The sequence below is a fragment of the Vibrio sp. R78045 genome (genome assembly GCF_042466085.1).
Taxonomy (GTDB): Bacteria; Pseudomonadota; Gammaproteobacteria; order Enterobacterales; family Vibrionaceae; genus Vibrio; species Vibrio cyclitrophicus.
This window is the reverse complement of sequence record NZ_JAXHBS010000017.1, coordinates 57,672-115,342: the sequence shown is the minus strand read 5'-3', so window position 1 is coordinate 115,342 and position 57,671 is coordinate 57,672. Positions and strand designations below refer to the sequence as shown.

Annotated in this window: 46 protein-coding genes and 15 tRNA genes (1 of these 61 only partly in view); 43 read left to right on the top strand and 18 right to left on the bottom strand. The window is 42.2% G+C overall.

What is annotated here, in order from left to right:
- Positions 1-559 precede the first annotated feature (559 nt).
- From SJY39_RS19910 to SJY39_RS19860, 11 genes are all read left to right on the top strand, one after another.
- Positions 560-1,000 carry an adenylyltransferase/cytidyltransferase family protein gene (locus SJY39_RS19910; RefSeq protein WP_372275248.1) on the top strand — a complete coding sequence of 147 codons (441 nt, stop codon included), beginning with the start codon at positions 560-562 and terminating at the stop codon, positions 998-1,000.
- Positions 972-1,619 (top strand): SDR family NAD(P)-dependent oxidoreductase, encoded by a 648-nt coding sequence (locus SJY39_RS19905; RefSeq protein WP_372275250.1) that lies wholly within the window; start codon positions 972-974, stop codon positions 1,617-1,619. Before SJY39_RS19910 ends, SJY39_RS19905 begins: the two co-directional genes overlap by 29 nt.
- A gap of 254 nt (positions 1,620-1,873) precedes the next feature.
- Positions 1,874-3,025, top strand: a complete 1,152-nt coding sequence (locus SJY39_RS19900; protein WP_372275251.1) for a CDP-glycerol glycerophosphotransferase family protein — start codon at positions 1,874-1,876, stop codon at positions 3,023-3,025.
- Between the two features lie 45 nt (positions 3,026-3,070).
- Positions 3,071-4,189 carry a hypothetical protein gene (locus tag SJY39_RS19895; RefSeq protein WP_372275253.1) on the top strand — a complete coding sequence of 373 codons (1,119 nt, stop codon included), beginning with the start codon at positions 3,071-3,073 and terminating at the stop codon, positions 4,187-4,189.
- Entirely contained in the window at positions 4,176-5,006 is an 831-nt protein-coding gene (locus SJY39_RS19890) for a phosphorylcholine transferase LicD (RefSeq protein WP_372275254.1), read from the top strand. The genes SJY39_RS19895 and SJY39_RS19890 overlap by 14 nt, the downstream gene beginning before the upstream one ends.
- Complete coding sequence (locus SJY39_RS19885) at positions 4,996-6,039, top strand: hypothetical protein (protein ID WP_372275256.1); 1,044 nt, start codon at positions 4,996-4,998, stop codon at positions 6,037-6,039. The genes SJY39_RS19890 and SJY39_RS19885 overlap by 11 nt, the downstream gene beginning before the upstream one ends.
- Complete coding sequence (locus SJY39_RS19880; protein ID WP_372275258.1) at positions 6,039-6,926, top strand: hypothetical protein; 888 nt, start codon at positions 6,039-6,041, stop codon at positions 6,924-6,926. Before SJY39_RS19885 ends, SJY39_RS19880 begins: the two co-directional genes overlap by 1 nt.
- A 34-nt stretch (positions 6,927-6,960) precedes the next feature.
- Positions 6,961-7,722, top strand: a complete 762-nt coding sequence (locus SJY39_RS19875; RefSeq protein ID WP_390242682.1) for a glycosyltransferase family 2 protein — start codon at positions 6,961-6,963, stop codon at positions 7,720-7,722.
- 545 nt (positions 7,723-8,267) lie between these two features.
- The gene (gene galU / locus SJY39_RS19870) at positions 8,268-9,155 is read left to right on the top strand and encodes a UTP--glucose-1-phosphate uridylyltransferase GalU (protein ID WP_372275262.1); all 888 of its coding nucleotides are present in this window, start codon (positions 8,268-8,270) and stop codon (positions 9,153-9,155) included.
- A gap of 217 nt (positions 9,156-9,372) precedes the next feature.
- On the top strand, positions 9,373-10,383 hold the full coding sequence (galE, locus tag SJY39_RS19865; RefSeq protein ID WP_372275264.1) for a UDP-glucose 4-epimerase GalE: 1,011 nt from the start codon (positions 9,373-9,375) through the stop codon (positions 10,381-10,383).
- A 184-nt stretch (positions 10,384-10,567) separates the two neighbouring features.
- Entirely contained in the window at positions 10,568-10,999 is a 432-nt protein-coding gene (locus SJY39_RS19860) for a hypothetical protein (RefSeq protein WP_372275265.1), read from the top strand.
- Positions 11,000-11,135: 136 nt separating this feature from the next.
- Here the strand turns inward: SJY39_RS19860 and SJY39_RS19855 are convergent, their stop codons facing one another.
- Positions 11,136-12,137 (bottom strand): sugar transferase, encoded by a 1,002-nt coding sequence (locus SJY39_RS19855; protein ID WP_372275267.1) that lies wholly within the window; start codon positions 12,135-12,137, stop codon positions 11,136-11,138.
- 479 nt (positions 12,138-12,616) lie between these two features.
- Between SJY39_RS19855 and gpmM the strand changes: the two genes are divergently transcribed.
- Positions 12,617-14,149 carry a 2,3-bisphosphoglycerate-independent phosphoglycerate mutase gene (gene gpmM / locus SJY39_RS19850; RefSeq protein ID WP_016794188.1) on the top strand — a complete coding sequence of 511 codons (1,533 nt, stop codon included), beginning with the start codon at positions 12,617-12,619 and terminating at the stop codon, positions 14,147-14,149.
- A gap of 503 nt (positions 14,150-14,652) precedes the next feature.
- Positions 14,653-15,234, top strand: a complete 582-nt coding sequence (locus tag SJY39_RS19845; RefSeq protein ID WP_372275269.1) for a hypothetical protein — start codon at positions 14,653-14,655, stop codon at positions 15,232-15,234.
- A 173-nt stretch (positions 15,235-15,407) separates the two neighbouring features.
- On the opposite strand, the gene SJY39_RS19840 is transcribed toward SJY39_RS19845, so the two are convergent.
- The gene (locus SJY39_RS19840; RefSeq protein ID WP_372275271.1) at positions 15,408-15,950 is read right to left on the bottom strand and encodes a methylated-DNA--[protein]-cysteine S-methyltransferase; all 543 of its coding nucleotides are present in this window, start codon (positions 15,948-15,950) and stop codon (positions 15,408-15,410) included.
- Between the two features lie 75 nt (positions 15,951-16,025).
- Positions 16,026-17,369 carry an MATE family efflux transporter gene (locus tag SJY39_RS19835; protein ID WP_372275273.1) on the bottom strand — a complete coding sequence of 448 codons (1,344 nt, stop codon included), beginning with the start codon at positions 17,367-17,369 and terminating at the stop codon, positions 16,026-16,028.
- Between the two features lie 218 nt (positions 17,370-17,587).
- On the opposite strand from SJY39_RS19835, the gene SJY39_RS19830 reads away from it, so the two are divergent.
- Positions 17,588-17,878, top strand: coding sequence for a co-chaperone GroES (locus SJY39_RS19830; protein ID WP_010433998.1), 291 nt, complete (start codon positions 17,588-17,590; stop codon positions 17,876-17,878).
- Between the two features lie 206 nt (positions 17,879-18,084).
- Positions 18,085-19,731, top strand: coding sequence for a chaperonin GroEL (gene groL / locus SJY39_RS19825; protein WP_010433999.1), 1,647 nt, complete (start codon positions 18,085-18,087; stop codon positions 19,729-19,731).
- A gap of 482 nt (positions 19,732-20,213) precedes the next feature.
- Here groL and SJY39_RS19820 read toward each other — a convergent pair whose 3' ends face one another.
- The gene (locus SJY39_RS19820; protein ID WP_016795236.1) at positions 20,214-21,509 is read right to left on the bottom strand and encodes a PAS domain-containing methyl-accepting chemotaxis protein; all 1,296 of its coding nucleotides are present in this window, start codon (positions 21,507-21,509) and stop codon (positions 20,214-20,216) included.
- Between the two features lie 355 nt (positions 21,510-21,864).
- On the opposite strand from SJY39_RS19820, the gene SJY39_RS19815 reads away from it, so the two are divergent.
- Positions 21,865-22,926 (top strand): sensor domain-containing diguanylate cyclase, encoded by a 1,062-nt coding sequence (locus tag SJY39_RS19815; RefSeq protein WP_171343864.1) that lies wholly within the window; start codon positions 21,865-21,867, stop codon positions 22,924-22,926.
- Between the two features lie 54 nt (positions 22,927-22,980).
- Here SJY39_RS19815 and SJY39_RS19810 read toward each other — a convergent pair whose 3' ends face one another.
- Positions 22,981-24,324 (bottom strand): sensor domain-containing diguanylate cyclase, encoded by a 1,344-nt coding sequence (locus SJY39_RS19810; protein ID WP_102387826.1) that lies wholly within the window; start codon positions 24,322-24,324, stop codon positions 22,981-22,983.
- A 448-nt stretch (positions 24,325-24,772) separates the two neighbouring features.
- The gene (locus tag SJY39_RS19805; protein ID WP_372275830.1) at positions 24,773-25,903 is read right to left on the bottom strand and encodes an ISAs1 family transposase; all 1,131 of its coding nucleotides are present in this window, start codon (positions 25,901-25,903) and stop codon (positions 24,773-24,775) included.
- A 505-nt stretch (positions 25,904-26,408) separates the two neighbouring features.
- Between SJY39_RS19805 and SJY39_RS19800 the strand changes: the two genes are divergently transcribed.
- The 7 genes from SJY39_RS19800 (at position 26,409) to SJY39_RS19770 (ending at position 36,584) form a co-directional block, all read left to right on the top strand.
- A complete protein-coding gene (locus SJY39_RS19800; protein ID WP_010434009.1) occupies positions 26,409-27,971 on the top strand; it encodes a sensor domain-containing diguanylate cyclase in 1,563 nt (520 codons plus the stop codon).
- Positions 27,972-28,111: 140 nt separating this feature from the next.
- On the top strand, positions 28,112-29,911 hold the full coding sequence (locus tag SJY39_RS19795; RefSeq protein ID WP_065099700.1) for a CHASE domain-containing protein: 1,800 nt from the start codon (positions 28,112-28,114) through the stop codon (positions 29,909-29,911).
- Complete coding sequence (locus SJY39_RS19790; RefSeq protein WP_010434014.1) at positions 29,908-30,336, top strand: response regulator; 429 nt, start codon at positions 29,908-29,910, stop codon at positions 30,334-30,336. Before SJY39_RS19795 ends, SJY39_RS19790 begins: the two co-directional genes overlap by 4 nt.
- A 16-nt stretch (positions 30,337-30,352) precedes the next feature.
- Complete coding sequence (locus tag SJY39_RS19785; RefSeq protein ID WP_029189233.1) at positions 30,353-32,050, top strand: GGDEF domain-containing response regulator; 1,698 nt, start codon at positions 30,353-30,355, stop codon at positions 32,048-32,050.
- Positions 32,051-32,401: 351 nt separating this feature from the next.
- Positions 32,402-34,048: a methyl-accepting chemotaxis protein gene (locus tag SJY39_RS19780; protein ID WP_010434020.1), complete on the top strand. Its 1,647-nt coding sequence runs from the start codon at positions 32,402-32,404 to the stop codon at positions 34,046-34,048.
- Between the two features lie 265 nt (positions 34,049-34,313).
- Complete coding sequence (locus SJY39_RS19775; RefSeq protein WP_016787278.1) at positions 34,314-34,871, top strand: VC2662 family protein; 558 nt, start codon at positions 34,314-34,316, stop codon at positions 34,869-34,871.
- Positions 34,872-35,123: 252 nt separating this feature from the next.
- Positions 35,124-36,584 carry a sensor domain-containing diguanylate cyclase gene (locus SJY39_RS19770; RefSeq protein WP_102457042.1) on the top strand — a complete coding sequence of 487 codons (1,461 nt, stop codon included), beginning with the start codon at positions 35,124-35,126 and terminating at the stop codon, positions 36,582-36,584.
- A gap of 177 nt (positions 36,585-36,761) precedes the next feature.
- Here SJY39_RS19770 and SJY39_RS19765 read toward each other — a convergent pair whose 3' ends face one another.
- Both SJY39_RS19765 and epmB read right to left on the bottom strand, forming a co-directional pair.
- On the bottom strand, positions 36,762-37,250 hold the full coding sequence (locus SJY39_RS19765) for an MgtC/SapB family protein (protein WP_016787276.1): 489 nt from the start codon (positions 37,248-37,250) through the stop codon (positions 36,762-36,764).
- Positions 37,251-37,452: 202 nt separating this feature from the next.
- On the bottom strand, positions 37,453-38,475 hold the full coding sequence (gene epmB / locus SJY39_RS19760) for an EF-P beta-lysylation protein EpmB (RefSeq protein WP_010434032.1): 1,023 nt from the start codon (positions 38,473-38,475) through the stop codon (positions 37,453-37,455).
- 33 nt (positions 38,476-38,508) lie between these two features.
- On the opposite strand from epmB, the gene efp reads away from it, so the two are divergent.
- On the top strand, positions 38,509-39,075 hold the full coding sequence (gene efp, locus SJY39_RS19755; RefSeq protein ID WP_009847919.1) for an elongation factor P: 567 nt from the start codon (positions 38,509-38,511) through the stop codon (positions 39,073-39,075).
- A 266-nt stretch (positions 39,076-39,341) separates the two neighbouring features.
- Here the strand turns inward: efp and frdD are convergent, their stop codons facing one another.
- From frdD to frdA, 4 genes are read right to left on the bottom strand one after another with little or no spacing between them, the layout of a single operon-like run.
- Positions 39,342-39,728: a fumarate reductase subunit FrdD gene (frdD, locus tag SJY39_RS19750; RefSeq protein ID WP_010434036.1), complete on the bottom strand. Its 387-nt coding sequence runs from the start codon at positions 39,726-39,728 to the stop codon at positions 39,342-39,344.
- Between the two features lie 12 nt (positions 39,729-39,740).
- Positions 39,741-40,124, bottom strand: a complete 384-nt coding sequence (gene frdC / locus SJY39_RS19745; RefSeq protein WP_010434039.1) for a fumarate reductase subunit FrdC — start codon at positions 40,122-40,124, stop codon at positions 39,741-39,743.
- A gap of 1 nt (position 40,125) precedes the next feature.
- On the bottom strand, positions 40,126-40,890 hold the full coding sequence (locus SJY39_RS19740; protein WP_016787274.1) for a succinate dehydrogenase/fumarate reductase iron-sulfur subunit: 765 nt from the start codon (positions 40,888-40,890) through the stop codon (positions 40,126-40,128).
- A complete protein-coding gene (frdA, locus tag SJY39_RS19735; RefSeq protein WP_016792650.1) occupies positions 40,890-42,713 on the bottom strand; it encodes a fumarate reductase (quinol) flavoprotein subunit in 1,824 nt (607 codons plus the stop codon). The genes SJY39_RS19740 and frdA overlap by 1 nt, the downstream gene beginning before the upstream one ends.
- Before the next feature lie 516 nt (positions 42,714-43,229).
- Here frdA and epmA point away from each other — a divergent pair.
- Positions 43,230-44,201 (top strand): elongation factor P--(R)-beta-lysine ligase, encoded by a 972-nt coding sequence (gene epmA, locus SJY39_RS19730; RefSeq protein ID WP_016768060.1) that lies wholly within the window; start codon positions 43,230-43,232, stop codon positions 44,199-44,201.
- Between the two features lie 127 nt (positions 44,202-44,328).
- On the opposite strand, the gene SJY39_RS19725 is transcribed toward epmA, so the two are convergent.
- From SJY39_RS19725 to rsgA, 5 genes are all read right to left on the bottom strand, one after another.
- Positions 44,329-45,216 carry a DMT family transporter gene (locus SJY39_RS19725; RefSeq protein ID WP_016787270.1) on the bottom strand — a complete coding sequence of 296 codons (888 nt, stop codon included), beginning with the start codon at positions 45,214-45,216 and terminating at the stop codon, positions 44,329-44,331.
- Between the two features lie 134 nt (positions 45,217-45,350).
- Positions 45,351-47,231 carry a methyl-accepting chemotaxis protein gene (locus SJY39_RS19720; protein WP_016793744.1) on the bottom strand — a complete coding sequence of 627 codons (1,881 nt, stop codon included), beginning with the start codon at positions 47,229-47,231 and terminating at the stop codon, positions 45,351-45,353.
- A gap of 275 nt (positions 47,232-47,506) precedes the next feature.
- Entirely contained in the window at positions 47,507-48,922 is a 1,416-nt protein-coding gene (locus tag SJY39_RS19715; RefSeq protein ID WP_016790130.1) for a DASS family sodium-coupled anion symporter, read from the bottom strand.
- 293 nt (positions 48,923-49,215) lie between these two features.
- Positions 49,216-50,133 carry an archaetidylserine decarboxylase gene (gene asd, locus SJY39_RS19710; protein ID WP_010434059.1) on the bottom strand — a complete coding sequence of 306 codons (918 nt, stop codon included), beginning with the start codon at positions 50,131-50,133 and terminating at the stop codon, positions 49,216-49,218.
- A 125-nt stretch (positions 50,134-50,258) separates the two neighbouring features.
- Positions 50,259-51,314, bottom strand: coding sequence for a small ribosomal subunit biogenesis GTPase RsgA (gene rsgA / locus SJY39_RS19705; protein ID WP_010434062.1), 1,056 nt, complete (start codon positions 51,312-51,314; stop codon positions 50,259-50,261).
- A 150-nt stretch (positions 51,315-51,464) separates the two neighbouring features.
- Here rsgA and orn point away from each other — a divergent pair, with 150 nt between their 5' ends.
- From orn to SJY39_RS19625, 16 genes are all read left to right on the top strand, one after another.
- Complete coding sequence (orn, locus tag SJY39_RS19700) at positions 51,465-52,010, top strand: oligoribonuclease (protein WP_010434065.1); 546 nt, start codon at positions 51,465-51,467, stop codon at positions 52,008-52,010.
- 179 nt (positions 52,011-52,189) lie between these two features.
- Positions 52,190-52,265, top strand: a tRNA-Gly gene (locus SJY39_RS19695).
- Between the two features lie 61 nt (positions 52,266-52,326).
- Positions 52,327-52,403 (top strand) — tRNA-Met (locus SJY39_RS19690).
- A gap of 76 nt (positions 52,404-52,479) precedes the next feature.
- A tRNA-Gly gene (locus SJY39_RS19685) sits at positions 52,480-52,555 on the top strand.
- Positions 52,556-52,616: 61 nt separating this feature from the next.
- Positions 52,617-52,693 (top strand) — tRNA-Met (locus SJY39_RS19680).
- A 76-nt stretch (positions 52,694-52,769) separates the two neighbouring features.
- Positions 52,770-52,845: transfer RNA gene (locus SJY39_RS19675), tRNA-Gly, on the top strand.
- A gap of 61 nt (positions 52,846-52,906) precedes the next feature.
- Positions 52,907-52,983: transfer RNA gene (locus tag SJY39_RS19670), tRNA-Met, on the top strand.
- 59 nt (positions 52,984-53,042) lie between these two features.
- A tRNA-Gly gene (locus SJY39_RS19665) sits at positions 53,043-53,118 on the top strand.
- 61 nt (positions 53,119-53,179) lie between these two features.
- A tRNA-Met gene (locus tag SJY39_RS19660) sits at positions 53,180-53,256 on the top strand.
- Between the two features lie 56 nt (positions 53,257-53,312).
- Positions 53,313-53,388, top strand: a tRNA-Gly gene (locus tag SJY39_RS19655).
- A gap of 103 nt (positions 53,389-53,491) precedes the next feature.
- Positions 53,492-53,568 (top strand) — tRNA-Met (locus SJY39_RS19650).
- A gap of 76 nt (positions 53,569-53,644) precedes the next feature.
- Positions 53,645-53,720, top strand: a tRNA-Gly gene (locus SJY39_RS19645).
- Positions 53,721-53,771: 51 nt separating this feature from the next.
- Positions 53,772-53,848: transfer RNA gene (locus SJY39_RS19640), tRNA-Met, on the top strand.
- A 59-nt stretch (positions 53,849-53,907) separates the two neighbouring features.
- Positions 53,908-53,983: transfer RNA gene (locus SJY39_RS19635), tRNA-Gly, on the top strand.
- Between the two features lie 88 nt (positions 53,984-54,071).
- Positions 54,072-54,148, top strand: a tRNA-Met gene (locus SJY39_RS19630).
- 75 nt (positions 54,149-54,223) lie between these two features.
- Positions 54,224-54,299 (top strand) — tRNA-Gly (locus SJY39_RS19625).
- 650 nt (positions 54,300-54,949) lie between these two features.
- Here the strand turns inward: SJY39_RS19625 and queG are convergent.
- Positions 54,950-56,128: a tRNA epoxyqueuosine(34) reductase QueG gene (queG, locus tag SJY39_RS19620; protein WP_016793307.1), complete on the bottom strand. Its 1,179-nt coding sequence runs from the start codon at positions 56,126-56,128 to the stop codon at positions 54,950-54,952.
- Positions 56,129-56,368: 240 nt separating this feature from the next.
- Here queG and tsaE point away from each other — a divergent pair, with 240 nt between their 5' ends.
- Together tsaE and SJY39_RS19610 are read left to right on the top strand one after the other, a co-directional pair.
- On the top strand, positions 56,369-56,833 hold the full coding sequence (gene tsaE / locus SJY39_RS19615; protein WP_004735870.1) for a tRNA (adenosine(37)-N6)-threonylcarbamoyltransferase complex ATPase subunit type 1 TsaE: 465 nt from the start codon (positions 56,369-56,371) through the stop codon (positions 56,831-56,833).
- Positions 56,827-57,671 carry the beginning of a LysM peptidoglycan-binding domain-containing protein gene (locus SJY39_RS19610; protein ID WP_010434091.1) on the top strand. Its footprint extends 877 nt past the window's final position, so 845 of the gene's 1,722 nt are visible here — the first part of the coding sequence; its start codon is at positions 56,827-56,829; the stop codon falls past the right edge of the window. The genes tsaE and SJY39_RS19610 overlap by 7 nt, the downstream gene beginning before the upstream one ends.

Below are 57,671 nucleotides of genomic sequence, written 5' to 3'. Positions count from 1 at the left end.
AATTACATGAGTTATTAACGTTATATCCACTAAGCAACAGAACGGTGCTTTACTGCGTAGTTAAAAGATGAGGGTATATTGCTATCTACGGTAAAGCACTCAGAGGCCCATACAGCAAAGATAAGAATTGTATGGTGCGCTATCCATGTGGTTAGTTCATTTAGTGCAGTAAGCCAAGTAGTGTTAGGCGGTTTAAAACTGCAGATAAAAGTAATGGAATAAAAACGATTCCTGTATTGCTTTAATTATTTTTCAAGGTTGCTTAGTCAATATTGGATGCCCTAAAGTTAACAGCAGAAAGACCGCGTTCAGATGCTGATAACCTTTAACCGAAGAGGTTATCAAATACCTTGTAGAAGGTGGGTAGATAAGTGTTTATCTAGCGTATTTATTCGATTTTACTGCGGTTTTAAAGATAGAATAAGCGGATGCTAAATTAGTAATGATCAGGAAATTTAGATTAAACCTGCCATGAGTGTGTGTTAAATATTCTAATAAGCCTTTATTTGCGAGAGGTTAACAACCCTCCGTAAATATACTTTTAATAAAAGGAGATAAAATGTCTGTAGTATATGTATCAGGAACTTTTGACTTGTTCCATAGTAATCATTTGAGAATGATTGAGTATGGCCGTGGGTTAGGTAGCACTTTGATTGTTGGAGTAAGTACTGATGAATTAGTATGTTCATATAAAAAGCCACCAGCGGTTCCATTTGAAGAAAGAATCAGTATTGTATCTGGATTAAAAGCTCCCGACATTGTACTTCCACAGCACACTCTAGAACATACTGAAACTGTTAAAAAGCTAAATATCGATAAGTTTGTTATTGGTGATGATTGGTTTGGGAAATACGACTATCTTAAAGATCTTGGGGTGGAAGTGTATTATATGCCTTATGGGATGGGTGTAAGTAGCTCTAACTTGAAAAAGAAAATTTTTGAACAATACAATGAACTAGTGAAGAAAAGTGATGAGCATCCAATACCAGAACCAAAATAAAATTAACATTCTTATTACTGGTGGTGAAGGTGACTTAGCTAAAGCTTTAATCGATAGACTAAGTGAGGACTTTAGCTGCTCTTCTCCAAATAGGCGTGAGTTAGATGTGGGAGACGTTAAAAATGTAGCCTGTTTCTTTGAAGATAAAACATTTGATATTGTGATAAATTTGGCTGGGACATTATATTCAAGTGAGCTGGTCGACTCTAATCCGGAACTATGGATTAAAGATATACAAGTCAACCTCATAGGTACTTATCTAGTTTGTCGGTCTGCCTTACAAAAGAATAAAAACACCAAAATAATCAATGTCGCTTCTACTGCCGCTTATAACTCTTATAGTGATTGGACTTCTTATTGTGCTGCTAAAGCTGGTGTAATAAAAATATCTGAAGGCTTATCAAAGTCAAAATTCTCAGTGGTTACCCTGTGCCCTGGAGCTGTAGACACAAAAATTAGAGACGCCTTGACTATTGAAAATCCGAATATAATGACTATTGATGAAGGGGTGTCTCCTATATTTGATGCTGTTAATGGCAAGTTTGAAGATTCAACAATATTTATGTACAGGAAAGGTGAGTATAAGTTTATTAACGGTGGCTTTAATGATGGGATATGAGAATTAGTAATTTTTAAAAATTAAAACTAATTATTTGAAACTTTCTAGTTAGAATGACATTGCTATTGTATCTTCATAGAATTATTTTTGAAAATAGTACTTCTTCTGTAATGCTATTTTATAGGGTTGCAGTGGAGGTTATTTTTTATCAGTATATTTAAATAAATTTTGACATACAGTCTATATATACGATTTTTAAAGTTCGGTGTTTTTATAATATTTTTATGGTTTTAAATAAATATAAGGTTAATTTGATGTTTTTTTTAAAAAAAATATACTTGTTAATTATGAGTGCGATTTTTTTTCCATTAACTTTGATGAAAAGAAACGCCAACAAATGGATTTTTTATTCTAAATTTGGTTATAAAGATAGTACAAGAATAATTTTCGAAAAATCTGTAGATGATGGATTAGATGCTTACTATTTTTTTGATGATTTACCTCCTTTAAACGTTAAGAAATGCTACTCGTTACGATTTGTGAGAATAGGAACATGGAGATATTTTCAGATAATGTCAAGAGGGCAGGTTGTTTTTCTTACACATGGATTAGGCGTGTTGTCTTTTCTTAGTTACCGTACGAAAATAATACAATTGTGGCATGGTGTACCTATAAAAAAAATCTTGCTTGATTCTAGTTTTGACTGCACCAAGTCAGAAATTATATGGATAAATAATATACTTATTAGACTGTATAGAAAAAGAATTAATATGTATGATTATATCCTGTCACCAGGAGGTCTGTGCAGTAAGTATTTTTCAAGTGCCTTTGGGGTTCCAATTGAAAGGATTCTCACCCTTGGGAGTCCAAGACACGAAGTAATGAAGGTAACATCATTTAGTAAAATCGCAGAAAGCAATGTGATAAACGTATTGTACCTACCTACATGGAGGAATGATTTTTCTAAAACATTGGATGTTGTAAGTTCATTAAATGATAGTGCATTAAATAAAATGCTTGAAGCCAATAATATAGTGATAAATATCCGGCCGCATCCTTATGATATGGACAGATTTAGTAAAGATAATTTATTTGTTAATAACAAAAACTTCAAGATATTAACTGGTGACTTTGACATAACATCAGAATTCAATATGTTTGATGCTTTTATATCTGACTATAGTAGTGTTGTATTCGATCTTGCATACGTTAACTCGAAAATATTATTTTACGTACCTGACTATGATGACTATATTAAAGAAAGAGAGGTTTATACTAATATTTGTGATATTGCTGGCGATAGTTTTGCAAGTGATATCGGTTCTTTGATATTTCTTTTGGAAAAGATATTTGTTAAAAATGAAAATTTAACAAACAACATAAAAAAAATAGGGCTTGTAGATGTAAAAAGCAATCAGACTAAAAATATTATTAATTTTGCTTTGTCGGTAAGCAAACAAGCATAATGATATTACGATTTTTAATTTAACCATCTCAGAAAAGAGGTTTTTTTGATAGTTTATAAAGTAATTCGAAACTTCTCAAATGGTGGTTTATTATATTTGCCGCCTTTTTTGTTTGGTATAATAGCTCCAATAATAATACTAAATTATCAGTCTTCAGAACATGCCATGGTGGAGTTTTATGCGGCTACATTTGGTTTGGGTATGGTCACAAGTGGGATAACAAACTCACTACAGTATGTTGTTTCAAAATTTTCTGATGGGGAGGTCGTTGATAAGTTTATAAGAACATATATATTAAGTCGTCTGGCTTTGATTCTTATTATTTTACCTTTTGAAAATATCTCGTTTACATTTTATGGGATGGAATATACATATTTATTCTTCATTGTTATTATTTTTGCATCATTCCCGGGTTGGTCTTATTTGTATCTAAAAGGATTTACTCGTTTACCAATATTCATGGTTTGGGTGGAGAATTTATTAAAAGTTTGCTTACTGTATTTCCTTTGTGTTTATGATATATCTGTATGGTGGTTTCTAATGATACCTGCAAGTATAAATACATTAGTTAGTCTTCCATTATTAACTTTAAAAACTTACAATTACATGAGACCTAGGCAATTTTTTAACATATTTGGCCTTTTTGTCAGTAACGGAGTCTTGTTTTCACTAAGTTGGCTTACTTTTATGTCTATGTTAATTGGAATGTCAAGCAGTTCGGTGTTGGTTGTTTTTTTTGAAAGAATACTACGTATTTTAGAGCGTGCTTCATCTATATTATCTACATTAATTCTTAGAGCTAACACCAAACTTTCGTTATCAGATAAATTCAAGTTAAATTTGCTAAGTAATATAAAAACCATGTGGCCATATGCGATATGTGCGACTATTGCTTTTTATTTTTTTGTCGACGAACTCGTTGCTTTTTTTGTTATTTGCATATTTAATATTACTTTAGGGCAGTTAGTTCAGCAGTTGTTAAGGCCAAATAAAATATATAACTTTGGTGGAATGATTCAAGCCGTAATTTTACTCATCCCAGTTTTAATAAACCCTCAATTAGATGAAAAGACCGTAATTTTTTTATTTGTAATTGGTGGGTTAGTCAATTTTATTATTCGAGTTTTAAGTGTTACAGGGCCGATAAATAGTGGAAAATTATAAATTAAAGGATATACAGGATGAAATGCTAAGTATCGCAGTTCATTTTGATGATTTATGCCGACAGCATAATCTTAGCTATGTGATTTGTGGTGGGAGTTTATTGGGTGCTGTTAGACATGAAGGGTTCATTCCTTGGGATGATGATTTTGATGTTCTAATGCCAAGACGTGATTTTAACAAGTTTATTTCCATTTGGGAGGATAGTGAAACACTATCAACAATAAAAGTTGGTGATGATGGCTACTATAAAGTAGGAACGCCTCTTAAAGTATTTAATAAATTCACACGAGTTTCTGAAATTAATGAATTAGAAAATGGTATGCCAGAGTTTAATGAGTATGGGATTTTTTTAGATGTTTTTCCTGCTGATTTCTATCCTGATACTATATTTTGGAAAATTATTAACCGATATTTCGGAAAGCTTATTGTTACAAAGGAAATGTCTAGGTTCCCTATGAGAAAAAAGAGTCTTATTCAAAGGTTTATTTATAAATCAACCTTTTTATTACCTAAATCTCTTATTTACAAATTGAAAGAAAAATTAATTTTATCTTTGTGTAACAATGACTTTGAACCTTCGGAACTTAAAGTTGGTTATGGGCTTGAAACTCCATTTAATAATTTGTGGTTAAATATTGATTGTGTTTTCCCAGCTCAAAAGAAGTTCAAGATAAATGGCAATTTTTTCTATGGACCTAATAAGCCTAATGAATATCTAGAAGCGCGTTACGGAGACTTTACAGTTCTTCCTCCAATAAATATGCGTTATCAACATATTGTAGATGTTAAGTATGTGGGAAAAAAAAATGAAGAGTAAGATTGTTGCCTTAATATGTGAGAAACCATTTTTAGGCGATGAACCGTTAAGTAACCCTAGTTTGTATTGGTTCAGTTCTCGTTTAGGTGACAATACTACTTATGTGATGCGTGGCAGTAAAACTAGTAATGGTTACTTATCAATGCCTGACACCAACTCAACTTTTGAACTTATATCAAAAACTTTCACTAATTCTGCCTTTCGGGCTGAACTTAGAAACTCTGTGAAGAAAGTAAGTTCCGAGCTAGATACAGCTGATATTATCTGGATCAGGGGGCCATCATTGGTACCTTTTATTCTATCTAGGTTTTGGAAAAAAAAGTATAGAGAGAAATCTTTTGTCCATATTTGTGCAAATAGATTTACTTTTAATCATCTTAAGTATGATTTTAATTTTAAAAACTTAATTAGGTATGGTTATGGTTGTGCACTTACCGGGCTGATCCAATTTTTACAGAAAAAAGGTGTTACCTTTTTTTATACAGGTAGTCAGGTTGCAGATAATTTCAAAATAAACAATGGAAATTATTTAATTGATTTTGTTTCTGGTGGGGTGGATCTTAATTTAGAATTAAATGTTAACTCTTTAAGTTTCATATCTTTGGGGCGGTTATCTAAGCTGGCAAATAATTCAGAATTTAATCGTTTTGTATCAATGGCAAATTCAAATGTTGATATATATGGACCAGGGGACAGTTCGATTAAGATTGACGGAGTTTCAAACCTTGGTACAGTGTTACCTAGTGAAATATCTTCAATTTTAGATGGCTATAATGTTGTCATTTGTATTACTAATGAGTATTATGAAGGCTTCCCTAGAGTAATTGCTGAAGCTGTTTGTAAGGGATTATGGGTTGTAGTTACAAAAGAGTCTGTGTTCCTCAAGGATATTATTGATTACCCTAAGTTAATAATATCTGAAGATATTATTAGTGAAGACGGTTTACATGAGAAAATTGGGAGAAAGATTGATATTAATAAAATGGAATCGTTCGTTGAGCTTCTTCAAAAACGGTCGGAAGTTGATTTGTAATGTTTTCTTTTCTATTTAAGTTTTTTTCCATTTTAGGCGTGTTGCTTTTTACAAATACGATCGGTCATGATTATTCTGTTTTAAAACATGCCTATGAAATCCGACAAGAAAGTTTTGGGCATCTATTTATATTTCTAAGTTATCTTTACAATAGTTTAGGGCTCGAATATTATTGGGTGCACTTAACTTATGCAATGATTTTTTCATTTTCCTTTGCATTAATCACTAAAAATATAATATTCGCATTATTGATAGTATTTCTTTCCGGTGAGGTTCTAAACGAACAATTGCGTTTTTTTTCTGGAACAATACTGGCTTTGGTCCTGATTAGATATTCATCAGCTCTTTCCATGGTCGTTTATCTTATACATCCAGCAGCGACTATAGTAGCGGGTATTTCAGCTATAGTTAACCGCTTTTTTATCAATAAAAGTGCGATGAGCTTATTTTTTCTGGTTGTCATCTCGATAGCATCCTCTTTTTTGTTGAAGCCTGTGATTATCAAACTATCTGTAGTTTTTGGTTATGCTTATGCTGGTTCCCATTTTTTTGAATCAATTTCAAGCTTTGGATTGTTGTATATTATAGCAACAAGTCTGTTGTCTATATTTATAGTCATTTACTCGAAGAAAATTCAGCAACAAGAAATAGAAGCGATCACAATATATGGTTTGAGTCTTTCTGCTTGTTTTTTTAGTCAGTTTGCTATTTTCTCCGGAAGGTTAGTCTTAGTTATTGCTATTTTGTCTACTACTATTTCTATTCGACCTAGTGTTTATCGAAATACAATAAATTCAGTTAGGATTAATTACTTAGAATCATTTTCAATTTTAATGTTATGTATTGTTTTTTCTGTGTATTTAGCAAAGTATTTCTATTTTTTATAATGAAGGTTTAAGGTTTAAGGTTTAAGGTTTAGGTTTGAGCTATATAAAAAAATCCAATTCAAAGGTTTCTATAATTATGCCAGCGCACAACGCTGGAAAATATATCGCTAAATCTATAGAATCTGTTATAAAACAAAGTTACAAAAATTGGCAGCTAATTATAGTAAACGACAGGTCTACGGATAATACATTAGATATAATAAATAGTTATATTTCTAAAGATAATCGCATAATGTTGGTAGACAATAAAAATACTGAAGGCGGTGCATATTACGCCAGAAATATAGGTTTAGATAATGCTACCGGAAGATATATTGCTTTTCTAGATAGTGATGACTTCTGGTTAGATGATAAATTGAAAATTCAAATTGAAGCGATGATATTACATGGGTATCATGTTTCACATTGTGCCTATACGAGGATTGATGAAAGTGAGCGAAAGTTAGGCGAAGTAAGTATAATGAAGGAGGTTACTTACTCTGATCAGTTAAAATCAAACAGGATTCCTAATTTAACAGGAATTTATGATCGAACTAAGATTGATACTGTGAAGCAAAGAAATATCGGACATGAAGATTATGATATGTGGTTGAGTGTACTCAAAAAAACACCATCCATAGGTATAAATAAGCCCTTAGCTTATTATAGGGTAGTTAATGGTTCGTTATCATCAAATAAGATGAAATCTGCGGCTTGGCATTATAATATTCTGAAGATTCAAGAAGATATAGGCTTTGTAAAGAGGTGTTTTTACTTTTCATTTTATATTTACTATGCTATTTCGAAACGACTTTAGTCTAGATTTACTGGAGATTGATGATTTTATATTACCACCTTTTTAAGAGGGCGATATTACAAGTTCATCCCATTTTAATATATCCCCCCCCCATTTAAAAAATAACGGCCTTGACTGTTAGGAATAGAATCTTCAATTCCATACGCCACCTCTGGTGCTTAATGTAGTAAGTATAAAATTAATGTTTCCAAACTGCGTCTTCAACAGAAGCGCTGTATGGTTAATTTACTGGATCTAAGCTTGTTACTCCGGATTCTAAAGCTGTAATATGGAGTCTCCTTTTCTCGAGCCTCAATAAATAACTTATGTTCAAGACGTGGGACTACCATCGAAATCTCACCTCTATCTAGAGCTTTCTTTTTAACACTGTTGTTTTTATGTTCTAGCCATTTATAAATGAGTTAATACATAAATTCGACGTTTTTTATCAGTGTTATATTCGATTTTCTATTACGAATGAATACACATATTCATTTGTGCTGTTGGGAGGGATCTGTAACTAGCGTATAATGCAAACCACGTCAGTAACTAAAAGATTAATAAATATGATAAAGAAATGCCTTTTCCCCGCAGCAGGTTACGGAACTCGCTTCCTTCCAGCTACCAAATCTATGCCAAAAGAGATGATGCCAGTGGTGAACAAACCACTCATTGAATACGGTGTTGAAGAAGCCATACAAGCTGGTATGAGCGATATGTGCATCGTAACAGGTCGTGGTAAACATTCGTTAATGGATCACTTTGATAAAAACTATGAACTTGAACATCAAATCATGGGCACCAGTAAAGAGTCTTTGTTGGATGATATTCGCGGCTTGATCGATTCTGCAAGCTACACCTATATTCGTCAACGCGAGATGAAAGGCTTAGGTCACGCTATTTTGACGGGGCGTGAACTTGTTGGTGATGAACCATTTGCAGTGGTACTGGCTGATGATTTATGTGTTAACGAGCAGCAAGGTGTTTTGGCACAAATGGTCGAATTGTATAAACAGTTTCGCTGCTCAATTGTTGCCGTGCAAGAAGTACCAGAATCAGAAACTCATAAATATGGCGTGATTTCTGGAGAGATGATAAAGGATGATATCTTCCGTATCGATGATATGGTTGAAAAACCTGAATCTGGCACTGCCCCAAGTAATTTGGCGATTATTGGTCGTTATATCCTTACCCCTGATATCTTTGAGCTGATTGAACAAACAGAGCCGGGTAAAGGTGGTGAAATCCAAATTACCGATGCACTACTAAAACAAGCAAGATCAGGCTGTGTTCTTGCGTATAAGTTTAAAGGTCAACGTTTTGACTGTGGTAGTGTTGAAGGGTATATCGAAGCAACGAATCATTGTTTTGAAACCTTCTATAAGAAAGATCCAAGTGCAGAACTTGCTAAAAAGCCAACCGTGAAGGTGACTGAAGAAACAGAAACGGCTTAATGGTTTTTGGATTCAGATAGGAAGGGCTAGTTACTTTGTATCTAGCCCTTTTTTGATTTTACGCGCTTACTTGATTTGAAAATAAGGCAGGATTGTCTAATTGTACCTAAATAAATTAAGGGGCTTGACCGAATTTTATGTACAATTGAATGCTTAATGCCCGTTTTCTCATTGGCAGGTTTCGCGGCGAAAGGTGATAAAAAGATAGGGAACGAACATGAAAATTTTAGTGACTGGTGGTACTGGTTACATTGGTAGTCATACTTGCATTCAAATGATTGAGGCAGGTATCACTCCCATTATTTTGGATAACCTCTATAACAGCAAAGAATTGGTGTTAGATCGTGTAAAACATGTCTCAGGTACTAAGCCCGTCTTCTATCAAGGTGATATTCGTGACTCGGCCATTCTTCAAACCATTTTTTCAGAGCATAATATCGCGGGTGTCATTCATTTTGCTGGCCTTAAAGCGGTCGGAGAATCCGTCGAAAAACCCTTGATGTATTACGATAATAACGTCTCGGGGACATTGAACCTAGTAAGTGAGATGGATAAAGCTGGCGTGAAGAGCATTATTTTTAGTTCGTCGGCAACGGTGTATGGCGATCCGGCTTCGGTGCCGATCCGTGAAGATTTTCCAACGTCGGCCACTAACCCTTACGGGCGCAGTAAGCTGATGGTGGAAGAGTGCTTAACGGATTTTCATAAAGCGAACCCAGAATGGAGCATTACGCTCCTTCGTTATTTTAACCCTGTTGGTGCGCATGAGTCGGGTTTACTAGGGGAAGATCCTCAAGGTATTCCCAATAACCTGTTGCCATTTGTCGCGCAAGTGGCGGTGGGCCGCCGCGATAGGCTAGGTGTGTTTGGTAATGATTACCACACGCCGGATGGCACCGGTGTACGCGACTATATCCACGTGGTTGATTTGGCTGACGGTCATTTAGCCGCGTTAAATACCGTGGGTAGCCAGCAAGGCTTGCATATCTTTAACTTAGGCACAGGTCAAGGTAACAGCGTGCTTGAAATGGTTGCGGCGTTTGAGCAGGCCTCACAACGCGCAGTACCTTATCAGGTGTTGCCGCGTCGCGCAGGGGACATTGCGGAATGTTGGGCTGATCCCAGTTATGCTGAACAAGTACTTGGCTGGAAAGCCACGCGCTCACTGAAAACGATGGTCGAAGATACGTGGCGCTGGCAATCGAAAAACCCCGAAGGGTATCAATAATCGCTCTGTCGTGAGTGTCGATATACGTTCGTGAAAGGGTCGGCTATAGCCTACCCTTTTTTGTTTGATGAGTCATAGGTCATGGTGACTTGAAGTTTTTCGTTACCGTGAGCAATTATGACACTCAATACATTAACCACTAACCACTAACCATTAAGTATTAAGTATTAAGTATTAAGTATTTATGTCAGTGAATGAAACCTCGGCCATCTTACTCTCTTCCAGTTGGCTTTCTCCGCGTATGGTCTCGATAACCACCAAGTTGGCTTTGTTGTGTGTATTGGTAGGTATTTTTTATTTATCACTTACGCCGAGTTATTCCGCCACGGTGATGAGCTTTGATGGCGCAGATAAAATCAAACATGCGTTTGCGTATTGTGTTTTAGGGCTTACGACTTTTGTTGCGCTTCCTCAGCGCTATTTTGTCATGGCTTTAACTGGCTTTTGGATCATGAGCGGGGGCATTGAATTATTGCAAGGTACCCAAGTAGAGCGTCATGCGTCTTTTTACGATTGGCTTGCTAACCTCACGGGGTTAGGGCTCGCGTATGGGGTGTCTTTGGTATACAAAAAATATCGCTCCCGCTTAACACGGGTTGCGTGCCCAGCTGATTAATGAAATGGTGATGATTCGCCCGTTCTTTGCTCTCGAATAAAAATACAGGACACCCACGTATTTGACGTGGCTTATAAAATTAAAGGCATCAATAAGCTAATATTGATGCCTTTAATAAAAACGATCCGATTTTCTACTAACGACCCATTCCAAAAACAACAGTCTTAACGGTTAAGAAGAGAATCTTCAATTCCATACGCCAGTTCTGGTGTTTGATGTAGTAAATATCAAATTTATGCTTCCAAACCGCGTCTTCAACAGAGGCGCCGTATGGGTATTTTACTTGAGCTAAACCTGTTACTCCGGGTTTTACTGCATGGCGAAAACGGTAGTATGGAATCTCTTTTTCTAGATCCTCAATAAACACCTCACGTTCAGGGCGTGGGCCTACCATCGACATCTCACCTTTATATACGTTGATCAACTGTGGCAGTTCATCAATACGTGTCTTGCGAATAAAGTTACCGACTTTAGTTACTCGAGCATCATTCTTCGTTGCCCACTGAGCACCATTCTTTTCTGCGTCGTTACGCATTGAACGGAATTTGATAACTTCAAATTCTTTATTGTATTGGCCAGTTCGTCGTTGTTTAAAAAAGACAGGGCCTGGTGATTCAAGTTTGATTAATGTGGCAGTTAAAAGCCCGATAGGAATCGCAATCAAACCGATCATGAAAACGAACAGTAAGTCTATAAAGCGCTTTTCATTAACATTTCTTTTGTTTGACAGAATTGAAAAGGCTTTTTGGTGCAGAAAGTATCCGCTGTGGAGCAATTCTGTTTCAGTATAACCAAGCGTTCTATCAAAGTAGCTAGCTAACGGCTCAACCCAAGCACCAAGCTCTGTTGCACCGATCAAAAAAGCACGGTGTTCTTCACTTAGTTCCATACTTCTAAAGTGACATAAAGTTTCACCTTTAAAGTCTCTGATTGAGTAATTGTTTATGTCGTGTTTTATGTCATGTCGGGCTAAAACAGAACGAAGGGTATCTAAACACGATTCGGGTGCGTATATGTGGAGTGTCGATTTACTTTCTGATGATAGGGTTTGTAGAGCCTGATGGTTTGGCTCCGCCTCAACGGTTGTATCGGAAAGTTCTGATGGGTGAGTCTGTTTTAGAGCAACTGAGTTTTTCATTATAAGTTAGCTTTATAATTGTTGTTCAAAGAACATTTAGTAAGTTTTATATTCATAAAAACAATGTCAGCCGCAGTGAGTCTATTTTCTATATCGCAAAAGATAAGAATCAATAGTTTGTTTCAGCATTATGACGTCTAGCTAAAGTTTGTATGAATTTTGAATGCGTGCATCTTACGCTAAACCAGTCAATATGTACACTTGGTTGAGTATGTTTCACTCGGCATTTTTTGAGTGTGACACTTGGTTTTAGTATGTAATTGAATGTTAACGAAATACGGGATTGTCCCTGTTTTATATAGTGTTATTTGTTGGCGTTCGTTAGAACCTTAAACACAAAATGACGTTCTTTTTCATATTCGATCACCCTACCTGCGCCCTTTCTTGATCTTCCACTACAGTTTTGACTGTAAACTGTAGTAAAATTACGCTAATTTGTTTTTATACCGATTTATTTTGAATTGAACGAGGTCAGTCCTATGTCAGCTAAGAAGCCAATGGCTCTAGTGATCCTTGACGGTTATGGTTACCGTGAAGACAACCAAGACAACGCTATCGCAAACGCTAATACGCCAGTATTAGACGGTCTTATTGCTAACCAACCTAACACGCTAATCTCGGCTTCTGGCTTAGATGTAGGCCTACCAGATGGTCAAATGGGTAACTCAGAAGTGGGTCATACCAACATCGGTGCGGGTCGCGTGGTATACCAAGATTTAACGCGTATTACTAAATCAATCGCAGACGGTGAATTCGGTCAAACTGAAACACTCGTGAATGCTATCGATAAAGCAGTAAAAGCGGAGAAAGCGGTTCACATCATGGGCCTTATGTCTCCAGGTGGCGTTCACTCTCATGAAGATCACATCTACGCAGCTGTTGAAATGGCAGCAGAACGTGGCGCAGAGAAAATCTACCTACACGCATTCCTAGACGGCCGTGATACACCGCCACGTAGCGCAGAAAACACACTAGCACGCTTCCAAGAGTTGTTCGCTAAGCTAGGCAAAGGCCGTGTGGCTTCTCTTATTGGTCGTTACTACGCAATGGACCGTGATAACAACTGGGATCGCGTTCAAGAATCTTACGACCTACTGACTCAAGCAAAAGCAGAGTTCACATTCGACACGGCGGTTGCTGGCCTAGAAGCGGCTTACGCTCGTGACGAAAACGATGAGTTTGTGAAAGCGACGGAAATCAAAGCGGAAGGCGAAGAGTCTGCGGCTATCGTTGATGGCGATGCGGTTATCTTCATGAACTACCGTGCTGACCGTGCGCGTGAAATTACTCGTGCATTCGTACCTAACTTCGACGGTTTTGAGCGTAGCGTATTCCCAGCAATCGACTTTGTGATGCTGACTCAATACGCAGCAGACATTCCACTGCTTTGTGCATTCCCACCGGCTTCTCTAGAGAACACTTACGGTGAATGGCTATCGAAAGAAGGCAAAACGCAGCTGCGTATCTCTGAAACAGAGAAATACGCGCACGTGACGTTCTTCTTCAACGGCGGTAAAGAAGACGAGTTTGAAGGCGAAGAGCGTCAGCTTGTTGCTTCTCCAAAAGTAGCGACTTATGACTTACAGCCAGAAATGAGCGCACCAGAGCTGACTGAAAAGCTTGTTGCTGCTATCAAAGGCGGCAAATACGACGCTATCGTTTGTAACTTCCCTAACTGTGACATGGTTGGCCACACTGGCGTTTACGATGCAGCGGTTAAAGCCGTAGAGTCGCTAGACGAATGTCTGGGCAAAGTGGTTGAAGCAATCAAAGAAGCGGATGGCCAATTGCTTATCACCGCTGACCACGGTAACGCGGAAATGATGGTAAACCCAGAAACGGGCGGCATCCACACGGCGCACACTAACCTACCTGTTCCACTTATCTATGTAGGTAACAAAGACGTTGAGTTCAAAGAAGGCGGTAAGCTGTCTGACTTAGCACCAACGATGCTTTCTCTGTCTGGTATTGATATCCCAGCAGAAATGTCAGGTGACGTGATCGTTAAATAGTCAGTAGTAAGTAGTTAAGTAATGACTGTTTTAGATAAATAGTTTTTAACTTTTATCGAATATTAGAACGGCTGCACGCGAGTGTGGCCGTTTTTTTGTGATTTTTTTTGACCCAATACTATACCAATTGCAGTAAATAACGGGCACCCCTGGCTTGTTAAAAACCTCGATAACGTCGTGAGAATTTTTGATTGTAGAATCACTACTTATCGAAACTTCTTGTCGAAAAAACAGCCTTGTTCTCAAGCTTTTTCCTGCTTCTATTTCATGGTCAATATGACCGGCCCCGACCTTGATGAGTCTGATTCTGATCATAAGCATGAGTCTGCTTATAAACATGAACCTTCTAATAAACATCAAAGCGAAATCTATTCATCCCCCATTGTTTAGCAAATGAACAAAACCTTGCACATCCATTTTGTTAGTGCTAATTTGCCAATTATTGAACGGTCGTTCAAGTTTTAAATCAAACTTTGATTTAATGCAGCTTAATACGGCTTAATATGATTGATTTGATGAAGATAAACGCGATAAACCTTGGTGTGTTTTTCTATTCAAGTGGTTCTATTTCTTTACTGGAAGTTAAAAATATGAATAAAAAGACACTTATCATGACACTTATCATGACACTTGTTATCGGCTTGATGGCTAGTATCGCTTTTATCTTGATTCAGCCTTTGTTTGGTATGTCGACCCTGACATCTCGACACGCTGCTGCGTACGTGACGTTAGGAGGCTACGATCCAACGAGTGCACTGGTGTTATCGTGGGTTGTGCACGTTGGCGTTTCATTGTGCTATGCCTTTCTTTCGAATCTTATTTTTATCTTCAATTCATCGTTTTCCGTCAACCTCATCCAAATCGCCGTATTGGGTTGGATAACCACGCTGATTGCAACGCCAGCCAATGAATGGGTGGTGAAACTGGTGACGACAAAACAATTTCCGTCTATCAGTTCGTTATCTGCACTGAACACCGATGTCGGACCAAAATTATGGCTGCATATTTTGTTTTTTGTTCTTATCGTTGGTGGGTTATGGGTGGCAAAAAAACAACGTTCTGCTATGGCTGTTGCTAAGATTTAAAGGGCTGTTGCTAAGGTTTAAAGGACTCTCGCGAAGATTTAAAGGACTGTTGCGAAGGTTTAAAGGGCTGCCGCGAAGATTTTAAGCGCACTTAAATAGCTATCTTGGTTTATTCGGCTACCGGTTTGTTTGCCATTACTCGTTATTTGCCATTTTTAGTTCGTTGTCTGCTATTACTTGTTGTTTAGCCTTTTTAGCTCGCTGTTTACCATTTTTAGCTCGCTGTTTATCATTTTCAGCTCGCTGTTTATCATTTTTAACTCAAAGCTCAACAACCATTCTTTGCGGCTCATGCCGCCGGTGTAGCCCGTTAATGTACCGTTCGCCCCAATCACTCGATGGCAGGGGACAACGATGCTAAACGGGTTTTTACCGTTCGCACCGCCGACCGCTCTTACGGCTTTCGGGTTATCCATTCTTTTTGCTTGTTCACCGTAGCTGATGGTTTCGCCATAAGGGATACTGGTCAAGGCGACCCAGGCTTTGCGTTGGAAATCGGTACCTTTGGGTTCTAAAGGTAAGTTAAAGCTGGTGCGTTGGCCTGCAAAGTATTCATCCAGTTGGCGAGCGGTTTCAAGGCATAATGAGTCGGGGTTTTCTGTCAGCTCTGGTTCGGTATTGAGATGGTCAATTTCAATGATTGCATCGCCATTGCTTATGATGACCATTTTGCCAATTGGCGCGTTATAGAGCATTTTGTAAGTGGTGTCTTCCATGTCATATTCCTTCTTCTAGTCTTCTAGTCTTCTAGTCTTTTATCTGCTGTTACTTTAAAGCCTTTCGTATTTCGGTTACTCGCATTCCGCATTGGCTTGAGCTCTAACACGAAGCGCAAAGCAATACCCGGATATACCACCCAGAACATTGCCGAGTGCTAAACCAATAAACAGCCCTTCTACGCCGTCGATTTGGCTGCCTATCCACGCAAAAGGTAAGGTAAACACAAACAGACGCATGCAGCTCCATTGGAAGGCTTTAAGTGGTTGATGCATCGCGTTCATGCCGCTGATCAACATCATCACAATGCCTTGGAACCCATAGCTAAAGGGCACGACTAGTAGGTAATGCCACAATATGCCTCGCACCGACTCTTCTTGAGAGAACAAAGCGGCCAAAGGAATGCTCAGTGGCACCATCATTAAGAAGACCAACCCTTGGAACAGTAGGGCAAAACGCATGCTTAGAAACAGGGCCTTAAAACTGCGCTGAGGGTTGTTTGCACCAAAGTTCTGCGCCATGAAAGGCGTAAGAGCCGAAGTAAGAGACATCAACACAATGATAAGAATGGACTCGATACGTTGGGCTGCGCCATACGCTGCCACCGCTTCAGTCCCTTGCTTGGCCAACATCATCATGATGATAGCGCCGGCAAGTGGGTTCAGTGCGTTAGACAAAGCCGCTGGGGTGCCTATTTTTAGGATTTGTCGCCAGTCACTGACGATGTTTGTCAGCTTAGGCGGCGCAAGCAGTTTTTCTCGCACCATCAATACGTAGAGTGAGCCACACAAAGCACCAAACCAACTGAAACCACTGGCAATCGCAGCGCCTTGAATCCCCAGTTCAGGAAAAGGCCCATACCCGAAGATGAGTAGCGGATCTAAAACGCCATTGATAAGGCCGGCCAGTAGCATGATCTTGGCGGGCGTTTTTGTATCACCGGTCGCTCGAATCGCGCTGTTACCTGCCATGGGGATGACCAACAATGGGATCGCGAGATACCACACCGACATGTATTCCGATATCAGCGGCAGCAACTCTTGCTTTGCCCCTAACAGGGTAAACATAGGTTCTAAGGCGATAATACCTAGCGTAGACGCGCAGCCGACCAGAAGCAGAGCCAGCAATAAGCCATGACAGGTAAAGCGTGCTGCATTTTGTGCGCTGCCTTGGCCAAGCAATCGACCGATACATGTCGATAAGCCAATACCAATCCCCATGGTGATGCAGTTGATGGCAAAGGTGACTGGAAAGGTAAAACTCACCGCGGCTAAGGCTTGGGTGCCAAGCAATGAGATGAAGAAAGTATCTACGAGGTTAAACATCAAGATCGCCACCATACCGAATATGGTCGGTATGGTCATGGTACGCAATGTACTCTCAATAGGGGCGGTTAATAGCCCGTGCTTATCTTGCATGTAAAACGCCGATTGAAACTAAAACCGTAGGATAAACAGATGCGGGATACGAGTAAACGAAAAGCAGGGAAAGATGAGGGGTGAGAATCTGCACTTTAGCTCACAATTTTTTCGTTACCCCCTTGGGATTCATCACATTGTCCCCAACATATTGTTTGACCCACGCTAATCGTGGCAACTATCAAAATTTAAATGGAAATTATCAGGAGATAAGACCGATGAATATCCGTCCTCTACATGACCGAGTTATCGTTGAGCGCCAAGAAGTTGAATCTAAATCTGCTGGTGGCATCGTTCTAACTGGTTCTGCCGCAGAAAAATCGACTCGCGGTATCATTCTAGCTGTTGGCAAAGGCCGCATTCTAGAAAACGGTTCAGTGCAACCGTTGGACGTAAAAGTTGGCGATACCGTTATCTTTGCTGAAGGTTACGGCACGAAAACTGAAAAAATCGACGGCAAAGAAGTTCTGATCATGTCTGAAAACGACATCATGGCGATCGTCGAGTAATCTATTTTTCATTTAACTCTCAGTAAAAGTTATCAGAGCCAGTATTGGATGATTCATATCGTCATTCCAGAAATGAGGAACGAATTATCTGGAATCTAAACAGAGTGCGATTTGAGTAGATTCTGAATCACGTTCGTCCCTCACTGTTCAGAATGACGCGATAACGCTGAGACGCCCCGAAACAAAGAATTTGAAAGGAAATTAAGATGGCTGCTAAAGACGTTAAATTTGGTAATGACGCACGTATTAAAATGCTAGAAGGTGTAAACGTTCTGGCTGATGCAGTAAAAGTAACACTAGGTCCTAAAGGCCGTAACGTTGTTCTAGACAAATCATTTGGCGCACCGACTATCACTAAAGATGGTGTTTCAGTTGCACGTGAAATCGAACTTGAAGACAAGTTCCAAAACATGGGCGCACAAATGGTTAAAGAAGTGGCTTCGCAAGCGAATGACGCGGCGGGCGACGGAACAACAACAGCAACAGTATTGGCTCAGTCGATTATCGCTGAAGGCCTAAAAGCAGTTGCTGCGGGTATGAACCCAATGGATCTTAAGCGCGGCATCGACAAAGCGGTTATCGCGGCTGTAGAAGAACTGAAGAACCTTTCTGTTCCATGTGCAGATACAAAAGCTATCGCGCAAGTAGGTACTATCTCTGCAAACTCTGACGCAACAGTGGGTAACATCATTGCTGAAGCGATGGAAAAAGTAGGCCGTGATGGCGTTATCACTGTTGAAGAAGGTCAGGCTCTACAAGACGAGCTAGACGTAGTTGAAGGTATGCAGTTCGACCGCGGTTACCTATCTCCTTACTTCATCAACAACCAAGAAGCGGGTTCTGTTGATCTAGAAAGCCCATTCATTCTTCTTATCGACAAGAAAATTTCGAACATTCGTGAGCTTCTTCCGACTCTAGAAGCAGTAGCAAAAGCATCTCGTCCACTTCTTATCATCGCTGAAGATGTAGAAGGCGAAGCGCTAGCAACGCTTGTTGTGAACAACATGCGTGGCATCGTGAAAGTCGCGGCTGTTAAAGCGCCTGGTTTCGGTGACCGTCGTAAGTCTATGCTACAAGATATCGCTATCCTAACGGGCGGTACGGTTATCTCTGAAGAGATCGGCCTAGACCTAGAGAAAGTAACGCTAGAAGACCTAGGTCAAGCTAAGCGTGTAACTATCACTAAAGAAAACTCAACCATCATCGATGGCGCGGGCGAAGAAACAATGATCCAAGGTCGTGTTTCTCAAATCCGTCAACAAATCGAAGACGCAACGTCTGACTACGACAAAGAGAAGCTTCAAGAGCGCGTAGCTAAGTTAGCTGGCGGTGTTGCAGTAATCAAAGTGGGCGCTGCAACTGAAGTTGAGATGAAAGAGAAGAAAGACCGCGTTGAAGATGCACTTCACGCAACTCGCGCTGCCGTTGAAGAAGGTGTGGTTGCTGGTGGTGGTGTTGCACTTATCCGCGCTGCATCTAAAGTTGCTGGCCTTGAAGGCGACAACGAAGAGCAAAACGTCGGTATCCGTGTTGCACTACGTGCAATGGAATCGCCTATCCGTCAAATCACGAAGAACGCAGGTGATGAAGAGTCTGTTGTTGCTAACAACGTTCGTGCTGGCGAAGGTAACTACGGTTACAACGCGGCGACTGGCGAATACGGCGACATGATTGCAATGGGTATCCTAGATCCAACTAAGGTAACTCGCTCTGCACTTCAGTTCGCAGCATCAGTTGCTGGTCTTATGATCACAACAGAAGCGATGATCACTGACAAGCCTCAAGATTCAGCTCCTGCAATGCCTGATATGGGTGGCATGGGCGGTATGGGTGGTATGGGCGGCATGATGTAATCATCCCCCTGACTTAATCCTATAAAGTCTGAAAAGCCCCGTAAACGTTGTGTTTACGGGGCTTTTTTAGTTTCTATTTTCTAAGACACCCAACAAATAAGAAATCCAACAAGTAAGACATCCAATAAAAATGAATAACTCTATTCGATATATCAACCACGGTTCGGATCTTTTCTTTACCTTTAATGACAAGGTTTTAGTTCCAAAGTTTATGGTTATTCAAGGCTGAGGTTTAGGCTTAAGCTCTGTCATTAACCGACTGACCTATTAACCTATTAACCTATTAACCTATTAACCTATTAACCGAACAGCCGACTAACCGATCGGCGACTCAATGGTGTTTACCTCGTGCTGAGTTAACGCGGAGCGACCTGCTTGCGGGCTTATCACATCGTAAATTGCTCTATCACGTCGTAAATTGCTCTACCGCTAAGTGAATCTCTCTATCGCTAAAGTAAATCTCTCTATCGCTAACTTGTTGATTACTGTTGGCTATTAGAAAGATTCATCACCGTGCTCGAAACATTCTCTGCACCTTTATGGATCTCATCCATGACGGTCGAGACTTGGGTAATTTTGGCATTGCCTTCTTCCGTAATGGACGACATTTCAGCCATCATGGTGGTCACTTCGTTGATGAGCTTCTGGTTTTCTTCTACAACTTTGATTATCTCATTAGTCGAATCTGAAGTTCGGGACGCGAGTTGTCTTACTTCGTCAGCGACAACGGCAAAGCCTCTTCCATACTCACCGGCTCTTGCGGCTTCGATAGCAGCGTTGAGTGCCAATAAATTCGTTCTATCCGCGATCTCTTGAATCGTAGCGACAATGTTTTGAATGCTTTTCGAGCTGTCATTGAGTGAATGCACCTTTTGAGAGGTACTGGCCGCTTTTTGGGATACCGTTAAAGAAACCTCGACTGAATCGGTAAGCAGCTTAGAGCCTTCAAGGGCTATTTGCGCCGTTTCTAGTGAGGTTGAGTAGGCCACCTCTGAAGCTTCAGCGATCGCATGGCTGCGTTCAATGCGATCCGTTATGTTACTGGCAAGCTTGACGATTTTCACGACCTTGCCTGCTTCATTCATGATGGGGTTGTAGCTGGCCTCAATCCAAATACTGGATCCATTAGAACTGCGACGCTGAAACAAGCCTGATTTTAGCTGTCCCTTTTGTAATTCTTGCCAGAAGTGAGGGTTATTACTATAGAACTCCTCAAAACAGAACATGCGATGATGTTTACCGACCACCTGGTTTTCTCTGTAACCCAACGTATTTAAAAAGTTTGAGTTGGCGGTCAGTATTGTTCCTTCAGGATCAAATTCAATAATCGCTTGTGACTTGTCTAAGGCAGAGAACAGCGCATCATTTTTTTTGTTTTGGTCGTTGATCTCTGTGATATCAGAAGCCAGTTTTGCTACGCCAGTGACACGACCATCTGAATCTTTGATAGGTAAATAGGTCGCTTCTAGAACAACCGTGTCACCTTGTTTATTTACTCTCTCGAACGTGCCTTCTTTTGAGATGCCATTGGCAAGCTCTCGCCAAAAGCTTTGATAAGGCGAAGAGCGGACATAGCTATCAGTGCAGAATATCTTGTGGTGTTGTCCTTTGATCTCATCTAATGAGTACCCGACAAGCGTTAAAAAGGGCGCACTGGCATCTTGAATAACGCCCTCAGGGGTAAACTCGATCCATGCAACATGCTTTTTTAAGGACTGGTAGATATTGTCGGAATGGCTAGGTTTTATCTCTGGTTTTTGCTTCTTAGTAAAAAACACCGCGGACCTTATTTAAACAGAAAAATAGTTGATATATTGCTCAGCATGACTTTGACACAATTATACACATTTGCAATCAATGTTTAAGGGGGCGCATCGGTGTGCTTCAGTCTGCTTGAGTATGAGTATGAGTATGAGTATGAGTTTGATATGAGAGTGATATGAGTATAAGTGTGAGCGATGCCAATGAAAGCACTAAGGTTATACATCCGTATTGGAAAGTCGCACCTTCGATAACGTGAGATCTGGCCAATAAAGAGTAAGACATTAAAATTAGATGTGTTACTAAGAGCATAGAAACCCGCGATTTTTTTCTTTATATTAAAATGCCACTTCCACAATTGTTGTCAAGATCATGCAAACCGATTTGAACATCATTGCCGAATTCGAAAAGAAAATTGCAGGACTCGAAAAAGAGAATGCTGAGCTCAAGCGAAGCAATGCTCGCCTGCAAGAAAAGTTGAATGCCGCACTCGACAGTAATGGGTTGTGTCTATGGGAGCATCATGTTCCGTCAGGAAAGCTCACTATCTTTAATATGGATTGGGGGAAAATGCTCGGCTACCAACCGCATGAGCTGACTGCGACGTTTGAAACTTGGAAAAATAATTTACACCCTGATGATTATCAGCAGGCCATGAAAGCTTTTGAAGATCACCTGTCAGGAAGCAGTGACTTATATGAAGTTGTTTACCGAATGACTCATAAAGATGGCAGTGATAGCTATGTGTACGACAGAGGTCGTGTGGTCGAGTTTGATAGCAATGGAGTACCGCTTAGGATTATGGGTACGCATATCGATATCACGCAAGAAAAACGCTTTGAACAACAATTGGCGGCCTTGGCCTCTACCGATAGGTTGACGGGGTTACTCAATAGACAAGCTATCGAACAACGTTTTCGTGAAATGAAAAGCGCAGATAAGTTAGTTCGAGCGGCGATGATCTTTATTGATATCGACAACTTTAAAGCGGTCAATGACACTTTAGGCCACCAGAAGGGCGATCAGTTGCTGAGTTTTATTGCTCAGCGCTTGGTCACGCTAGCTTCAAATGCAGCTTCGCTAGCTCCTGGTTTAGCTCCGCAAGTTTCTGGTTTCGCTTCGCCGCAAGCTTCTGAATTAGCTAAACCATCCTCTGAACCGGCGCAAATCGGGCGGATTGGAGGAGATGAGTTTGTCATTTTGTTTCCTGAGACGGAACCCGATCAAGTCACGCACTTTTGTGAAGAGTTGTTGCAAACGGCTGTACCTGAGAGCAATCGAATGCTGACGGACGTCGCCATCGGCATGAGTATTGGTGTGTGCTTCTTTAATCAAGGTGAGCATCACTTTGATGACGTGTACCAGCAATCTGATTTGGCCATGTATCAAATTAAGAGAAACGGCAAAAACGGCGTGAAAACTCTGCATATTTGACCGGAAGGATACTGCATTCAGAGCACCGCTTAGGAAGCTTTATTGTGCACAACGCTATGAGTCAAGATTACTAGCGGTGACCACTTTGTTCTTCCCTTGCGATTTTGCTTGGTACAAAAATTTATCGGCGAGAGAAACAAGGTGCTTAATCAGCTGATTTGCTTTCTGAACCTGATCGGATTTCTGGACCTGATCTTCGTTTTGGGGCTTCTCTGTTTTTTGGAGCTGACCTGTTTTTTGGGGCTTCTCTGCAAGTGAGATATCCTCTTGGCACACACTGACCCCGATACTGACGGTACGTTGAACGTTCTCTTCTGCGGTTGAGCAAACAAAAGATTCACAGCGTTGGCGAAGCTCTTCAGCAAGTTCAATGGCTTGAGAAAGACGCACATTGGACAAGAAAATAACAAACTCCTCACCGCCCCAGCGTCCCGTCACGCCATGGTTTGATACCACTTGTTTACATAAGTTGGCGATGTTGCGGAGCATGGCATCACCCGTTAAGTGTCCATGTTGATCATTGACGGATTTAAAGTCATCGACATCAAGCATCATACAAACCAGTGTATTTTGTTGGTGAGCTTGCGCTTCTACCCACTGATAGATGGCGTCTCGGTTGAGAAGGCCGGTCAGTGAATCGTGTGACGCTTTATAAGCCAGTTCTTTTTCGAGTTCAACTCGGTCGGTAATGTCTTCAATCACGGCTTGGACTGCCATCTCACCATCCCACTCAATGGCATTATCATAGATGCTAAAGTAACGTTCTTTACCATCAAAGCAGATATTTTTGATCACATTATGTGCGCCAGGGAGACTGCTAGAAATTAAGTTTTGATAGCGAGCTATGGCTTCCTCTTTTTGATCATCGTATATCAAATCCAATAAATAGACGTTCTCTAAGACGAATTCAATAGAAGGGGCTTTCATCAAGTCCACCCATGCCTGGTTGACCATAATGGGCTTGAAATTACGATGCACACTAATGCCTTGCAATGACGACAGGACTAAGCGTTGATATTGAAGTTTATTATGCTCTAACTGCTTCAGTGCTTGCTCTTGGACAGACAAATCAATCAAGGTGACTTGAAGTGCGGGTTCGCCTTTCCATTTTATGACATGGTCGATAGTGAAGGCCGTAAACTCACGCCCAAAACGGTCGCGGTTAGTAAAGGTACGCCCGCGAGGGTTGGCGCGCCTTTCGACTTGTTGGTAATAATTGTCTTTTGCACTTTGATGGTGGTCCGGGACAATAAGATCAAGTATAGAGTCAATACTTGACATTAATTCTTGAGCGGATTTGTAGCCGAAAATATGCGCATAATTGTCATCGGCATGCACCAAATGAAAGTCTTTTAATATGGCGATCCCGTAGGTGGAATTGATCGTTAGTTTCGTCATGCAAATACCTCTACGCCAAGGACATATCGATAACTAAGGTGATATTTGGGTTGCAATACAATGTCTATCCTTTTCATCAATTGCTTTGTTCTGGTCGTGAATCATGTTTGGGCGTTGATGTATTCCTTCAAAGCGTTTTCGAACATGATGACCCGTGATTAGATATTTAACCACTCAAAACAATATACTGGTTTGGAGGGTAAATATAAGTAACACGTTACATAACTTATCACCGCTGCCAATAGTAAGCCAGTTCTTGTTTGTTTTTTGTCTAGCTGTTTATATGTCGTAAATATCCACGCTGAATGCAGCAGTAAGACCTTAAATATATTAATGGTATTCGGCCGTTAAGTCGATCTGGAATAATACGCCTCATTCAGGATGTTGTTTTGCAAATTCGCATTATATTAACCATTGAAAATAAGAGGTAATAAGGATCAGGGCAAGATTACGAAGCACCTTGTCCAGCAAGGACTTGCGAAAGGTAACTGTTGCTACGGTTCGCTTTTTTCTGCTTTCTTTTTATTCCAGCTTTGAAGCTAGTTTCTTCCGTCAACAGGTTTAAGGCAATATGCCTTATAACAGCTAGGTTCTCACCAGCTTGCTCTCGACGTATTCGACACTCATCTTCTTTAAAGCCAACGTCTAATCGCCAATGCATCTGATTTTCGATGCTCCAATGTGCTCGCGTGCTCTCTAGTAAAGCTTTAGCCGTCAGTTTTGCTGAGCTTATGTAGTGCTTGATTTGCATTGTTTCTGCTGGCTTATCACCTTCTTGACGAATTGAAACGACCATACCAATTGTGGAGAGTCCCGCCCAATCAAGCGCTATATCGCCTAAGAAATCCGTATTGTGAACAACCATACTCAAACGCGTTTCTGTGCGACCATGCCCTTTCTCTTGAGTGACGTATTTATCACCGTCAAAACTATTAAGCATACTAGAGTTAAACACTTGACCAATCGCTTGCTCCAATCGTTTTTGATTCCCTTTTACTGCTAAGAGATAATCTGCGTCTTGAGCAACTATCTTTTCAGTTATCTCCTTTTGGCATCCCATTGCATCAATCGTCACTAAGCAACCTCGCAAGGAAAGTATCTCAAGCAGTTCAGGGATCGCTTTTATTTCATTGCTTTTATCTGCAGTTTTAACCTGCCCTAACACAACTTGATTTGCTGCACTAAAGGCACTAACCATATGAATTGCGCCACAACGTTTGTCTTTGTTGTATGTGCCTCTGAGAGTTTTGCCGTCGATAGCAATCACTTCCCCCTCAGTCACCTCATGACAGTCTTTCATCCACGCAGTAAAGCATCGTTGCAGTTGCCTGGCGGAAATAAGATTGATAACTCGGGCAATGGTATCGTGTACTGGTATGCCCTGTTTGAAATCACCATACTGTCTAAGCCACTCCAAGTTATCTTCACCAAAATCTTCAATATCCTCCCAACCTTCAGCACCAGCAATCACTGCTGCAATTGTTAAGAAGATAATGTCGGTTAGCGTGTGCTCTATTTTCCAAGCTTGGCGAGGGTCTCGAATAACTGAAATATGGTCCAAAAGGCTTAATCCGTTCATTAGGCTAAATATATACTGTTAAAAAACAGTATATGATCACACCTAAATCTGATCATCAAATCGATCTTGGATGTATTGAGATTATTGTGACTTCAGTATCTAATTAGTGAAAAAATGACTTCACTTCATCCCTTATTCCATAAGGGTTTTTCATGATCTTGCCCTGTAATAAGGATTAGTGCACCCTTCTTAGGTCAAATAAGGGATTTAGTTCTGTATATTAAGTGTTAAGTATCACAACTTAGAGTTGTTCATATTAATTTAAACTGGCTTTGCTTTATCGCAATAGGGGAGGTTGGGGCTGTCTAATCTTTTTTTATGGTCAAAAATTTCTTTTTTATGACTACGATTTTCTTTGTAGTGACCACAATATAAGTCGTGATGAGTGTAGATAATAAATTTAGCTTATGAACTATATTCCAACTTCGATGAGGAATAGGCTGAAAGTCCTAATTTTAAATGTTAATGTTGCGCAAAATATAGCGGTAAGAAATGGATAAAAACAATGTTAGAAAAGGTTAATTTGAGAAAATTAATTCTAGTCTTGTGTGTATTTTCTGCAATGGTTACGTTATTAAACGCTTTCTATTCACTCTATCAAGTGCAGCGAGATATCATCATCAATACGACACTAGAGTCGAACCGAGTTTATGCCAAAAAGATGGCAGAAATGACGGATGTTTTTCTTGATTCCGCGATGACCCAGCTCCAATACAGCGCCAAAGCTCTATCCGACAGCACCAATGATCAGCGTGCGTTGACAGAAGAAACGAAACGACTCAAAAATCAAACCAAGTTGTTTAACTCCGTTGTCGTTGTAAATTCTAATGGTGTAATTACGGCGGTCTCTCCAGAGACAGTGAAAGTGAAAGGGATTAAGTTAACGAATGAAAACTCACTCCAATCTCTAAAAGCCCAAGCCCCTTTGGTGACGGACCCTTTCGTATCTCCCGCAGGTAACTATCTTATTAGTCTGTCGTACCCTATTTTTTCGAATCAGGGAGAGTATCTCGGCTACATCAGTGGCACTATTTATCTAGAAGCTGAGAATATCTTAGGGAAATTATTGAATGAACATAGTTACGTGGATGGCTCTTACCTTTACGTTGTGGATCGTCATGGAACGTTGATTTATCACCCAAATGAGTCAAGGATCGGCCAAATAATCACAAACAACCGCGCAATTAATACTGTGTCAAAAGGCGAAAGTGGCAGTCTAGATATTGTGAACTCTTTGGGTATTCAAATGTTGGCAGGGTACGCCCCGGTCTCTCAGGCTGGTTGGGGAGTGGTTGCGCAGAAATCGAAGCAAAGTACTCTACTTATGGTTAATCAACAAATGAAAGAGGTGTTTGTAACGACGATTCCTGTTGGGGTGTTGACGTTAATGTTTATTTGGGTATTTTCTAGCTTTATCTCTAAACCATTAAGACAGTTAGCACTGGCGGTTACAGGTAGTGATCGTAACTCAAATACGGTGAATAATGTAAAGCAAGTTCACTCTTGGTATTTTGAAGCATCACAACTGAAGAGCAGCTTTATCAAGGCCTTTGGGATCGCGTTTGAAACGATTGACTCGCTTCATACGGCAAGTTTAACGGATTCGATGACGGGCTTGTTAAATAGGAGAGGTTTAGATAAAGCCGTTGATCAATTACAACATCAGGCTATCCCATTTTCTGTTCTCGCATTGGACATCGACTTTTTTAAATCGGTCAACGATAACTTTGGCCATGATACTGGTGATGATTTATTAAAAAGCTTTGCACAATTGATGAAAGAGCAATCTAGAGATCAAGACTTGCTGTTTCGTTCTGGTGGGGAAGAGTTTATTATTTTTCTGCTCAATTCCGATATTCAAGATGCTTTTAAATTTGCAGAACGGTTACGTAAAAAGGTCGAGTTATATGAATTTGCCAATGTAGGAGGTGTCACTGTTTCTATTGGCGTCGCTTTTTGGGGCGGTGAGGAGCAATCCATTAGGGTCACGTTAAAAGAAGCGGATACAGCTTTGTATCGCGCAAAAAATAACGGCAGAAACCGTTCTGAGCTTTTAAGTAGCGATTAAATCTAGGGTTGTCATTCTGTATAATATGTAATTTAGAGCAGTGAAGTGAAGAATGTAAATATAGTATTTACATTTCGTTAGATAAAAGTTAGCGTCAGGGTTATTCGATATTATTATGCACTCTGTGCAATAGGTTAAGGATGCTTACTTTTATCAAAAAGTCGTCAACCGCTTTATCTTGGCTTCATTGGCTTGTTCTCGTCTGCTCTCTAATCCTAACTATTACCGCTTGGCAAATTACTCTTCATCAAACACATCAAAAATCTCAAGTTCAATTTGATTTTCAAGTGAGTCAATTACTCGGGCTTGTTCAAGATAGGATGAGCAAATATGAAGAAGCATTGACCGCGGGCGTATCAGCTATCCATATGTTTTCGGCCCCGGTTAATCGAGAGAGTTGGAAAACGTTTGCTAGTCAGTTTGATATATCATCCCACTTCCCTGGAGTGAGCGGGATAGGTGTGATTCATTACGTCCCTCAGAAAAAAGTGACGAGTTATCTTACTTGGCAACAACAAAGCTTTCCTTCGTATGACATGCACCCAATTCGTATCGCCAAAGATTATTGGCCTATTACGTACATTGAACCAGAAGAAGAGAACCGAGCAGCGGTTGGTCTGGATATGGCCCATGAAAATAATCGATATGCGGCAGCAAGGCTAGCTCGAACAAAGGGAACTCCTCAAATTACAGGGCCAATAACCTTGGTTCAAGATTCTAAGCAAACACCTGGTTTTCTTTTTTATGTTCCATGGTTCGATAAGAGAAAAGTCCCGCAATATTATGGTGATGAAAGTGATGGCTTTTTGGGGTTAGTTTATGCCCCTTTTATTGTTCAACATTTAATGAACGGTACGCTTGAGGATGTTAATCGTCTTATCAATTTCAGTATCCATGATGACAATATTTCACTCTACGATGAGCTTACAAATTCTCGTGAAGCCCTGAACCATCAACCTATGTTCGATGAACAGTTGGAAGTCAATATGTATGGGAGAAGGTGGCTCTTTGATTTTCAGTCTTCACCTTTATTTGAAGCTCAGCAGCATAGTAATCAACCAACATTGATCCTGATGTTCGGCCTACTCGTTAATGTCATGCTATTTGCCATTCTTATGATATTGCGTAACGGGGAAGAGAAAGCCCAAGGCTATGCAAGAAAGTTAAGTCGAGATTTGCAAGAGCGAACGGATAGCCTAGAAAAAGCCTCAGAAAATTTAGCAATAAGAAATCTTGCTCTAGAAAGAGCGAATAGAGATCTCGATCAGTTTGCTTACGTCGCATCGCACGATTTGAAAGCACCTCTGAGAGGGATCTCGCAATTGGTGTCATGGATCAATGAAGACATTGAGGAGCACCTAACCCCTGAAACAAAGGATTATAGTCGCCTTTTGCAGGGGCGAGTTGTCAGGTTGGAGCGATTGCTCGATGACTTATTGTCGTATTTTAGAGTTGGTAGAAAAAAGAATGAGATTCAAGAGTTCTCTTTAGCGAGCAATGTCCAAGAGACATTCGAGTTATTGAATATGAATAATAAGGCGACGCTTATTTGTGACGATAGCATTGGCCCGTTTCGTACGTTGGTCGTCCCGCTAGATTTAATATTGCGAAATTTAATGTCCAACGCGATTAAACACCACGATAAAGCACACGCCAATATTAAGGTTTCTGGTGTTTATCAAGGTGACCATTACAAGTTCTGTGTCGAAGATGATGGGCCAGGAATTCCAACTGAACTCTATGACAAGGTGTTTGAGTTATTCCACACACTACAACCTCGCGATAGCGTCGAAGGAAGTGGTATGGGCTTGTCTATCATCAAAAAAACCTTGGAGCTTTACGGCTGCCATTTCGAATTACACTCTAATTCACAAGGTGGGTGTTCTTTTGTTTTCACCTGGCCCACAGAAGAGTTATTAGAAAAAAAGGAGATCATATGAATCATAACTATATGAAAACCGTCAGTATTCTTTTAGTTGAAGACGATGATATTGATGCCATCGGAATTCAGCGTTCATTGAAGTCATTCAATTTGCTTAATCCAATCCATCGAACTCGTGATGGATTAGAGGCATTAGAAGTGCTTAAAAACGATGCCATTGCTCGGCCTTTTATTGTGCTTCTGGATTTAAACATGCCGCGAATGAATGGCATGGAGTTTTTATCTGCCATTCGGTCGGATTCGAATTTGAGTGACATTGTGGTTTTTGTACTCACGACTTCCCAACTTGATGAAGAAATCTCTGCAGCCTACAAGAAAAATATTGCTGGTTACATTGTGAAGTCTTCATCTAACCAAGATTACAAACAACTTATTCGTTTTCTAGAGAACTATTGGAACATTGTTGAGTTACCAAAATGCTAAAGCCAAGGGGGCTCAAATGAAGGTATTGATCATTGATGATGATCAGGTAGATACTTTGTCTATTGTCAGGACGTTGAAAAATACAGACTTACCTCTAGCGACTATTGAGACTGCCGATACCGGCGTTAAAGGTCTAGAGTTGGCATTTCAGAAACAATTTGATGTCATTTTACTGGATTATCAACTTCCTCCAACCGACGGTTTTGAATTGTTAATCGAACTGCGCGCGAAAAATGATTTCTCTACATCGATTGTTATGTTGAGCCACAATGACGATGAAGAGATCGCTCTGAAATGCATTGAATCAGGCGCTCAGGACTTCATTATGAAAAGTGAAGTTACGGCGGTAAGGCTGAGACGAGCGATTGTTATTGCGTCTGAACGCCATCAACTCGAGCAACAAGTGCTGGAGACGCATACCGAGCTAAAGCGATTAGCAGAGCGCGATAGTTTAACGGGTTTGAATAATCGCCACTTCTTTGAAGAGCGTTTAACCAAACAACTGCTTTCCTCAGCAAAAGATAACTCTTCGTTTGTCTTAATGCTGATTGATGTCGATAAATTTAAAGATGTTAATGATCGCCACGGACATGTCTTAGGAGATGGCGCCCTCAAAGAGGTGGCCAGTAAGCTTAACCGCTGCGTCGGATACAATGATATTTTATGCCGATTGGGGGGGGACGAATTCGCACTATTATTCCCTATCGGAAATAATAAGCAGTACGTCCAAAAAATGGTCAACCGACTCATGTCTGAGTTTAGTTCTTCGATATGTGTGGACGGAGAGTTATTAGATTTAACGGTTAGTGTGGGTATTGCAAGCTTTCCAGAATGTGCATCGAACTCTATTGAGTTACGAAAATGCGCTGATATTGCTTTGTATCGTGCTAAGGATAAGGGAAGAAATCAGGCCCAGTTTTATTCAAAAGCATTTCATGATCAAATGAATCGCCGAGCAGAGCTTGAAAGACACCTGAAGCGAGCTCTAGTAAAGAACGAGATGGAGCTTTATTACCAACCTCAGTTTAATGCGGATATGAAGCTAATAGGGGCAGAAGCTTTGTTGCGTTGGAAACATCCGAAGTTAGGAATGATTCCGCCAGACAGGTTCATTCCTGTTGCAGAAGAAACTGGGATGATTGTCGATATCGGTTTTTGGGTCATCGAAACGGCTTTGAAACAGTTACAATATTGGCTGAATGAAAAAACGTTGAGAGATGATTTCACATTAGCGATTAACTTATCTCCAAGTCAGTTAACCGACCGTTTTTTAGCGAAAAAAGTTAAAAACCTTCTTAATATTTATGAAATTCCAGCTTCAAATGTGGAGTTTGAAATTACGGAAAGTAATCTTATTTCTGGCGAGTGGGCATCTGAAGCTTTGCAGAAAATCAGTGACTTAGGTGTGAAAGTCGCAGTGGATGATTTTGGAACTGGTTACTCATCACTGTCTCATTTGAAGGATTACACGATTGATGTGATCAAAATCGATCGCTCTTTCGTTGAGCGTATTGAATTGACAAAACCAAGGCAACTTTTTACGGCAATTTGTGCTTTCTCACACAGCTTAGAATACGAAACGGTCGCAGAAGGGATAGAGACGGATATTCATGATGCCATATGTAAAGAGGTCGGAGTGACACGCTTGCAGGGTTTCTATTACTCCAAACCGTTATCTGTATCGAACTTTGAAGGCAAATACTTTTTCGATTAGCGGACTCGTTTGTCGATATAGGAGAGGCTCAGTGTCTCTCTCAATAGCCTCCATAATGATTGCTTCAAGGAGCAGATGTTATGGGGGCTTTATCTTTTTGGATAGTGCCAAATGATGCCAGGCCGCTGTCCGTGAATCAGCATAAAAGCCTGTTATTTTTAGCTTATGCTGTTGGGTTAAATGGTGGGAATCTAGAGAGTTTTAAGTCAGTGAATTTTAACTATGTATTAGTCCTTACGATTTCTTTATATTATAGCTTGGAGCCAGATACTTGCTGATATTTATAAGTACGGGTGATGCTTAAGTGCGGTATTCGTACCTTAACGTTGAATTAATATAAAAAGAGATCATATGTTGGACAATCTATCAAAACTCACCATTAAAGCGAGGCTGGCTATTGGGTTTGGCACGACGCTTTTTCTTATGATGCTTTTAACAGTATTAGGTATTCAAAAAGTTAACTTCATCGATGAGACCCTGACGGAAATTACCGATGTAAACTCACTTAAGCAGCGTTATGCCATTAACTACCGTGGCAGTGTTCATGACCGCGCGATTACTATTCGTGATATTGCGATAGCCAGAACCTCTCAAGAGATTTCTCTTCTAGAGCAAGAAGTTAAGCAGCTCGAAGCTTTTTATCGTGAATCTGAAGCTCAAATGAACCAAATGCGTTCGCAAGGTGAGGTGTTTACGGCCGATGAACAACGTATTCTTGCGAAAATCGATAAGGTACAACAATACACTTTACCCTTGGTTGATGAGATTATTAGGGATAAGAAGTCGGGTACTGTAATGACCGATTCTATCCTCGATTCAGCTCGACCTGCTTTTATTCAATGGCTTGCTGCCATCAACGAATTTATTGATTACCAAGAAGAACAAAGCCAAAAGTTAACCTCTGAGGCTCGAATTGTTGCGGGTGACTTTCAACAGTTGATGCTGTTGCTGACTGCGATTGCATTGACGATGTCGTTATTCGTCGGCTTTATTATTGAACGCAGTTTCAGAGCTTCTTTGGGTGGTGAACCATGGGAGATTTCTGAAATGATCAAGAAAATCTCTGAAGGTAATTTGTCCCAACGCTTTATCAAACCAGAAGAGGCCGTTGGCATCTATCGTTCGTTAATTATCCTTAATGATAAGGTGAGTACTGTCATTAAAAGCAGCCGAGGGATTTCAACACAAGTTGCCACGTCAGCTGAGCAGTTGACTGGGGTGATGGTTGATACCGCAAACAATGCTCAACATGAATTGACGCAAGTTGAGGAAATCTCTAATGCGATTAGCGAGTTATCAAGCACTTCAAAAGAAGTAACATCAAACGCTGTTCATGCCGAGCAAGAGGCTAAAAAAGCGATTGATAATGTCTTTAAAGGTAACCAAACCTTAGAGGAGTCAATTGAGCTTACCCATAAGATTAATGACTCTGTAAAACAAACCGCCAGCATGATTGTCGATCTTAAAACAAATGCGATGGATATTGGTGAAGTGACGGCCGTGATCAGTACCATTTCTGATCAAACGAATTTGCTGGCCTTGAATGCAGCCATTGAAGCGGCACGAGCGGGTGAATACGGACGTGGTTTTGCCGTTGTTGCTGACGAAGTTCGTAACCTTGCATCTAAGACGCAAGATTCAACGAAGAGCATTCAAGATATTATTACCAAGCTTCAAGCTCAATCAGAAAAAGCCAATGACAACATGATCAGCAATGTTGAGCAGATCCAAGAGTCGGTGACATTGTCAGAAAATGTCCAACAATCATTCAGTCATATTGAACAGTCTGTGCAATCTATTTCTGAAATTAATACGCTAGTGACAAGCACTTCTCAAGAGCAGTTTAGTTTAACTGAGCGTATAGCATTGAATACAAACAATGCCTTTGACCTAGTGAACCAAAATGTATCGGGTATTCATCAAACTCAACAAGCGGCCAAAGAGTTATCTCAACTGGCGGTAGAGCAGAAAAAAGAGCTGGAGTTTTTTAAGGTCTAGAGAAGTTAACTGAGAATCTAAAGAGCGTAACTTAGGCTCTAAAGAAGGTAACTTAGGATCTAGAAAGCGTAACTGAGAAGATTGCTGTATGCGACACTTGAGTAGACTGTTTGAACTTTCATTGCCCTTTGTTGTTTTTTAGGCCTATATTCAACAGTACAGTTATGACATTGATTTAACATGGATAGCTGTTGAGTAAAGGATAATAAATGCTTGATTGAAAATGGATTAATCAAGTTAACAATAAGTCAGTGGAGACTTCCCAATGAAAAAACTACTTTCGGTACTTGCTGTTTCTGCAGCGGTCATGGCGCCAGCAGCATTTGCTTCTTCGCCTGTTATGTTTTCAACGATCAACGGCTTTAACGCACCAGATTCCGATGCGGTTGGTGGTGTGCGCTTGGCTTTACTTCACGGACAAGTAAACGACCTTAAAGGTGTCGATCTTGCTATTGTTGGTATGTCTGAGACGCAAACGACGACAGGTGTAAACTTGGGTATTTTTGGTGCGCATAAAGTAAACCAAGAAATGACCGGTGCTTCACTGGGTATATTCAACTGGAACCCAGGAAAAACCACAGGTTTGAACTTGGGTGCCGTTAACATCACTAACGATGTGAAAGGCGCGAACGTGAGTTTTGTAAACTACTCGGAAGGCGACACTCTGGTTGATGTTGGTGCCGCAAACCTTTCTGAAGTGTCTACGGTTCAGGTTGGTATCTTCAACAAAACTAAAAAAATCGAAGGCGTACAAGTTGGTCTGATCAACTGTGCTGACAACGGTTTCTTCCCGTGCTTCCCGATTGTGAACTTTGCTAAGTAAAACGTAGCCAAGCCTTTTAACGCCTAAACTCTTGTTTAGGCGTTATTACTTTTAGTTTCCGTTTCCGTTTAGTCTCAGTCTCAGTCTCAGTCTCAGTTTAGCTTCACCTTCAATTCCACTTCTAACCCATACTCCTCATCTGACTCAATAGGCGCTTGGTTTTATATTCCCTATTGCAGTATTTCTACTTATAAGTACAATGTGCGCTAAAATAACAACGTCGACTTATATGCTTTGATAAAACACCATACCATCGATTTTAAAAAGGCTTTCTTAAGCCTTACCGCCTGTTTTTTAGTCGTTTTGAGTATATTGCTCGTTGATTCAGCGGAAGAATCAGATAAACAGTATGGAATCGAAAACCAAGGCGTGACACGCTCTTTAGCGGAACTCACACAGATCATAAATGCGCTTGAGTACAACATTACTGCGCTCTACCCACTGCACGGCGATACGTATGTGTTCTCGCATGGCAAAAAGGTAGAGGGAGAAACGTGCTATTTCATCAGTGAGGAGCAACAAGCCCCACGTTTTGATTTTATGTTCTCTGGCCCTCGCGAGATGTGTGATCCTAAATCAGTGCTTAGTGCTGAAGCGGGTAAGCGCTTATTCATCGCTCCAACCATGGCTTATTTTGCCAATACCATTGATACCATCTCTGCGATTTACTTTATTTCGAAAGATAAATTCATCATCTCTTCGCCTTCTGATTTTGCCAGCACGATTAAAGGAGATACCTTCGATTCTGTGGTAAATAGCCGCCCGTACTGGGTGAATACGGTGCGTTTTGGCTTAGCTCAGGGACAAGATCAAGTGGTGTATACCGGGCAATACGATGATTACCTGACGGGTAAAAAAGTCGTGACGCTAACCAAAGGCATCTATGTTGATGGGGAATTTAAAGGGGTACTCGGTATTGATGGCTATGTTGCGAATTTAGTGTCGAACCCTAAACATGGTTATAAGGTGACGAGCACTCGCGGAGCAAACAAATACGGTTTCATGGACTTTACCCATTCGCGACCTTTGTATGTCGATGGTATCAATACTCAGCTCTATCTCAGTATTGAAGAAGACAAGAGTGAGCACTTTTTGCATGTATTGGAGATGGAAAGAGTTCAGTTATCGATACTTTTGGCTTTGTATGTGGTTTCCGCCTTATGGCTGTGGCGATTTTATACCAAACAAGAACACAATCGTTTAAATAACTTAGCAATGCATGATCCGCTCACTGGCCTATTGAATCGACGCGGTTTTGAAGCTCGGTTGCTGGCGCAAGACGAAGAGCCAATCATTGGTGTGGGTGTCTTCGATATTGATGATTTTAAAGTGGTCAATGATGTTCACGGGCATAAGGTCGGGGACGAAGTGATTTGCCATGTCGCCAAGTTGATGATGAACAGTGTTAGGCAGCAAGACATTGTCGCTCGGTTTGGTGGTGAAGAGTTTGTTGTCGCGATCACGGGTGAATCATCTGAATTGCTGTCATCGATTTTTCAACGGATTCAAAACGACATTAGCCTGCAAAGTTACCGATGTCCGACGGGGGATAAGGTGAATATTTCTGTTTCAGGGGGAGCAACGCTCTACTCTCTGTATAAGTTCGACAGTGTTGGTCACTTGTGGGAAAACCAGAGCATTCGTTCTTCGGATGAGCAGCTTTATAAGGCGAAGGCCGCGGGCAAGAATCAAGTGTGTATTCACGTGTTTTAATTCGCAGTGAGCAGTTTGTGAGAACCAGTGAGGGCCTAGTCGTTTGACTAGGCTTCTTTCTATATATTTAACATCGATTATCGACTACTAAGCGCTCTTTTATCTAAAAGGTGTCACTTAAGAAATGCCTCTAAGATGAAATACGTTCTGCGATAGCAATGCCTCTAAGATGCGACGCTATTTCTTGATGCGGCCCTTGTTCATCCATTTCTGATGCACACCACGACGCAGGCTCTGGAAGCTGTTTTCTACCTTATCGACACCAAGCAAGATAACCAGCGCCATTAGCGTGATGATAACAGACTGAGATAGGTGCCCTAAGGCTATCATCATCCCCAAAGCCGCCAGCACCCAGATGATCGCGGCAGACGTGACGCCATGAATCTTACCATCCAATGTCATCATTACTCCTGCACCAAGAAACCCGACCCCCGTTATTATCTGACCAAGCACACGGGCTTGATCGAGCGTGTTAGGAGATAAGCTAATCGCCATGGTGAGAAAGAAATAAGTACCGCTGATAATCAAAATTGAGGTTCGTATTCCAACGGGTTTACCGCGGGTTTGCCTTTCGATGCCGATTAACGAACCACACAGCATACATACCGCGAGGCCTGCCCAGCTAAAGGGGGCAAGGTTGAGAGTTTGTTCTATAAATTGTGGCATATCACCCCTCCTAAAAATTTAGAATAGAGCCGAGTATGCTAATAATAGACCGGACGATCGAACAAAAACTTTTTGTCTTAACGATTGGATTGTCTGCTTGAGGTTTAACAGCCAGTGGTGGTCAATGAGAAAGTAGGGGCTTCTGTCTCTGTCGCTTCTTGGTATTCAAGACGATAAGAAGCGACCATTGCTCGAGATAGAGTTATTCAATGTGCAGATCGAGTGGTGTCTTACTGCTGCGGCCGCCGATCTCGCGAGTTAACTTAGGCACTAGGTAACCAGAAACTTCAGAGATTAACCCCCTAAAGTGGGCTTTTGCTTCTTCATCTGAGATATAGAAGTGAGCGGCGCCCTGAACCTTATCAAGAACATGCATATAGTACGGTAAAACACCGGCATCGAATAGCTTTTCGCTCAACTCTTTCAATGAGTTAGCGCTGTCGTTGACGCCTTTTAGCATCACGCCCTGATTAAGCAGAGTCGCACCACTGAGTTTCAACTTATGGAAAGCTTGTTTGAGCTCCACGTTGATTTCATTGGCGTGATTGATATGGCTGACCATGACCACATTGAGGCGAGTTTGAGCTAACAATTGGCATAGTTCATCAGTCACTCGAGCAGGGATCACAACCGGTAATCGGCTATGAATTCGAACGGTTTTTACATGCGGTATCTGTTCGATAGCATGGATAAGCCATTCGAGTTCGCTGTCTTTGGCCATCAAAGGGTCGCCACCCGATAAGATAACTTCGTTGATCTCGGGATGTTGAGCCACATAATCGAGGCTGGTTTGCCACACAGACTTAGAACCCTTGTTGTCTTGATAAGGGAAATGGCGACGGAAGCAGTAGCGGCAGTTTACAGCGCACCCCCCTTTTACAATCATCAGTGCGCGGTTTTTGTATTTATGCAGCAGCCCAGGTATTGCGTTTTCTTGCTCTTCCAGCGGATCGGCTGAATAGCCTTGATGAACCTCGAACTCTTCGTTGAGTGGTAACACCTGACGCAATAAAGGGTCGTGTGGGTTGCCTTTTTCCATTCGCTCTACAAAGCTTAGGGGTACTCGAAGTGAAAACAGCTCTCGTGCCGCGAATCCTTTTTGCCACGGTGTTGGGTCTATTTCTAATGCTTCAAGCAGTTTTGTCGGGTCAGAGATCGCATTCGATAGTTGTTTGAGCCAGTTTTGCTCAACAGATTCGACTTTTCGGGTTATGATATGCGGCATTGAAATTAACTCAAAGATGTGGAAGAGAAAATCATGGCGTCAGTAAGCACCAATGAATTCAAAGGCGGTTTAAAATTCATGTTAGATAATGAGCCTTGCGCAATTATCGACAATGAATACGTTAAGCCAGGTAAAGGCCAAGCGTTTAACCGTGTAAAACTTCGTAAACTGCTGTCAGGCAAAGTGTTAGAGAAAACATTCAAATCAGGCGAAAGCTTTGAGCTTGCAGATGTTGTTGACGTTGAACTAGGTTACCTATACAACGATGGCGAATTCTACCACTTCATGAACAACGAAACATTTGAGCAAATCGCAGCAGACGTAAAAGCAGTCGCTGACTCAGCAAAATGGTTAGTTGAAAATGACGTTTGTACTCTAACGTTGTGGAATGATAACCCTATCACTGTTACTCCGCCAAACTTTGTTGAGATCGAAGTAACTGAAACTGATCCTGGCCTTAAAGGCGATACACAGGGTACGGGTGGTAAACCTGCAACTCTAGCAACAGGCGCGGTTGTTCGTGTACCTCTATTCATCGCTATCGGTGAAGTTGTTAAAGTTGATACTCGTACTGGCGAATACGTTGGTCGTGTGAAGTAATTTGATTGTGTCCATCTTGTTTAAGGTGGCTCAGTGAAATAGAAAAGGTCGCTTATCGCGGCCTTTTTTGTATCTGGCGATCAGGAGAAGCGGTAGGGGCAGATGCGAGATACGAAGAGCGGGAAGATCAAGAGCGAGTGAGCTAGATGTGTGGTATTCGACAAACAATAAAAAAGCAGAGCTGGATAACCTAGCTCTGCTTTCGATTTTCTGTTCTTAAGTGCTTCGAATCTCGATTACTCGAATCCCAAATCTGCTCTTAACTATTAAATCATAAAAATGAAGATAACAGACAGTGCGCTGATTAGGCCTGCGAAGAAGTAGCAACCCACTTTACCAGCAACGCCGACGTGGAACTTAAGGTCGTGCATGCCGTGGTGAAGACGGTGCATTGCATGCCACATTGGCAGTGCCAGCGTACCGATGATGAATAGCGCACCGATAATGCTGGTGGCGAATTCAGACACACGCTCGTAGCTCATTGCGTCAGCATCGATAATGCCCATTGGCACTAAGATACCTAACACTAGAATCGTGATAGGTGTGATCATCGCGAACCAAGTACCGCCAGCGCCAAATAGGCCCCACCAGATTGGCTCATCAGAGCGTTTAGGATCGTGGTTAACAGGTTTCACTTTGTAATTTGTGTTCATAACGAAAGCTCCTTACACCACAACAAGAACGATTAAAGAAATGAAAGCGACCGCTGCCCACTGAGTCAATACGATGATTCTTTTATCAACCAATTTACCTTTAAGGCGAATTGGCATTACTTGAGGCATCATGCTGAAGAAGGTTTGAGCGTGCATTAAGCTGCCCAGTAGCGCCACGATATTAATACCGATAACAACAGGGTTAGCCATAAAGCTTAACCAACCAGCCCATGCTTCAGGGCCTTTCACCAGTGAACCCAAACCGAAGGTTAGGAATACAGTGAACAGAATCAAAGGCAGTACAGTTGCTTCACGTAACATGTAGAAGCGGTAGAACGGATGGTTGCTCCACCACGTTCTGTTCATCTCACGAACATAAGGTTTACGTTTGCTCATCTTATGCCTCCTCTGCTGATTTTACTTGCGATCCATCTGGCTTGAACATCGAGATAACGAAGTCCATTGAAGACTCAACTTTGCCTTGGTTAACGGCCGCTGCTGGGTCTACTTTCTTCGGACAAACTTCAGAACAGTAACCAACGAACGTACAACCCCAAGCGCCGTTTTCACCATTGATCAGCTTCATGCGTTCAGCTTTACCGTTGTCACGACTATCTAGGTTGTAACGGTGAGCCAGAGTAAGAGCTGCAGGGCCGATGAACTCAGGGTTTAGACCAAACTGAGGACACGCCGCGTAACACAAACCACAGTTGATGCAGCCAGCGAACTGTTTGTACTTCGCCATTTGCTCTGGAGTTTGGATGTTGGTGCCGTCTTCTGGTTTACGGTCATTACCGATGATGTAAGGCTTGATCGCTTCAAGGCGCTCGATGAACGGTGTCATGTCGACAATCAAATCTTTCTCGATTGGGAAGTTAGCCAATGGCTCAATTTTGAAGCCGTTTGGATAATCACGTAAGAAGCTCTTACACGCCAGTTTTGGCACGCCATCAACCATGATGCCGCAAGAACCACAAATCGCCATACGACAAGACCAACGGTAAGACAGGTCTTTATCTAGGTTATCTTTGATGTAACCAATCGCATCAAGTACTGACATGGTTTCATCAAACGGAACTTCAAAGGTTTGAAAGTGAGGTTCTGCATCTTGCTCAGGGTCATAACGCAGGATTTCAATTTTTTGGATTCGATTCGCTGACATTATGCTTGCTCCTCTTCGCTCTTCTTCGCATTCTCTTCTGCTGCTTTTTCAGCGGCAGCGGCTTTCTCTGCAGCTTCACCGTACAGACGAGCTTTAGGTTGAGATTTAGTAATCTTAACGCCGCTGTAGTCGATGGTTGGTGCTGCATCTTCGTTGTAGAACGATAGAGAGTGTTTCAGGAAGTTCACGTCGTCACGTTCTGTGCAGTTGTCGTCTAGACGTTGGTGCGCACCGCGAGACTCTTTACGAAGAATCGCTGAGTGAACCATCGCTTCAGCAACTTCAAGACCGTAACCGACTTCGATAGCGTAAAGTAGGTCCGTGTTGAACACTTGGCCTTTGTCTTTAATGCTGATTTTTTTGTAACGTGCTTTTAGCTCAGTGATTTTGTCGATGGTTTCTTGCATCAAGTCTTCTTGACGGTAGATACCACAACCCGCTTCCATGGTGTGACCCATTTCAGTGCGGATATCAGCCCAGTTCTCATCGCCTTCTTGGTTTAGTAGACCTGCGATGCGATCTTCAACCGCTTTCACTTGCTTCGCGATAGACTCTTCATTCCAGCCTTTGAATTCTGCTGCACGTTTCACGGCTTGTTCACCCGCTACGCGACCAAATACAACGAACTCAGCCAGAGAGTTAGAACCTAGACGGTTTGCACCGTGCAGACCAACTGAAGCACATTCACCAACAGCGAATAGACCTTTAATGCGAGTTTCACAGGTACCGTTAGTTTCAATACCACCCATGGTGTAGTGAACGGTCGGACGAATTGGGATTGGCTCTTTTGCTGGGTCGACGTTTACGTACGCTTTTGCTAGCTCACAGATAAACGGTAGACGTTCTTGCAGGTACTCTTCACCAAGGTGGCGAAGGTCAAGGTGTACGACATCACCAAGCGGGTGCTTGATGGTGTTGCCTTTCTGCTGCTCGTGCCAGAATGCTTGAGAAACTTTGTCACGAGGACCCAGTTCCATGTATTTGTTTTTCGGCTCGCCCACTGGAGTTTCAGGGCCCATGCCGTAATCTTGGAGGTAACGGTAGCCGTTCTTGTTGACGATGATACCGCCTTCACCACGACAACCTTCGGTCATCAAGATGCCAGTGCCTGGTAGGCCTGTTGGGTGGTATTGAACGAACTCCATATCACGCAGTGGTACACCGTGGCGATAAGCCATTGCCATACCGTCGCCAGTTACGATGCCGCCGTTGGTATTACAGTGGTAAACACGACCTGCGCCACCCGTTGCTAGAACAACAGATTTTGCTTTGATGGTAACAAGCTCACCTTCAGACATGTGAATCGCGATTAGGCCTTGTACTTCGCCATCTTCAACGATCAAATCCACCACAAAGTACTCATCAAATCGTTTGATTGTGTCGTACTTCATCGAAGTCTGGAACAGAGTATGAAGCATGTGGAAGCCAGTTTTATCCGCTGCGAACCACGTTCTCTCTACCTTCATACCGCCGAATCGGCGTACGTTTACTTCACCGTTTTCTTTACGACTCCATGGGCAGCCCCATTGTTCCATTTGGATCATTTCGCGAGTCGAGTTTTCAACAAAGTATTCAACAACATCCTGTTCACATAGCCAGTCGCCACCGCCAACAGTATCGTTGAAGTGGTTATCTAGGCTATCTTCGTCTTTAATTACTGCTGCTGAACCGCCTTCTGCTGCTACCGTGTGCGAACGCATTGGGTAAACTTTAGAAATCAGTGCTACTTCCAATTCAGGATTAGCTTCAGCCGCAGCGATAGCTGTACGAAGACCAGCGCCGCCTGCGCCGATGACTGCGATATCTGTGGTAATTGTCTTCACAGTTATTCTCCAGTGTGATGCGGAGTATTCCGCTTGTAATTATAAAAAGCTTATTGGTAGCACTTACTAATTGGCAGTACTTACTTATTGAGAGCACTTACTAATCGATAGCACTTACTAACTAATAGTACGTAAACGGTATCAACCGCTTATCACCTCTAAGCCTTAAGTGGTAGGTTCAGTGTACGAGAGGAAGGTATTCTAAAAGTTGATGTATTTGGGTTTTTAGGTCGGTAATGCATATGGGGGCATAGAAATTATAGGTTATGTGACTGCAATCACGGCAATGAATTGTTGATAACGATTCCCCCACAAGAGTCGTGTTAACGGCTTGTTGAGTATGATTTTTGTTATCAATGTGGCTAGCGGCTAAATATTAGTAAATGTATTGTAGTACGTAATTTTCTGGCTTCATAAAACAACATGCTGGTTTGATAAGGCAAAGATAGAAGCTTACAAAAGAGACGAAAAGTGGTAATTTTCGTCGCCTAGAATTCAGTGATATGGAACTTAATAATGCACTCCACATGGCAACCTGCCGCAACCATTAAGCAGTTAAAGCAACGTGCTGATATCCTTACTCAAATCCGTCATTTTTTTGCAAAGCGAGACGTGATGGAAGTGGATACGCCAGCCATGAGTCACGCCACGGTGACGGACGTGCATTTACATACCTTCAAAACTGAATTCGTAGGGCCGGGTTATGCGCACGGTCAGCCCTTGTTCTTTATGACTAGCCCAGAGTTTCATATGAAACGACTGTTAGCGGCGGGCAGTGGTTGTATCTACCAAATTTGTAAGTCTTTCCGTAACGAAGAAAATGGTCGTTATCATAACCCTGAGTTCACCATGTTGGAGTGGTATCGCGTGGGGTTTGATCACCACGATTTGATGGACGAAATGGACCTCCTATTGCAGCAAATTCTCAAGTCTGGCAAAGCGGAGCGAATGACTTACCAGCAAGCCTTTATTGATGTGTTGGGTGTTTGTCCGCTGGAAGACTCGATGGATACGCTGAAGCAAGCGGCTGCACCACTTGGGTTAAGTGATATTGCGGATCCTGAAGAAGATCGCGATACGCTATTACAGCTTCTTTTCAGTATTGGGGTAGAGGCGAAAATAGGCCAAGATGTTCCGGCCTTTGTTTATGATTTCCCGGCATCGCAAGCAGCGTTAGCCAAGATCAATTCTGATGACTCAAGAGTAGCGGATCGCTTTGAGGTGTATTTCAAAGGCATCGAGTTAGCTAACGGCTTCCACGAGTTAGATAAACCGCAAGAGCAACTTAAGCGCTTTGAAGATGACAATGCAAAACGTATCGAGATGGGATTATCGCCTCAACCGATTGATCATCATTTGATTGAGGCATTAAAAGCGGGCTTGCCAGACTGTGCAGGTGTTGCTTTAGGTATTGATCGTCTGATCATGTTGGCTTTGGGCTACGACCATATCGATGACGTGACGGCTTTTCCGTTCCCGCGTTCTTAGCTTTTTGCTTTTGTTGTTATTGAGAGTTAATGGTCATTAGCTATTAACTATTAACTCTCAGCTTCCAACTCGCTTCACTAGCTGACCAGAATTCCGGTGCTCTATCTGACCAAAATACCTGTACCCACTAGCTGACCAGAATCCCAGTGCCCACCACGGCAACAATGGCGCCTATCCAAGCGTAGGCATTTGGCCTCTGTTTGGTGTACAACCAGAGTATTGGTAACAACATGATGGGTGTGGTCGAAGATAACAGTGCGACCATACCGACATTGCCTTCCTGCAACGCATACAAAATCAGTGTCATTCCCACGGCCATCGCTAAAAAGCCATTAACCGCAGTAATTGCGAATATCTGTTTATTCATTGGGTTGATTGCGCGTGAAAGTTTAGCGCCCGTTAAACGAAACAGAGAGTGAGCAACAAAGGCGGTGATCATTCGAATGGCTGAAGCGGCGACAGGGTCGATGTTGGTTTGCATTACCGGCTTTGCAATGATGCCACCCAGTGCCTGGCAGATAGCGGCTGTAATTCCTAAAGCAACGCCAATCCACACTGTGCCTTTGATGGTTTCGAGCTGGTTTTTCGCTTGTCCACGACGACCAAAGAAGATGGCGGTTAATACCCCACTAAACACCAACGCTGAGCCAATAAGCTCAACCGAAGTCATGCTTTCGCTAAACAGGAAGTAGCCGAGAATCGCGGAAAATACCGCGTGACAAGAGAACAGCAAACCGGCTTGGCGTGGCCCCATGCGATTCAAGCACGCGAATAGGGCGGTATCGCCAATGAAGATACCAATCAGGCCAGACAGCATCATAGGTGTGACGAGGTCGGCTTCGACACTTGACCACCCACCTGTGAACCAAGCCATGCTCGATAAGATGATTGCGGTGCAACCCATACGCCATCGGCTATAGGCAAAAGAACCTAAGTGTTGAGCGGGTTTTACTGACATCAGGCTCGCTATCGCCCATAGAAAAGCGGCGGCTAGAGCTAACCATTCAAATCCCATGTCATTAACGTCCTTGTGTCTGGGATAAATTAGCTCATCAATATGCATCAAACCGAACTGAGAACAAAGTGATTCTTAACAAAAGAACCATGAACGTGGACAGTTCGGCTTAGCTTGATGTGATTAATGACGCGTTACACCTTAAAGCGCTCCACATCTTGGCGCATCGACTCTGCTGCATGGCTCATTTCATTTGAACTGTTGCGGCTGCTTTCTGCTTGCTGCGCAAGATCGTCAGAGGCATCTTTGATGCCTTGCGTATTACGGCTGATGTCTTCGCTTACCGCGCGTTGCTCTTCTGCAGCACTGGCGATTTGCAGCGCCATGTCGTTGATTTCAGTGATCGCATGAGTGATTTTAGTCAGGCTGCCATGAGCTTGCTCGGCGAATCCAACACTATTTTCGGCCAGTTGAGTGCTGGTGGTCATGCTTTCAACGGCATGTTGAGTATTCTTTTGCAACGTATCAATCATCACGCGGATCTCTTCCGTCGAACCATGCGTTCGTTGACTTAGTACTCGTACTTCATCGGCCACAACGGCAAACCCGCGACCTTGTTCACCTGCACGGGCGGCTTCAATTGCTGCATTCAATGCCAACAGGTTAGTTTGCTCGGCAATGCCCTGAATGGTGGATAGGATCTGGTTGATGCTTTGCGCATTACTCTCTAATTCACGAATCACATTGGCGGCGTCTTCAACTTGAGTTGCGAGGCCAGTAATCGCATCACGGTTTTGTTGAATGACTTCTTGGCCTTCATTACAAGCGGTGGCAGATGCCTGAGAGGCGGATGCGGTTAATTCGGCATGGCTAGCGACTTCGGCTGCGGTTGCCGACATCTCATGAATCGCAGTCGCAATCTGGTTGATGTCGTTTTGTTGATTCTCAACTCGGATAGAAGATTGAGTGGCCAGTTGATTGGCTTTTTCTGCATGGTTGTTGAGGTCGTGGCTGTGCTCTATGACGCCTTTCAACATGCTTTGCATTTGACTCAAGAACTGGTTCACAAGCTCGGCAAGTTTGCCAATCTCATCCATACGTGTGATATCAATACGTTGGGTGAGGTCACCTCTGCCTTGAGCGAGTTGAGTCAGCGCTGTAGACAGTGTTTGTAATGGAGAAAGTAGGCGGTTGATAACCACGGTACTCGCTATTGAAATGATGATGTACAAAATCAAAGAGGTCAGCGTGATGAATTGAATGGCATCGGATACTGCAGAAAACGCCATTTCTTTATCGATAACAATACCTAGCGACCAATCGGTGTTCGGGACATTGGCAATATAGACCAGTTTATCGCCTTGACCAGGCCAAGTTAGCGTAGTGATCATTTGGTCTTGGAGTAGTTGTGACACCTTGCTGGTTGTTAGTTCCGGATTCAAACTGGTCAGTGGTTTTTGACTCAAGGCTTCATCACTGTACGCCACGATGTTGTTGTTACCATCCACTAAAAATGCAAAACCATCGTTCTCGAGTTTTACATTGAGTACGGTATCAATAATGCTGGTAACGGTTAAGTCCGCCGCGAGGACGCCCTGTTTTTCACCGTTGAATGCTTTGGCAAAGCTGATGACGATACTGCCGTCAAAATCTTGATAAGGTTCGGTAATGATGAGGTCTGATGTTGCGCTGGCATCTTGATACCAAGGGCGGGTACGTGGATCGTAGCCTGCTGGCCAATCTTCACCTTTGTCGCCATAAGCGATTGTGCCATCGCTGAAACCTGCATAAACAGACAGGAATTGCCCGGCTTGTTTGGTGATTAATAACTCGCGGTCAGAATTACTATTGCTTGAAATGGTCGATTCATTGGCAAGCATCATATCACTGCGGATGGAGAGCCAATCAGCAATATAATTTGTGGTGCCAACACTGACATTTTTCATTTCTTGGTTGATCGCGATTTCAGTTTCTTGAGTGAGTTGATTAACCGATATCCAAGCTTGGGTACCACTCACAACGGCGATAATGATCGCAATGGCGATCTGAATTTTAAATTTAATAGTATGTCTCAAGGTCCATTCCTCTCTATTAGACAAAAACCTAATTACGTACTTAATGGTGAATTGACGCGTCTTTGATGCGTGTATAGTGCCGCTCTCTCAAGTGGAATAAATGTGCTTAAAATCATAAATTCTAAATATATCGATCCTACTTTTTGACAAACAGTGAAGTGGAATCACAGTTATTTATCGATTGAAAACTGACCAACCCTCCAGCTAGCGAAATTAGGACTGCTATCTGGAGGGCTGTAGTGAAAAGTTAACGTGCTAGGTGATAATAAGCCGTGTTAGGTGATAATAAACAGCGCGATGTAGACCATTAATAAGCCTACGATACCTAAGATGATACCCATCTTCGCCATGTCTTTGCTTTCGATAAGCCCGGTTGAGTAAGCCAACGAGTTGGGCGGTGTCGATACCGGAAGAATCATACCCAGTGAGGCGGAGAAGGCGACCACAACCAGCAAGCCTTGTAGGCCACCAATTGCGACTAAGCTTTCCATCGATGCGCCGATCGCAGCGGCAATAGGCATCAGTAAGTTGGCCGTCGCGGTGTTCGACATGAAGTTCGCCATTAACCAACACACGATAGACAATGTCAGTACCACAGCTGCAGGTGAGAGCGATTCATAGTCAATCGCGTGTGCCAATGCCGCCGCTAAGCCTGTTTTATCCAAGCCGATACCAATCGCGATACCACCGGCGACTAACCACAACACGTCCCAGTTAATTAGCTTAAGTTCTTCTTTGCCCATGATGCCGGTCAGTGTAAAGACGGCCAGTGGAATAATAGAGACTACGTAGGTGTTCATACCATGCAGTTTTGTCGTCATCCACAACAGAATCGTTGCGGCGAAGGTGATGTAAACGACAATCGCTCGCCAACTTTTTCTAAACTGTCCATTGAGCTTGAGTACCATGTTCTTCTGCTTGGAAGGAAAGAGTTTCTGAAGAAGGAACCAAGCGATAGTGAGTTGAATGATTACGAAGGGCAAGCCCATCATCATCCAACTTAAGAAGTCGATACTGTTTTCGCCAGTTAAATACTGCAATGCTATTGCGTTGGGCGGTGTACCGATTGGAGTGGCGATACCACCGGTGTTGGCCGCAATTGGAATACACAACACGAGTGCTTTAATCCCCATGTCGCCTTTAGGCGCAGAAGCCACAATTGGGCCTAGTAGAGCAAGCATCATGACTGTGGTCGCGGTGTTCGACATAAACATCGAGAACACGGCAGTAATCAGCATTAAGCCAAGCATAATGAAGCGCGGCTCTGTACCAAATGGCTTGAGCAGTACTCGGGCTAAGTTGTTGTCGAGTTCGTACTTGGATGCCGAGATAGCGAGTGCAAAACCACCCATGAAGAGGATGATGATTGGTGACGAAAACGCACCGAATATGTCGGTATATTTGATTAACTCACCGAGATCGTGTCCTGCTGGTGGGCTTCTGAATAAATGTAAGCCTTTGTCGGAAATCATCACCAATTCAAGTGCAATGATCAGAATTGACGTCGCGAATACCGGAACCGGTTCCAGAACCCAAAGTAGCGCAGCTAATAGAAATATCGCCAGTAAGCGGTGCTGAATCAAGGTGAGGTTATCTATGGGGATCGAGTCGATAGGCATGAATAGCACGCCCAAGGGAATCGCAAAACAAATCAATAGCTTGACCAATACGCCAACATTGAGTTTAGGCATGATACAAAGACCCTATGAATAAAATATCTTCAAATAGAGTAAGTTATCTGGATTTTTGGTACTTGGAGACGGGTTGTAAAATCGAAAAGTTGTTGAAGGTTTCGACAATTGTTTTGTTTTTGGTCAATTTTTTAATGAAGAGGTCTGAATTTGTTACGAAGGGCTATGAGCTTGTTATTTATGGCTATTAACTTGTTACGAAGCGCTACGAACAGTATGGTCGGTGACGAAAAAGGCGTGTTATTTACTAGAAATAACGCGCCTTTAGAATGTCTATGAACGAACTCAAGAAGCTATGCTTGGTCTGTATTCTCAACCGTTTCAGCCGCGTCTTCACTTACTTCAGCGTTTTTGCCTGCAATATGCGCGAAAGGGGTGCCTAGAACGGTTTTCTCACCATTCTGCATCGTTTCGTCAAACTTGATGGCATCTTTAGCAAATAGATTGATAACCGTTGAACCAAGTTTAAAGCGACCCATCTCTTCACCTTTTTTCAAGACGATTGCTTTATCACCTTGTGCAGGGTAGTCCCATTTGTAAACAGAGTTACCGCGAGGTGGTGTGATAGTGCCAGCCCATACTTGTTCGATACTGCCGACGATAGTTGCGCCAACCAGCACCTGTGCCATTGGGCCAAACTCTGTATCGAAGATACAAACCACACGCTCATTACGTGCGAATAGGTTTGGAACATTCTCTGCCGTTAGCGGGTTTACAGAGAAAAGGTCACCAGGAACGTAGATCATCTGGCGCAGTGTGCCATCGCATGGCATGTGAACACGGTGGTAATCACTTGGCGATAAGTAAAGTGTCGCGAATTCGCCGTCTTTGAACTCATCCGCTAGGCTTGAATCACCGCCCAATAGTTCGCGAGCTGAGTAGTTGTGGCCTTTAGCTTGAATAAGTTGGCCGTCAGTAATTGGGCCAAATTGGCTTACGCGTGCATCAGCAGGGTGAACAATAACAGACTCACCTTCAGCAATAGGACGCATGCCTTCTTTCAATTCACGTACGAAGAATTCATTGAATGTTTTAAAGTGTTTTGGATCGCTATGCAGAGCTTCATCCATGTTTACTTTGTATTGCTTGATGAACCAGTTGATGATCGCTGTCGTTAAGCCACCCGCTTTAGCAGACGCCAGTTTACCGACTAGGCGAGTTAGCCCATGCTGTGGGATCCAGTACTGCAATCCAACTTTAATCTTATCCATTGTATTAATTTTCCAATGCTAATTGTTTTTCAATTAAATCTGTCGATGACGGTTTAGGGCGCGAGATGTTACTTAAATTCACGCCAATTGTCAGTAAATGCACACATTTGTTCACAAAAACGCGATTAGAGATCGGCTTTCTTGCTTCGTGAGTACTGACGGTTATCTTTGTTGTCAGCCATGGTTTCAATAATGCGATGGTAGCTAGCAAAACGTAAACGGCTGATTCTACCGTCTTCTACGGCTTCACGTAGAAGGCATCCTGGGTCGTCATTGTGTTTACAATCACGGAACTTACAACCACCTAGAAATGGCTTGAATTCAATGAAAGCGTCAGTGATTTCGTCTGGTTCTAAATGCCATAAGCCGAATTCACGTACCCCTGGGGAATCGATAAGATCGCCACCAGAAGGGAAGTGATACAAACGTGCTGCCGTTGTCGTGTGTTGACCCAGTCCTGAGTTTTCAGAAACGGCGCCTTCCTCGATATCTAGTGTTGGCATGAGTGCATTCACTAAGCTTGATTTACCCACGCCAGATTGACCAACAAAAATGTTGATGCGATCTTTGAGTTCAGCTTCCAGCTCTTTGATGCCGTAACCCGACTCTTTACTCACAAACATCACCTTGTAGCCGATTTTTTCGTACACTTTCAGTGTTTCGCGGTATTCAGCAATCTGTTTTTCAGTCAGTAGGTCGACTTTATTGAGAACCACAAGTGGGGCAATGTTGACGGTTTCTGAGGCAATTAAGTAACGGTCGATAATATTAAGTGATAGCTCGGGTAACACTGCCGATACGATAACCATTTGGTCAACGTTTGCAGCAACTGGTTTTAGGCCATCGTAGTAATCAGGGCGAGTCAGCATTGAAGTTCTTGGCTCAACCGCTTCTACTACACCTGAAATACCAGCCATCGACTCTAAGCCTGCGCGCCAAGTTACTCGGTCACCAGAAACTAAGGTTTCGATACTACGGCGTAAGTTACAACGATGAACTTCGTTAGTTTCAAGATCTTCGATATCAGCATGTTGCCCAAAGCGCGTAATGACCAATCCGCTTTTTGTGCCACCAAGCATGTTCTCATCCCATTGGATAGAATCTTCTTTCTTGAGTCGCTTGTTCTGGTTGCTACGTACACGACGTACCTGACCTTTAGTTAACTTCTTTTTTTTAGCCACAATTTTTCACTTAACACATCTAACTTGATGATTGGGGACTCAAACAAGGTGTTGCTGGTGCCATATGATTTCGATGGCCCTAGAGCTAGTTTGAGTATAGTTATTTGGGTATAGTACCTCTTTTACACATAAACAAATAGGCGACGCCTTATGTCCTTTAGCGATCAGAACCTGATTTGGGTTGATCTAGAGATGACTGGACTTGATCCTGAAACTCACAAAATCATTGAAATTGCGACTATCGTTACCGATAGTGAGCTTAACATCCTGGCTGAAGGACCTGTTTTGGCTATTCACCAACCTCAGAGTGAATTGGACAAGATGGATGAGTGGTGCACAACGACTCATACCGGCAGTGGTCTAGTTAAGCGAATTCAAGAAAGCACGGTTTCAGAGCAAGATGCGATTCAACAAACCATTGAGTTTCTTGAGAAATGGGTACCAAAAGGTAAGTCACCGATTTGTGGTAACAGCATTGGTCAAGACCGCCGTTTCCTATACAAACACATGCCTGAGTTGGAAGAGTACTTCCACTACCGCTATGTTGACGTAAGCACTTTGAAAGAGCTGACTCGCCGTTGGAAACCTGAAGTGTTAGATGGGTTTTCTAAGTCGGGAAGCCACCTTGCATTAGACGATATTCGTGAGTCGATTGCTGAGCTGCAGTACTACCGAAAAACGATTATTAACATCTAATCAGATCAAACGATCACGTTTATCTAACTTTTCAGGGACATAAGAGCCAATTTTTTTGCAAATCTGTGTGCTTTTACAGCAGTTGAGTAAAAAATTTCGTAATTTTGCATTAAGGACTTGCATCACAAAAAAATGCTCTTATAATTCGCAGCCCTGAACGGCGAAAGACGTTTCAGATTGCGATACTAGCTCAGTTGGTAGAGCGCAACCTTGCCAAGGTTGAGGTCATCGGTTCGAACCCGATGTATCGCTCCAATTTCTTTCTTAGGATTGATGTTGGAAATATAGAGTCATTAACTTAAATAATGCATCCGGACGCGGGATGGAGCAGTTTGGTAGCTCGTCGGGCTCATAACCCGAAGGTCGTCGGTTCAAATCCGGCTCCCGCAACCACATTACAGCTACACGTTGATAGCTTCTTTGCAGTAAGAACTTAGTTTCTAGCAGAGAAGATGAACGGTTAGCTTATGCGATACTAGCTCAGTTGGTAGAGCGCAACCTTGCCAAGGTTGAGGTCATCGGTTCGAACCCGATGTATCGCTCCAATTTCTTTCTTAGGAATGATGTTGGGAATATAGAGTCATTAACTTAAATAATGCATCCGGACGCGGGATGGAGCAGTTTGGTAGCTCGTCGGGCTCATAACCCGAAGGTCGTCGGTTCAAATCCGGCTCCCGCAACCACATTACAGCTACACGTTGATAGCTTCTTTGCAGTAAGAACTTAGTTTCTAGCAGAGAAGATGAACGGTTAGCTTATGCGATACTAGCTCAGTTGGTAGAGCGCAACCTTGCCAAGGTTGAGGTCATCGGTTCGAACCCGATGTATCGCTCCAATTTCTTTCTTAGGAATGATGTTAGGAATATAGAGTCATTAACTTAAATAATGCATCCGGACGCGGGATGGAGCAGTTTGGTAGCTCGTCGGGCTCATAACCCGAAGGTCGTCGGTTCAAATCCGGCTCCCGCAACCACATTACAGTTGAACGTTGATTTGATGCTTCTTAGCAGAAAAGGTTAACGGTTAGCTTATGCGATACTAGCTCAGTTGGTAGAGCGCAACCTTGCCAAGGTTGAGGTCATCGGTTCGAACCCGATGTATCGCTCCAATTTCTTTCTTAGGATTGATGTTGGAAGTATAGAGTCATTAACTTAAATAATGCATCCGGACGCGGGATGGAGCAGTTTGGTAGCTCGTCGGGCTCATAACCCGAAGGTCGTCGGTTCAAATCCGGCTCCCGCAACCACATTACAGTTAAGCGCTATCTGTTGCCCAAGGCAGTAAGAGCAGCGATTAACTAATGCGATACTAGCTCAGTTGGTAGAGCGCAACCTTGCCAAGGTTGAGGTCATCGGTTCGAACCCGATGTATCGCTCCAAATTCTATTCTTAGAAGCTGTCTCTTTGAGAAAGTGCTCAGAATGAAAATGGTTTAGTCTCATTGTCTTAAACGATAATGATGCGAAAAGAGAAACATCCGGACGCGGGATGGAGCAGTTTGGTAGCTCGTCGGGCTCATAACCCGAAGGTCGTCGGTTCAAATCCGGCTCCCGCAACCACATTACAGCTACACGTTGATAGCTTCTTTGCAGTAAGAACTTAGTTTCTAGCAGACAAGATGAACGGTTAGCTTATGCGATACTAGCTCAGTTGGTAGAGCGCAACCTTGCCAAGGTTGAGGTCATCGGTTCGAACCCGATGTATCGCTCCAAATTCTCTCTTTTTAGAGAACAGCCTCATTGTCTTAAACAATGCATCCGGACGCGGGATGGAGCAGTTTGGTAGCTCGTCGGGCTCATAACCCGAAGGTCGTCGGTTCAAATCCGGCTCCCGCAACCACATTACAGTTGAACGTTGATTTGATGCTTTGTAGCAGAAAAGATGAACGGTTAGCTTATGCGATACTAGCTCAGTTGGTAGAGCGCAACCTTGCCAAGGTTGAGGTCATCGGTTCGAACCCGATGTATCGCTCCAAATTCTCTCTCACGCTTTATGCTGAAGATGAAAATGGTTTAGTCTCATTGTCTTAAACGATAATGATGCGAAAAGAGAAACATCCGGACGCGGGATGGAGCAGTTTGGTAGCTCGTCGGGCTCATAACCCGAAGGTCGTCGGTTCAAATCCGGCTCCCGCAACCACATTACAGTTAAGCGCTATCTGTTGCTCAAGGCGGTAAGAGTTGCCCAAGGCAGTAAAAGCAGCGATTAACGAATGCGATACTAGCTCAGTTGGTAGAGCGCAACCTTGCCAAGGTTGAGGTCATCGGTTCGAACCCGATGTATCGCTCCAGCTTTCTTCTAAAAGCTATTAAGACCCTTTAAGCCACCGTGTTTTTCTTTAGATCACAGAGTTTAAAGACGACCTAAGGGTCACGCTCTTTCTTTAATGCTGCGAAGCATAATCCCCCCAAAAAGCAAATAATCCTCCATCATGGTGGATATTTTTTTGTCTTAAATATTTCTTAGCAACTGGAATGCTAGTAAACATCAGGTCTCTGAAGCAGATGCTTGAGGTTTTTCATATCTATAAACAGACTTATCCACAAAATGTTAGGTGTGGATAACTTGGTTGATAAAGTTGTTTCAGGCTTAATTCTCCACATACCTCTAAAAGATCTTTCTTGTTTTCAATATATTAGCGGAATCGTAGCGATCGTAACTTGTTGTTTTTTATCAAGTTGAGTGCTTGTGTTGAATTTGGTAAAAGATCGTTAACTTGTTGTTTTTTGATCTTAATCATTTATCGGTACTGTGTTTAACTTTGTGAGGGTGTCGGAAGTTTACGAGAAATCTGAATTTTTTCCACATTGTTAAAATTGAGAACAAGGTCAAACATTGTTCTAAAATTATGTGCAACGAGTTGTCTTAAATATTGGATGGTTGGTATGAACTAGCCAGTTAAACATTGGTATATAAAGAACTGGGTAGGTACGTAAAGAGCTAGGCGTCTCTTGGTAGTCCTTTTTCAACAATGCGTATCAGCCTGTGCTTTTTAGTGAGTATTTTGCTGCTATTTTTTTGCATACAGTTATTTTTCTGCGTAGAGCTATCTTCTTGCACACTGCTAACGTTAGGCAACTGCTGTAGTTGTTTATTCAAAGCCCACTCAATATGCACATCCAACATATCGTTTTTCCCTTGATGAGATTCCAGTGTTTCAATAATGCGTTGCTGGAATGGTGCATTGCCCATAGCAACAAAGATATTGCGTAACCACTGGGTGTGGCCGATGCGTCTTATTGCAGAGCCTTCCATTTTCTTCAAGAAGGTTGCTTCGTCCCAACTTGAAAGCAAAACCAGATCGGCTTCTTGGAAATCTTCTCGGCGGTGAAAGTCTGTTTGCTCTGTGAGTTCAGCATGACGGTTCCATGGGCAAACTAACTGGCAGTCGTCGCAACCGTAAATACGATTACCAATTGCGTCTCTAAATTCTTCCGGGATCACACCATCGTATTCAATGGTCAAGTACGAAATACATTTTCGAGCATCCACGACACCATCAGCAATAATGGCACCCGTTGGACAAGAGGTGATACATGCGGTGCATTTGCCGCATTCATCGACACTAGGTTCATCAACAGGAAGCGGGATGTTAACTAATAACTCCCCTAGAAAAAACCAAGAGCCCGCGTCTTTATCGAGAATTAACGAGTGTTTACCTGTCCAACCCAACCCCGCTTTTTGAGCTAGCGGTCTTTCCAAAATAGGCGCTGAATCGACGAAAGGACGTGAGTCTAAACCTTCGACTTCCTTCTCGATTCTTTGTCCTAGCTTTTTCAATTGGTTACGGAACAATTTATGATAATCGCGGCCTAAAGAATAACGGCTGATATAACCTTGAGTGGTATCGCTTAGGTTAGAGGCAAATTGCGCTTCCGGTGGTAGGTAGTTCATTCGGGCGCTGATCACTCGAATGGTGCCAGGATGAAGCTCATTAGGGCGAGCTCGCATCATTCCATGTCGAGCCATCCAATCCATTTCGCCGTGATTACCAGCATCTAGCCATGCTTGAAGAGGGGCTTCGTGTTCACTTAAATCAACATCGCAGATGCCAACTTTTTGAAAGCCTAACTCTTTTCCCCAGATTTTAATTTTTTCAGCAAGATGGTCTAGATTCATGGCTTAATTCTTATTTTCTCTGTTTTACAATTAGAGATAAGGCTAATTAAAATTAGGTTCGGCAAAAATGGGGGCGGATCTTAACGGATCTGAGTGGTGTTGACCAGAACAGACGCGTTTTGATCAGTATTTTTCATAGAACTTACACTTGAGTGCTTGTCTCCCAAAAGCATCACGGTTTACTATTCTTGTTCTTTTGATTTTTATATAGTCAACGATCGATTTTTAGAGAACGTATTCATGAGCACGAAACAATTTACTTTGAAAGATGAACAAGCAACGATTCAACTAGGAACGGAGCTTTCTAATCTTTGCTCACAGCAGACGACTATTTATCTGCATGGTGATCTTGGCGCAGGCAAAACGACCTTTAGTCGTGGCTTTGTAAAAGCGCTTGGCCATCAAGGAAATGTAAAGAGCCCTACGTATACTCTAGTTGAACCTTATCAACTTGCCGACTGGCAGGTATATCACTTCGATCTTTATCGCTTAGCCGATCCTGAAGAATTAGAGTTCATGGGGATTCGTGATTACTTCACGCCAGATGCTATCTGTTTGGTTGAATGGCCTGAGAAAGGCTATGGGATGCTACCAGAAGCGGATTTGGACATTGATATTCGTTACCAAGACGATCACCGTATTGTTTCTTTAACCGCTAATAGTGAATACGGACAGCGCTTACTTAGTCAGTTGGAGTTATGTTGATTTCTAAACGCCTTTTTTCAACAGCGGCCATGATGGCTGCTGTTTTCTCTTTACTGTTTTCTTCGCTTGTTTCAGCAAACTCCTTGAAAAGTTTGAGGGTTTGGCCTTCTCCAGAAGAAACTCGTGTGGTTATTGATTTAAAGTCAGAAGCGGACTTTAGCTATTTCACACTGAGTAGCCCGAGCCGCTTGGTTGTCGACTTAAAAAACACCAACCTTGCAACCAAGTTACCGGTCGTGGTGAAAGATAGCCCTGTTCTATCTAAGATTCGTAAGAGCTCACCGCCAGACAAGAGTACTTATCGCCTAGTTTTTGAGTTAAAGAAGTCGTCTAAAGCAGAGTTGTTTAAACTGAGCCCGACTCCGGGTGGTCAGTATGGACACCGCTTGGTGATCGATTTACCTCATGGTGCGGCAAGCAAAGGGACAACAACGTCGACGCCGAGTAAGCCAACGGTAAGCAAAGACATTAATCAGGTGAAGCGTCAGAAAGACATTCTGATCGTGATTGATCCTGGACACGGTGGCGAAGACCCTGGTTCAATCGGTCCATCTCGTAAATATGAAAAGAATGCGACTCTCAGCATTTCGAAAAAACTTGCCGCCCAGTTGAATGCCGTTCCGGGTATTAAGACTCGTTTGACACGTAATGCTGACTACTTTGTAAACCTGAATCGACGTGTTGCTATTGCTCGTGAGAATGAAGCTCACTTGTTGATCTCTATTCACGCAGATGCGTTTACGACACCACAACCAAGAGGTGGTTCGGTGTTTGTGTTGAACACTCGACGTGCCAATACTGAGATTTCGCGTTGGATTGAGAATAAAGAGAAACAGTC

Coding starts and splice junctions, on each gene's coding strand:
- SJY39_RS19910 (WP_372275248.1), top strand. CDS start 560: ATGTCTGTAGTATATGTATCAGGAACTTTTGACTTGTTCCATAGTAAT.
- SJY39_RS19905 (WP_372275250.1), top strand. CDS start 972: ATGAGCATCCAATACCAGAACCAAAATAAAATTAACATTCTTATTACT.
- SJY39_RS19900 (WP_372275251.1), top strand. CDS start 1,874: ATGTTTTTTTTAAAAAAAATATACTTGTTAATTATGAGTGCGATTTTT.
- SJY39_RS19885 (WP_372275256.1), top strand. CDS start 4,996: ATGAAGAGTAAGATTGTTGCCTTAATATGTGAGAAACCATTTTTAGGC.
- SJY39_RS19880 (WP_372275258.1), top strand. CDS start 6,039: ATGTTTTCTTTTCTATTTAAGTTTTTTTCCATTTTAGGCGTGTTGCTT.
- galU (WP_372275262.1), top strand. CDS start 8,268: ATGATAAAGAAATGCCTTTTCCCCGCAGCAGGTTACGGAACTCGCTTC.
- galE (WP_372275264.1), top strand. CDS start 9,373: ATGAAAATTTTAGTGACTGGTGGTACTGGTTACATTGGTAGTCATACT.
- SJY39_RS19860 (WP_372275265.1), top strand. CDS start 10,568: ATGTCAGTGAATGAAACCTCGGCCATCTTACTCTCTTCCAGTTGGCTT.
- SJY39_RS19855 (WP_372275267.1), bottom strand. CDS start 12,137: ATGAAAAACTCAGTTGCTCTAAAACAGACTCACCCATCAGAACTTTCC.
- gpmM (WP_016794188.1), top strand. CDS start 12,617: ATGTCAGCTAAGAAGCCAATGGCTCTAGTGATCCTTGACGGTTATGGT.
- SJY39_RS19845 (WP_372275269.1), top strand. CDS start 14,653: ATGATTGATTTGATGAAGATAAACGCGATAAACCTTGGTGTGTTTTTC.
- SJY39_RS19840 (WP_372275271.1), bottom strand. CDS start 15,950: ATGGAAGACACCACTTACAAAATGCTCTATAACGCGCCAATTGGCAAA.
- SJY39_RS19835 (WP_372275273.1), bottom strand. CDS start 17,369: ATGCAAGATAAGCACGGGCTATTAACCGCCCCTATTGAGAGTACATTG.
- SJY39_RS19830 (WP_010433998.1), top strand. CDS start 17,588: ATGAATATCCGTCCTCTACATGACCGAGTTATCGTTGAGCGCCAAGAA.
- groL (WP_010433999.1), top strand. CDS start 18,085: ATGGCTGCTAAAGACGTTAAATTTGGTAATGACGCACGTATTAAAATG.
- SJY39_RS19815 (WP_171343864.1), top strand. CDS start 21,865: ATGCAAACCGATTTGAACATCATTGCCGAATTCGAAAAGAAAATTGCA.
- SJY39_RS19810 (WP_102387826.1), bottom strand. CDS start 24,324: ATGACGAAACTAACGATCAATTCCACCTACGGGATCGCCATATTAAAA.
- SJY39_RS19805 (WP_372275830.1), bottom strand. CDS start 25,903: ATGAACGGATTAAGCCTTTTGGACCATATTTCAGTTATTCGAGACCCT.
- SJY39_RS19800 (WP_010434009.1), top strand. CDS start 26,409: ATGTTAGAAAAGGTTAATTTGAGAAAATTAATTCTAGTCTTGTGTGTA.
- SJY39_RS19795 (WP_065099700.1), top strand. CDS start 28,112: ATGCTTACTTTTATCAAAAAGTCGTCAACCGCTTTATCTTGGCTTCAT.
- SJY39_RS19790 (WP_010434014.1), top strand. CDS start 29,908: ATGAATCATAACTATATGAAAACCGTCAGTATTCTTTTAGTTGAAGAC.
- SJY39_RS19785 (WP_029189233.1), top strand. CDS start 30,353: ATGAAGGTATTGATCATTGATGATGATCAGGTAGATACTTTGTCTATT.
- SJY39_RS19780 (WP_010434020.1), top strand. CDS start 32,402: ATGTTGGACAATCTATCAAAACTCACCATTAAAGCGAGGCTGGCTATT.
- SJY39_RS19775 (WP_016787278.1), top strand. CDS start 34,314: ATGAAAAAACTACTTTCGGTACTTGCTGTTTCTGCAGCGGTCATGGCG.
- SJY39_RS19765 (WP_016787276.1), bottom strand. CDS start 37,250: ATGCCACAATTTATAGAACAAACTCTCAACCTTGCCCCCTTTAGCTGG.
- epmB (WP_010434032.1), bottom strand. CDS start 38,475: ATGCCGCATATCATAACCCGAAAAGTCGAATCTGTTGAGCAAAACTGG.
- efp (WP_009847919.1), top strand. CDS start 38,509: ATGGCGTCAGTAAGCACCAATGAATTCAAAGGCGGTTTAAAATTCATG.
- frdD (WP_010434036.1), bottom strand. CDS start 39,728: ATGAACACAAATTACAAAGTGAAACCTGTTAACCACGATCCTAAACGC.
- frdC (WP_010434039.1), bottom strand. CDS start 40,124: ATGAGCAAACGTAAACCTTATGTTCGTGAGATGAACAGAACGTGGTGG.
- SJY39_RS19740 (WP_016787274.1), bottom strand. CDS start 40,890: ATGTCAGCGAATCGAATCCAAAAAATTGAAATCCTGCGTTATGACCCT.
- epmA (WP_016768060.1), top strand. CDS start 43,230: ATGCACTCCACATGGCAACCTGCCGCAACCATTAAGCAGTTAAAGCAA.
- SJY39_RS19725 (WP_016787270.1), bottom strand. CDS start 45,216: ATGGGATTTGAATGGTTAGCTCTAGCCGCCGCTTTTCTATGGGCGATA.
- SJY39_RS19715 (WP_016790130.1), bottom strand. CDS start 48,922: ATGCCTAAACTCAATGTTGGCGTATTGGTCAAGCTATTGATTTGTTTT.
- asd (WP_010434059.1), bottom strand. CDS start 50,133: ATGGATAAGATTAAAGTTGGATTGCAGTACTGGATCCCACAGCATGGG.
- orn (WP_010434065.1), top strand. CDS start 51,465: ATGTCCTTTAGCGATCAGAACCTGATTTGGGTTGATCTAGAGATGACT.
- queG (WP_016793307.1), bottom strand. CDS start 56,128: ATGAATCTAGACCATCTTGCTGAAAAAATTAAAATCTGGGGAAAAGAG.
- tsaE (WP_004735870.1), top strand. CDS start 56,369: ATGAGCACGAAACAATTTACTTTGAAAGATGAACAAGCAACGATTCAA.